Source organism: Dictyobacter formicarum (assembly GCF_016587435.1).
Genome location: NZ_BNJJ01000001.1, coordinates 576,714 through 619,741 on the forward strand (window position 1 = coordinate 576,714; position 43,028 = coordinate 619,741).

Sequence of the window (43,028 nt, forward strand, 5' to 3'; positions counted from 1 at the left end):
GGCATCTCCAAAGATAGGATAGCCCGACTGAGTAACCCACGATGTGCCTGCGTTATAGCTGATGCATGTCTGATTAAAGAACTCAACGGCCTGTTCCTCAAGGCGATGCTCGTGATCGCGCCTGAGCATCTCCACGATCATAGTATTTGCAAATCCCAATTGATCAATGCCAGGGGAGAGAAAAGGATCGGAGAAAACGGCGGCATCACCAGTGCAGGCCCAACGCTGCGTAGAAAAAACTCGTTTGGCGGAATAGCTATAGTGACGTAAACACTGGAAATCGAGAGGCTGAGCATCTCCAATCAACTTACGTAACTGCGGCTCATGCTTCTCTAACCAGAGCAACGACTTTTCGTAGGTGTTATAGTCTGTAAATGGGAAAAAGTCCTCATGGGTGACAATACCAATGCTTGTTGCTCCTGTCCCCAAAGGGATAAGCCAGACCCAGCGACCATTCTCCATTAAGTGATTCGTGGAGTGATAACGCCTATTGTCCTTTACCCGGTTGTGCCATTCCTGTTCATCGGGTGGCACCAGGTCACATACATCATAGCGGCCCTTCAGGCGAAACCAGGCCGCACTAAAATGGGGATTATGTGGCTCAAAAAAGCCGAGCTTCTTCTGGAGAAAACGCCGCCGCCCCATGGCGTCGATGACCCAGCGGCAACCAACCGTGTGAAGCTGGCCCGTTGTTCCATCCGCAAACGTTACACGATGCTGGTCTTCTCCTAGCACGATATCTTCAACCTGGCATGCAGGCAGCATCTGAATACCCTGTTCGGCATTCAATTGCTTGATATCGGCTTCGAGCCTGGCTCGATCAAGCTGGAAAGAATCACGTGGAGGAAACTCTGAGAAGCCGAGTTCCGCGCATTGATGAAGCGGCGTCGCGCCATTTTTGAAGAAGAATCTGAAACCTAACTTACGAAGATGAGCCTGTTCCAGGATCTCTCTCAAATCTAGCATATCAATCAGATAATAGGCGGACACCTCTACCGTTGACTCTCCAACATTAATCGCATTGGTATGGGTCTTATTGCCTCTTCCTTCTAACAGTAATACAGAAACCGCGGGAAGCTCTCTGGTTATCTGGCGCGCCAGTGTCAGTCCCGCTAAGCCAGCGCCGCAGATAACAACGTCATAGCTACTAGCAATTTTTTCCAAAGCTCTCTCCTAATACATTGCTGGCGCACAACTACAGCCAGTTCAGCGATAGTTCTATGCTCAAACAAGATCGCCAGTGGTAGGTCGATGCCCAGCCGTTGGCGAATCTTAGCCATGAGGCTGACAGCCAGAATAGAGTGTCCACCAAGCGCAAAAAAGCTATCGTTGATCAAAATTGGGCGTACCTGTAGCGTTTCTTCCCAGATCTGAAGCAACTGAAACTCCAATATGTCACGTGGGACTACAGCATTGATGTCCACAGGTACCTCTCACCCCCTGGTGGCATGGGCGATCCATAATCCCAGAACCGGATCGATAAGAAAAGCACAGCGCGGAGCTTGCACCGTTGTGCGCAATAATTCAGCGGATACAGTGTCTAAAAGGAACAAACTATAACCCGTAAGGGCAGCTAGAGATACACTAGGGATGAACTTCCTCAAGCGCTACCAGGTGACCGTTCCCATCCAGGGTTGCCAGATTGATATCCGCGACGCAACGCACTTTCACGTAATTCAAAGTAAGCGTTCCCTCTATATGAGCAACGCCGTTGCCCTGCTCAAAATGAGCATTGCGCAGATCGGTTGCCTGCTTATCAACGCGCACGCCCAGATCGGTGCCACCACGTGTTCCCGTGAATTTAATAAACACATAGCCCATATCCCCAACGCGTTTTTTGAACTCTTCAAGAGAGGGCTGAGGCCCACCCACAGTGACGGGATGTTCCCCTTGAGAAAGTCGCTCGACGAGATCGTCCATCAACAGCTCCTTATCCTACACAGCTTAGACATCCTACAACAACACGGTAAAAGCATATAGCAACGCCGCGCAATCGCGGCTCGCTCCCCAGCATGTACATGAAGATATTCAGGCAAAGCTATGGATGGGAAGGGGCTTGCTCGACAGTATCTTTTTGCGCATCACCTGCTTCCTGTATTTGCTCATCAGCATAACGCAGATCTTCAGGAATCGAGAATTGCAATGTCGTCAGGCAAAAATCCTTCCAGGCGTCGGTTACCTCATCGAATACCAAGCCTTTATCAGGAATGACAGGGCTCCTCACAACGGTAAAATCATCCCACAGATACACTATTGAATCATCTGAAAGCTCATCTTCATTCTCTGCGCGCTTTTCCGCCCAATCAGAGAACTGTCGCATCGCGCTCACATGGTATGCTTTACAATATTTGTGCATAGGTTCGATATCCTCCTTACTGTAAGTAGCGGCAAAAGTATCATAACCAGCTCCGTGTATCGAAAGTCCAAGGCAGCAGCATATAAGGGTACAGAAGCGTACTCCATGATATTGAGTCAGAGAAGAAAAGATACATGCACAAAACATAAAGAAGGGCGAGCAATGAAAGCCATGCTCCGCCATTGCCACATTACATGGCTTTATTTGTGAGGAAGTTGTATGGTATCTGCCGGAGCATACGCTACAACGAGCAGAATTTATGGCACCTGCAACTCATCCTTCCTGAAGATAAGCCACCAGCAACCCGCACGGTCATTATGCATGAGCCCTTGCGTCATGCAGGACAAAGCGGCCGAACGCGATGGCTTCTCATGTCTCAGCAGAGATCGTCTTTTTGAGTATAAGAGGAAATAATGAGAAAAAAACGCCTGCACAGGGGCTAGTACATGTGTTATTCGGGGGCTTGTAAGGGGCTCATTTTGAAAATGATGGACCCTTTTAGTACACTAGCCAGATCGCTGGTCCGCTATATTCCTTCCATTCGCATATTCGCCATAAAACATATCGTGTAATGTTGTCTTCGTGCCAAAGATGCATTGTTCAATACGGTGGATGCCTTAATGAGCGAAACCCAGGCCACGTCCTTGCAGAAGAGCCCAGCAGCTGGACCGATCGGCTCTCGCAACGCCGCATTGCTTCGAGCATGACCTCCATTGAATTGGCGTTTACCCAATTGCAAACGATCGTGCCTCACTTGCCAACCGAAACGATTCTCGCCTTGGATTGTGGTCACTCAAATGGACAGCAAAGGTCGGCCGGTCCAGATCTCGTGGTGGAATCGCATGCATGTCAAAGATGCTCGCTGGTTGGAAATCACCGTCATCCGTGTGGTGCGCCCTCATGCCACCAACAAAGAGCGCGATCCGCGCAGCAGCTGGTTTGTCTGGATTGGCAATACCGATGCGAATATCGCCGAAATTGCACTGGAATATGCACGTTGATTTGGACAGGAACATGGCTATCGCTTTGACAAACAAGCCTTGTTGTGGGAAAAGCCACGTTTGCGAACGCCAGAACAATTCGAGCGCTGGAGTCAGGTGGTGGCCATGGCTCACAATCAGTTGGTGTTGGCTCGTTCGTTGGTAAAACCAGAACTGCGCCCGTGGAAAAATAAACAGCGAGCGCGTTCACCCCAACAGGTGCGCCGCGGGTTCAGCAAATTGTTGGGGCGTTTGGGGACTCCTGACAAGCCCCACAACCCCGTGGAAAATCGAAAGGCCGGATGAGGGGAGCGAAGGTGGGCAAAGCACCACGTTGTCCCGTCATTTTCAAAAAGCCAAAGGTGCCTCAACTTGTACCATCCTGATGAGCATGTTCGCTTTTTCAACCACATCATTCCTTCTTCAGAACTTCTCATGAAGTTCTGGTACTACCCGTTAGTCTAAACATCAATTATTACTAAGATAGTACATTTTTACCATTGCGTGTATAGCAGTTTTTATTTATGATGGTATAGAATGTACTTCATGATAAGCAGACAGCAAAATGAAATACGAATCTTAAACGTAGGAGGAGACATAAAGTTGTGTGACTGCCTGGCTTGCTATACTGTGACCAGCCTAGTGCTTCTCCGAAACACTGGCTCCCTCTGCCATAAGGTGCTATTATCCACTGGCTATTCCTGAAATCCGCCAAAGATGCAGCGTGTAGGCTGCCATAAAGTCATATACATTTGAGAGGATATCTGCAAGAGAATACCTCGGCGCAGATTTTGTAAGCAACGCTGGGCTTATCTGACGGAGCATTTTTAATAGAACCAACAATGACCACCTATGTCATAGACCATTTCTCTGGAGATCAGCACTTCGTTATTAAGGAAGAACTGCTCACTCCGCGTGAGAAGGAGGTCGTCAGTTTGCTTCGTAAAGGTATCAATAGACATACCATCGCCAAACATCTGAGCATCAGCGAAGCTACACTGAAAACGCACATCAAAAATATCATGCGGAAAAGATAGAGGATAAGGAATCTTATAAATGAAAAAGAGCAGGACAACAACTTTGAATCTTCACTTGAGAAACGAGCGTGAGCTCCGTGGGTGGACACGATCATATGTAGCGGAGAAACTTGGCCTTGCCGATCCCAAGACGGTAGGCAGGTGGGAACGGGGTGTTTCATCTCCAAATGCCTACTTTCGCCAGAAGTTGTGTGGTCTGTTTGAGAAGACCGCGCAAGACCTGGGACTGCTCCAGCCGATGGTTGATATCCAGCACGAACAGGGAGTAGATTCCCCATCGGCTATCCAAAATCAAAATACGCCTCCTGCTATCCCCACGAGCTTCCTCTATGATCCAGCTACGCCTTCCATCGCTGCAGGAACCGTAAAGATCATCGGGAGTGAAAAATGGCTGCAGCATCTAAAATCGCTGCTTTGCTCCAGCAGGCATCCAACCTATATCAGTCTTCATGGACTACCGGGAGTCGGCAAAACAACGCTGGCAATAGAGCTTGCACATGATCATGAAATACAAACTCATTTCCACGATGGCGTGCTCTGGGCACGTGTAGGGCCAAAGCCTGATATCATGGGATTGTTGAGTAGATGGGGAACCCTGGTAGGTCTGCCCGCGGCTCTCATGAATAATTTGACAACCTGTGAGGACTGGATAGAGGCTATTCGTACCGCCATCAATACACGCCGGATTCTTTTCATCATTGATGATGTCTGGAAAATCGAGGATGCCCTGAACTTCAAAATAGGAGGCCCCAACTGCGCTCATTTGATAACAACTCGTTTCCCCGATGTAGCACTACAATTCTCGCCAGGCGAGTCTATTCTTTTACCTGAATTGAATATAGATGATGGTCTGGCTCTACTGGCCTGTTTCGTACCAGATTTAGTCGCTGCGGAATTACCTGCTACCCGCAAACTCGTGCAATTGGTTGGTGGGCTACCGCTGGCCTTAACCATTATGGGTAAGTACCTGCAGAGGCAGGCATACAGCGGTCAACCTCGCCGTGTAGAAACTGCACTGGAACGCTTGTATAATACAGAAGAACGACTCCAGTTAAAGGAGTTACAATCCTCGTTAGAACGCAGTCCAAGCTTACCAGCAGAAACACCCCTGTCTCTACAGGCTGTGATTGGGGCAAGCGACAATCAATTAGAGAACGATGCTCGTAACACGCTCTACGCGCTTTCCATTTTTCCCGCCAAGCCGAATAGCTTTTCCGAACAGGCAGCACTCGCTGTCGGCGACACATCTACCGAAACACTCGATACGCTGATAGATGCGGGTTTGCTTGAAAGCTACGGCCCCGGACGCTACACATTACACCAGACCATAGTAGATTACGCAAAAACACAACAGAAGGATAGGCGTGTAGAAGAACGGCTGGTAACCTACATGCTCAACTATATACAGCGCCATGAAATGAATTACGACGTGCTCCAGTTAGAAAATGCCAATATTCTAACGGCAATGGAGATAGCTTATGAGATGCAGATGCAAGAAGAACTGGTGCAAATCAGTTGCGCCATCGCGCCTTTTCTCTATATGCGCGGCTCCGACACGCTGGCAGAGGAACACCTGACCAGGGCTTATGTTACGGCTATGGCACACAGAGATAATCGGGGCGTTATAAAAACGCTACTCCACCTGGGAGAAATCATGCGGAAACGGGGTGAGTACAGGCAGACAGAAGCCTACCTGCAAGATGGGCTCAACCTGGCACGTCAGCTTGAGGACACCAAACTGATTAACATTTTACTTGAACGCTTATCTGCCATAATATTAGCTATCGTCATAGAATTGCAAGGCAACTATGTACAGGCTGAAACATACTATCTGGAAGAGCTAACCCTCGCACGTCAGCATCATTTACACGGGCAGATCAGCCGCTTACTCACAGATCTTGGTGTCTTGACAGGTCAACAAGGAAACTATACACAAGCGGAAGCATACCTGAAAGAAGCTCTAGCCATCGTTCGTCAACAGGACCTGCGCGAAACGGAGACCACTACGTTCGCGGCTCTTGGTTGGGTGGTTGCGGAGCAGGGAAACTACCAGCAAGCCGAAGCCTATCTGCAAGAAGGGCTGATGCTCGCGCGCCAGATTCGGAACCGTGAACGATATGTAAGTTTGCTCTGGGCGTTGGGCATGACAGAAATTGATCAAGGAAACTATGCACAGGCTAAGACGCATTTGCAAGAGGGATTGGAGTTAGCGCGTCAACTTACCCACCGTGAGCTAATCAGCGAGCTGCTCTTGAAACTAGGCAGAGTGGCAACTGATCAAGGAGACTATACACAGGCTGAAACATATCTGCAAGAAGGGCTGAGCGTAACACGCCGAATCGGCCATAATAAACTTATTGGTGACCTGCTGCAGCACTTAAGTATCGTTGCCGCTAAGAGAGGAAAAGATGCCCAGGTCGACGCATATATACAGGAGGGATTAACTGTAGCACGTCAGGTTGGCCATCGTGAATTGCTCTGTACACTGCTTCTGCAGTTGGGCGAGAGAGCCATCGTACAAGAAGATTACAACCAGGCCGAAGAACATTTACAGACAGCATTGTCGATCGCGCGTCAGATTAGTCATCGCAAGCGGATAAGCATGGTGCTTGCATGCCTGAGTATGCAAGCCATCAAATGCGGAAACTACGGGCAAGCAAAAATATACCTGGCGGATGGATTAACATTAGCACGTCAGCTGAACCTTCCGCATCTTATCTGCACGCTACTTTATCACAAAGGCGAGTGCCAGTTGAAGCAACAACAGAGCAGTGCTGCCGCTGCCAATTTTCGTGAAATGCTCAGTTCCTCCCCCAAAGGTTGCCAGGAGCTGATCGCCAGCGCTCGTTACGGCCTGGCTCGTGTAGCTGCATTACAAAAAAACTTTGCTGAAGCACAGCAACAAGGACACAGCAGCTTGAGCCTTTTTGAAAAGATAGGCCATCACAGCTCTAACGAGGTCAGATCCTGGCTGGACACGCTCCCTCCACTAACAAATCACATAATAGAACAACAACATCTCAACTCAGTCGGTATGCTATGATGATGCCGCTATCCTGTATTCGCCTGGATTGAATGTTCTCTTGTCTACTTGCACCGGCTCATAAGCGAGCTTCTCAAGATGAAGGATACATTTCAATGACCTTGAGCTTATCCAGGGGACGTACCAAATTGGTAAGTACTAAACGGCACAATAGGTATCCGATACGCATCTTCGCATTTTCTACGTTCGGAACTAAGCTTCAGTATCCGGGGCACTAAGACTGGATCTATCAAGAACGTTTCTCTGGTAGAACTAAGGGCCGCGCTCAAAAGATCAGCGGCAACATTGAAAGAGAAGTAACCTCGCGCCCGATGTTCATACGCATACATCAACATATCGAGATCTGGCTCATCAATAAGAAGCGCGAAGTTCTCCAGTGATGGCACTTTGATATCTGTCATTAATGCCTGATTAATCACGATTAAATCATGGTCAAAACAGGAAAGATGCTTTTTCACTTCTTCATATGTTGCAGCCTCGCTCACCGTAGAAACTGAGGTATCCTTCTGAAAAACAGTACATAATTCTGTACGAACGCCTTCTCGTGATTCAGCTACTAATACTTTTTTTCCCATAAGCTCCTTCTTCAATGACACAACTTCGCATATAGATTCTGAGTTACAGAGATCAGAATCATACACATTGTCTTGATCAAATAGGCTAACTTACAAGAGCAAGTTTACATTACCGAATTCACAATCTAGCTGTGAAATTCATCGGGATCCCATCTTAACGATAGAGCTGCTCAATTGCTTATAATATTGCTCAATAGTGTATAATATCCGCAGTAATATAAAAATATGAGTCACCCCAAATTTTGAAACTGAAGCTTCGAGATGACTCATTTTCTACCAAAGCTAACGACAGCGATGTTTAAGACATAAAATCAGTCTGGTCTGGAGGAGGCGGGCCGCACAATTCTGCACATCTACCATCAGAATCGGCAACAATCAACTGTGTAGCAATTGGTTGCACGCCAACGTTAGCGCTATTAACAAACGTCATCCCCATGAATGTAAATGCTAACAAGGGCATTAAAAGGGACAGGGTAGAGAAAGTCATCGCCACCCTTTTTTGCACTAAATTAATATGTTCCAATATAAAAACCCTTCTTTCAATGGAATAGCGTAGTTTCGCAAGCTGATGCAAAACTACTTAAACTATACCATACTTGAACGTAAATTCAAGCATTTCACCCTTAACTTGTGTTCTCTTCCGTCAAAATCACGACGCACAGAAGTGCTGCTACAGTATTATAAGAGCAATACTACATATCAGAAAAGTGGATGGCCAAACGTATAAGATGATGTGTACGCTCTAGTAAGCCAAAGGGTAGAAGTAATACATGAACAACAAATCTCTATCTTTTTCCAGTTTTGGAGAAACGCTCAAAGCAACTCGCAAGCGCAAACGGCTGACACAAAAACAATTGGCCCAAAGAATCGGAGTACACTACAACACGATTTCCTCGTGGGAATTGGGAACTTACTTGCCGGACACACGGGGATTGGTCTTAGAACTAGCGCGTCACCTGGATATGGATGAACTAGAAACTCGGCAATTGCTAGAAGCGAGTTTGACTGCACTTTCACCCTACTGGAGTATCCCCTATCAGCGCAATCCATTCTTCACAGGCCGAGACTGTATTCTGCGCCAGATCTACGATAGCCTGCACACAGATCAAACAACCTCTGGTCAATCGTGCACAATAAGTGGCCTGGGAGGCATCGGCAAAACCCAGACAGTCATCGAGTATGCTTACCGGAATGCGAACGAGTACTCTGCCATCTTCTGGATTGGCAGTCAGACTTTTGAAAGCATCGTTTCCTGCTTCGTCACCATTGCGGATGTACTCAATCTGCCAGCCAGGCAGCAACAAGAGCAGAATCGCATAGTTGAAGCCGTTATTCGCTGGCTTAACAGTCACAACCAATGGCTGCTCATTTTTGACAACGTTGAGGATATCGCACTGATAAAAAATTTTTTGCCTGCCGCTCGGCACGGCTCGCTCCTCTTCACATCCCGCAGGCAAGCTTTTAGCATCACTGCACAGGTGTTGGACCTGAAACCGATGGCGCAGGAGGAAGGGATTCAGTTTCTACTGCGTAGATCCAGACTATCTGAATTAACGACACCCCAAAAGTGCCTTGAGCCAGGTGATGAGGAGATCGTGCGTAAGATTGTGCAGGACATGGATGGATTTCCTCTCGCACTCGATCAAGTCGGATCCTATATTGAAGCTACCCATTGCAGCCTGTACGACTATCTACGGCTCTATCAATCGTCACAGATACACCTACTTGACGAGCGTGATGCCTATGATGACCATCCAATGTCAGTCACCAGAACCTTCACTCTCGTATTTGAACAGCTCAGGGAAAGCAGCGCACCAGCAACTGAGATGCTAACGGTATGTGCCTTTCTTGCCCCTGAAGCGATACCTGAAATGTTCTTCCGAGAAGGTGCACGGTATCTTGGATCCACAATTGAGGCAATATCTACCGATCCCTTCGCATTTGAATCAACCATCAAAGTGCTATTGACCTATTCCTTGCTCCAGCGCAATGCACACACACAAACGCTGATGATTCATCGGCTCGTACAAACAGTACTCAAAGGGCATCTGATAAAGGCAACCCAACAAATGTGGGCGGCACGGATAATAAATACCATGAACAATCTTTTTCCTTCAGAGGAGATGACGCAGGCCAACTACTGGCAAGATTGTGAGCGGCTATTACCTCATGCACTTGTATGTATTACATTAAGCGAGCAGTACAATAGCGATCACATTGTGCGCATTACGTTAATGAATCATGTAGCAACATACCTGGTAAATCGTGCTCATTATGCTGAGGCAGAGCCACTGCTACGACGAGCATTAGACTATGGCGAGCAAGCACTTGGTACGAAACATTTCACCATAGCCGAAACGCTCTACAAACTGGGCCTGCTCTATCTCCAACAAGGGAAACATGAGCAGGCTGAACCGCTTTTACAGAGAAGCTTGAGTATTCGAGAGCAGGTTCTAGGTACGGAGCATCCACAGGTGGCGATCTCTCTTAACGGACTAGGTACTCTCCACTTGCGACAAGGAAAATATGAACGGGCCGAATCTTTCTATATACGAGCGCTGAACATTCAAAAACAGGCATTAGGCGCTGAACATCCCCAACTGGCAACCACGTTAAATGAACTGGCTATTGTTTATGGAGAGCAAGAAAAATATGAACAGGCCGAGTCCCTCTATATGCGAGCGCTGAATATTCGAGAACAGGCATTAGGCACTGAACATCCTCAGGTAGCTACATTACTCAACAATATGGCGCGTGACTATAAAGAGCGGGGGGAGCCCGACCGTGCGGAACTCCTCTTCCAGCGTGCCTTACACATCTGGGAACAACATCTGGGCGAAGAGCATCCACGTGTCGCCTATCCTCTTAACAATCTGGCGGAACTCTATAGAGAACGGGGAGAGTTTGAGCAAGCGGAACTCCTCTTCCAGCGTGCCTTACACATCTGGGAACAAAGACTAGGACCTGAGCATTTCCTGGTGGCAGATCCGCTTGATGGACTGGGCATCCTCTATAGAGAACAGGGAAAGTTTGAGAAAGCCAGGCTTTTTTTTCAGCGCGCCCTACACATTAGAAAACAAACCTTCGGCCCACGGCATCCGTCCGTCGCTGATAGCCTATGTCACCTGGCACGCTTTTACCAGATGCAAAAACAGATAAAAGAGGCAAGCTCATTATATAAACAAGCGCTGGCTACGTATAAACGAACACTTGGACCTGAGCATCTAAAAACGAAAACAACACATAGCGTCTATCTGCAACTTTCATGCCAACAATCATCAGCTCCTCTATCACAGTAATTTTTTGCCTATCTACAAAAATATCTGTCATATATGATTACACATCATCACGATCATATATGCAGGAATAGAGCAACAAAGAACGCGATAGTCAGTATGGAATGAATAGTATGTATCGTTTTGGGCAGGGGCTTTTTGCGCAATGCAGAAGTGTACCACAGCCACGCTCCCAGCATGACCCCTCATCAACACGACTTCGAAGATATATTTTGCCACCATGTTTTTTTACCACCCACTCAACGAGAGCCAATCCTAAACCACAACCACTTGAAGACGTCTTGAAAGAAATTTCTTCTACAGTTTGGGAGGATGGGCGCGTAGGATCAATACGGTAGAAGCGCTCAAAAATATGAGGGATGTGTTCCTCTGCAATACCCAGCCCATCATCTTGCACTCGTATCCATCCCCACTTGCATCTCTCGATACCGCTTTCAATATAGACTCGCGTGCCAATCCCCGCGGTAGATTTCAATCCATTCTCAATCAGATTGGTAAGCATCGAGGCAAGATACCAATGATCTCCATTTACCAGCAATGCTGGTACCGTTCCAAGTGCCAGTTCTATGCCATATTCATATGCCAGAGGTGCCAGGCGCTCTACAACATCGAGGATTACCTCACTGACATCGATGGGGTTATTCGAGTCTATAGCTTAAGCTCGTTTGCCCAATACGCTGTGCTGTCTGTGTCATCAAGTGCACAGGGTGCATGGCCTTCGTGGCCAGCCAATAACCACTAGCCGTTACAACCAGAAGGATAGCTATTCCCATAAAAAGCATCTGCAAAGCAATTTTATAAAAATCTACATGATCGAATGGCAACGTCTTTTCAAGTGTGCTATAGATAATCCTCCATAGAGCAAAAGAATAATAGAAGTCATCAGGGTATACCAGCCAGTCAATCGGACACGCACACTTCTGAGTTGACCAGCCACTCTCTTAGAAAAGCGGTGGTAAATGCCTTCGCGCAGTACCTCATTATTCCTCAACATGAATGTTTTGTCCCTCCCATGAATTAACGCTGATCACATGTGCGCAAGCGGTATCCGACACCACGTATAGTCTCGATTAACTTAACCTCGAAAGGATCATCTATTTGATTACGCAAACGACGTATACAGACCTCAACGGCATTGAGGGTTCCGACAAAATCATAGCTCCAGATATGATTGGCAATCATTTCACGCGTCAAGACCTGATTTGGGTGTCGCATCAAGTATTCGAGGACCGAGAAAAGCCTGGCCGTCAATTCAATTGGTTGTTTCGCCCGCTCGACAATATGCATGGCAGGATCCAGAGTCAGGTCTGACACACAGAGAATTGCATCTTTCTGCGTTGCCGTTCTGCGTAGGAGAGCACGTACACGCGCAAAGAGTTCGGTGAGTGCAAATGGCTTCACCAGGTAATCGTCAGCACCACTATCGAGCCCCCGTACACGCTCTTCCACTGTATCGCGGGCTGTTAACAACAGCACCGGCGTTGTGAAACTTCTCCTTGATAAGGTCCGCGACGGATTCGCCGTGGGAAGAGCAGATGTGACGAACATACAAACACGCGAGACGCGTAAGATGATGGGCTGCCACCTGATGAACCATATCAGCGATCCTCCTGATTGTGAGCTGGTTTCTGTCTAAGGAGTTGCACGAGCTGTTGCAGATCTTTCAAACGTAGCACAGCATTGCCATCGGCAACAACCAGAAAAGGATCGGGCAGGGCGAGACTGGTCCAGGCCAGGGGAAGAGAGCGCATCTCTTGTGTTTGTGGATGAGAAAAGAAGACACGTTCCTCTCCCCGGGCGACTCGTTGTGAAAGCAGAGGAAAGGATTGTCCACAGAGAGGATGAAATGGATGAGTAATGGTAAAGCAATGCTCACTACTCGAGTTATCAGGTGTAGTTGACAGTTCGTTCTCAAGGCCCCGTGGAAGGAGCTGTGAACAAAATTAAAACGCACAAAAGGCTCATATATGGACGCGCAAGCTTCTCTCTGCTCCGCAAAAAAATGCTTCACCAAAAAGTTTCATGAGCCAGTATACACTGGCGCTAACAGAACCTCAGTTCCACAAGGAAAAGCCTCTTTGTAGCCTCTCTCTAGCCTCCTCAAAGTCTTTAATAGCCCCTTGAATTTCCTGGGGTAGCCGCTATAGAGCCGTTTCTTTTTCTCTGGTTTCCTTGTACACTCACTACAGGAGATCTTGGAAGGGAAAACCAACCAGTGATACATATGTGCTGTCATAATCTACAAGGTCCTACGGTGCTATAGAACATATAGTTAGCAGGAGATGCATCACCAGTCTCGTCCTATTTTGTTCGTTGTAGCGTATGCTCCGACAAAAGTGAAGAGAATAAAATAACACTTTTTCTTGTCTGAATAGAAGAGTCAGGCATGTGGCGGAGCATGTCTGCCATAGTATGGCAACGTTTCATACCTCTCATTGAAACCACGAAGTTCCGCATAAACAGAGACCGCAGATAAACCCTGATGACCTGTAGAGCTTTCATAGACACCTCAGTTAAGACAACTTCTACAAACTGTATGCACTCCCCTGAGGAGACAGCTTGCATTGTGCAGGTAACACTCCTTTCAGAAAGCGCATCAGATTGGAAGTTGCGTTGTGGGCTATTTGTTTAGCATCAAACAATTGCCAGTTTACCCTCAAAGATACGATACAGAGGTTCCTGCGCTACAAGACTGAGGTCTCGACAGCAGGAACACTATTCCATTCAATTTTCAGTGAGGATTCATAATGGTAGATACTGATACAAATGGAGTTTTATATACTTCTATGTTTTCTGATCATTCTCCCTGGTATGTCATTCATTGCAAAGTTGGAAGGGAAAAATATACCTCAGAAATATTGCGTTCCAATTTAGGGCTCACTGCTTTTTTGCCTGTGAAAAAAATCTGGAATAAGGGGGAGATGCGTCATATCCCATTGTTTCCTGGCTATTTTTTTCTTCAAGCTGATTTGCAACGTACCGCGCTTAGCCATATCCACAGGAGTCCTGGGGTTTTGCATCTTTTGACTTCTGGTGGTAGCCCACAAAAGGTGCCCTTTGATCTCATCGAAACACTTATGACAGAAATAAGCAGGTTGAATGATAACAGTATTGTTCCCTTTCAGCCAGGCGACAATGTCTACATAGTGGATGGGCCGTTGCATAACCTGGAGGCAGTATTTATCGGACCAACGACACCCCGTAAGCGTGTGCAGATATTGCTCAATCTGCTTGGTCGCCTTACGAAAACGGAAGTTGCGGTGAGTGCTCTTAAGAAGAATACAGAAGAGTGCAAAATAGTCAATACACATTTTGATAAAAAACGTTACACGAGAGGAAAGGGCAGAAAAACATATAATCATGTTAAAAGAATAAAATAAACATGTATATCATGCTCATCACAAGCTAACATTTTTGCAAATGTAGCAGTGATCTATGACGTTTAATATGTGAAATTACCACAAAAAGGAGATATCGATGGAGGAAGAAGACAAGACAGTATATACCGTGGTCATTAATCACGAAGAGCAATACTCAATCTGGCCAACCGGTCGGGAAATGCCCCTTGGCTGGCGTGAAGTTGGGAAAAGTGGGCTAAAACCTGAATGCCTGGACTACATCAAAGAAGTCTGGACAGACATGCGTCCATTAAGCCTGCGGAAACACATGGAAGAGCAGAAGCAATAAAACAATGCACGATTGCAAATTTTACATGCTAAAACTGCATTGATAATTTTTACGATCAATACATAAGGAGGATTTACAGATGCGCAAGTATTGCAAAGCATACCACATTAGCGAAATGAGACAGTTTGTCAATTGGAAAGAAAAACAGGAGGAGGGCGAGTCAGAGCTTGCGGACGATGCGGTTGTCTATTTATGGGATGACTTCACCGTTGTGAGAAGCCCTATCATTCCTGATAAAGGCCTGATATTTGACGAAATAACCGATGAATGGAAAAATTTTTGCCAGACGACCCTGAACTTTGCCATCCCAGAGGACCTGCGTTATGCCTATGAACAAACCCAGGCAGAAAATAATGAGCAAAGCGGGGTTGTAGAACAGGCTTCTACACGGTAGATAGCGGAATAGAGAGACTCTTATCACCGCATAAGAGGAAATATGATTAAGCAGGCAGATGTAGAAATACCTTCAATGGGAGATATTTATGGATGAGCTCGTACAGCGGCTTTCTCAAGGAGAGCATCCCGTCACGGTAGGTGGTCCCAAACCTTCGCTCGAAGAGTTGCAAAAGCGCGTTGGGGATATGGGATATGTATTCATCAAATTTACAGGAACGCGAGGAGGGACTGACCTGGGAGTACGCGTAGATAAACAGGCTACAAACTTGAGCCAGGCTAATTTTGCCCAGGCCAGTGGTATTGCACATATAGAAGGAACACTTACCTTGAACTATGTCAAAGTGCGCTGCGTAGCCGATATCGATCTGGCGACATTAAATGGTAATGGGCACCTGGCAGTCCTTGAGGAAGTTCATTTATAGGGAGGGAAAGCTGAATGACTCAGCTTGATTTTGATATTGGAATCATCGGAGGAGGGCCAGCGGGAGCAGCGACCGCAAGCTATTTAGCGCAAGCAGGACTCTCTTGCGTGGTGTTTGAACGAGATTTATTTCCTCGACCTCATGTAGGCGAGTCATTGGTTCCGTCCTCCACACGTGTTTTCAAAGAGATAGATTTTCTACAAGAGATGGAGAAGTCCGGCTTTCCTCGCAAGTATGGTGCAGCCTGGACGACAGCCCAGCAGGGCCCTATTTATTCGCATAAATGGGAAGGGATGACTCTAGACCAACAGGTAGATTTCCGCTTTGAAGAACGAGAACAGCCTGGTGTAGACCAGAACTATACCTTTCATGTTGATCGAGGCAAGTTTGACTTGATGTTGCTACAACATGCGCAACGTCTAGGAGCCACGGTCTATGAAGGTGTGCAGGTCCAGCGAGTAGATTTGAATGACCCCGAAGCTGTGCGTATCGGTTTTCATATGGGACACCAGGAAATCACCACGCGGGTGCGTATGGTAGTAGACGCCAGTGGACGCCGCGCCTTACTGGGGAAACAGCTCAAGTTGCTTGTAAAAGATCCCATTTTTGACCAATACGCTCTGCATAGCTGGTTTGAAGGCTATGATCGTGCCGCATTAGTCAAACACAAACAACAGGGTGACTATATCTTTGTTCACTTTTTACCACTGACCAATACCTGGATGTGGCAGATCCCTATCAGCGAACAGATAACGAGCATTGGTATTGTTACACAGAAAAAGCATTTTGCCCAATCAAAGCAAGAACGCGAAGCATTTTTCTGGCAATGTCTAGAAAGTCGGCCCGATCTGGCAGAGGGGCTGAAGAAGGCCAAACAACTCAGGCCGCTCAAAGAAGAGGGTGACTATAGCTATGCAATGCAGCAAATATGCGGAGATCGCTTTGTGCTGGTAGGGGATGCAGCTCGTTTTGTAGACCCGATCTTTTCAACCGGAGTGAGCATCGCGCTCAATAGTGCGAGATTTGCCAGCCGGGACATTATTCAGGCGGCAGAGACTGGAGACTTCAGGAAGCAGCAATTTTCTACCTTTGAGACAACGATAAGACGAGGGACACACAACTGGTATGAATTCATCTCAGTCTATTATCGCTTGAATGTCTTATTCACTGCGTTTGTACAAGACCCACGCTATCGCCTTGATGTCTTGCAGCTACTACAAGGGGATGTGTATGAGGAAGAAGAACCAGAAGTGCTACGCTTAATGAAAATGAAGGTCAAAGAAGTAGAGGACAATGAACAGCATTTGTGGCATCGGTATCTGGGAGAACTGACCGCTTCTGCGTTTAAACCCACTTTTTAGCTCCTTCCTGATGGGTTGCAAGTATTTCAGTTGTTGATATTGAAAAGAGTACGGCTCTTGTATCTAAACTCTCGCAAGTAATTCATCCATAGAATGGAACGCCCGCTTGCTTTGCAGGGGAACAACACATATGTGTTGCCTTATCCTTTATATGCGCATGATCTCATGACTCAAAGCATGTAGCGCATTCATCTTTCAGAATCCGCATTCTAACATGAGTTCTCTATCAGATGTATTCGCAATAGATTTCTAGCAATGAATTACTTACGCCCTACTCTTCCTGGAGTTTGAAATGGATTTCTCCTGGACAAATGATCAAAACATGCTCTACAACACGATATTGCATAGCTTGCAGAAAGACTCAGGTGATAAAGAGCCACAACATAACTCTTTCTGGACACGTTCTCAATGGGAACGATGTGGCGAACTCGGGCTATTAGGTCTATGCGTGCCAGAACAATATCAAGGACGCGGCTTAGGGGCACTAGATACTTCACATGCAGTCGAAGCCTTCGGACGTGGTTGTACAGACATGGGGCTCGTATTCTCGGCAGCCGCACATCTATTCGCTGCAACGATGCCAATTGCTGAATATGGAAACGAAAAAACGAAAGAGAAATTTCTGCCTGGTCTCTGCTCAGGCAAGTTGATCGGCGCGAATGCAATCACCGAGAAAGAATCTGGCTCCGACGTCTTTGCGCTCAAAACTGCCGCGGTCAAGGATGGTCAATCTTATATCCTGATGGGAACCAAGAGCTTTGTCAGTAATGGGCCTGTCGCGGACCTTTTCGTGGTCTATGCGCTGACCAATCCCGCTCATGGCTATCTGGGCATTACAGCTTTTGTGATAGAGAAGGGAACGCCAGGGCTTCATGTAGGTGAGCCACTACAGAAAATAGGTTTGACAAGTACGCCAGCAAGTCAGCTCACCCTGGACCAGTGCCGGGTTCCTCTCAGCAACAGGTTAGGTCAAGAGGGGCAGGGGTCACAGATCTTCAAACAGTCGATGCAGTGGGAGCGTGCGTGCCTATTTGCCTCGTACCTGGGCCAGATGGAGCGACAACTTGAAGTATCGGTAAACTACGCAAAAACACGGCGTCAATTTGGCAAGCCTATCGGCAAAAATCAAGCCATTGCGCATCGCTTGGCTAATATGAAACTGCGTCTGGAATCAGCTCGTTTACTGCTCTACCGTGCCTGCTGGCGATTTGACCATAATGAAGATGCAATGCAAGATATCTCGCTGGCAAAGCTGGCTATAAGCGAGGCAGCCATTCAAGGCGGGTTGGATGCAATCCGTATCCACGGCTCTGCCGGCATAGATGTCGAAGCCGGTATTGAGGTTATGTTACGAGATGCTCTCCCATCCATAATCTTCTCGGGGACAACCGAAATGCAACAGAATATCATTGCAAATTCGCTGGGGCTGTAGCAATATATCCTGCAGCTTAAAATCTTGTACAGAACATTTGCTAGAAGTAGGATGCATTTTAGTAAAATCTATAGGGAAGGTATACATGGCAAAAGTACTTTATTTTGGAGTACCACAATATGGTCATATTCATCCCACACTGCCTCTTGTTCGCGAACTTATAGACCATGGTGAAGACGTTCTATATTATCTTGTCACAGATCAATTCAAACAATTAGTAGAAGACACTGGCGCGACACTAAAGCTCTATCAACGACCACCGATACAACCGGGCCTTTCATTTAGCGCAATGCTGGTCGAACATATGAGCCAGATGATTGCCCAACTACTTGAAGAAGTGTGTGCAGAACGTCCAGATTATATAGTATACGATCCATATTGTACCCATGCTCGTCTGTTGGCTCAGATCATACAGGTTCCTGCCATCATTGTCATTCCGCATATGTTTTATAATGAACATGTGATTCACCAACTGGATCAGAACCTGATGCGTGGAATTCTCCAACTATTTGCAGAGAATGAGATGAATGATTTCCAAATGGCCCTGGAGCCATTATGTGCGAAATATCATCTGCAAACATTTAGTCTTCCTAGCATTAAGACACATGCAGAGCCGCTCAATATCTCTTTTATACCTCGTGAACTGCAACCAGCAGAAAAAACCTTTGACGAACACTTTCTCTTTGTCGGTTCATCAATCGCACCGAGAAAGGGAGAGCCTGCGATAACTCTTCCCCAACACACTGATCTTCCAGTTCTCTATATCTCGCTTGGTACTATTATGAACAATTGGAAAGAGTTTTATCTGGCTTGCTTTGAAGCATTTGATGGACTACCAATCCAGGTCATTATAGCGATAGGACCGAAAGTGAGCCAAGACACACTTGGCACTATTCCTGAAAATATTAGCTTATATCCTTTTGTACCGCAATTAGAAGTGCTTTCACAATGTAATGCCTTTATTACTCATGGTGGCACAAATAGCGTTGTTGAAGCCCTCTATTATGGTGTACCATTGGTTGTCTTGCCACTAGCATCAGAGGATGAATTTGTGAATGCAAAACGAGTACAAGATCTGATGTTGGGCTTAGCTATAGAAAAGCCACATGTCTCAGCAAGCTCGCTACGGGAGTCCGCCATGCAGGTTCTTCATGAGAGAAAGTATAAAGAGCAAGCGCTGCTCATGAGCGACAAAATTAAGGTTGCTGGTGGCTATCGTGCCGCTGCCGCTGCCATACTTAACCATGTATCACAGAAATAAAACAGCGCTAGAGACCAGGGATACAATTTGCGGTGGAGAAAACAGGCATGCAAACGACTCAACAGGAACCTATTGCGATCATTGGCATTGGTTGCCGCTTTCCCGGAGCCAAAAATCCTCAAGCGTTCTGGCAAATGTTACAGCAAGGAGAAGAAGCTATCAGTGAGGTTCCTGCATACCGCTGGAATGCAGAAGCGCTCTACGATCCAGACCCGCTCCAACCAGGAAAGATAGCCTGCAAATGGGGAGGTTTGCTAGAGGATATTGATCAATTTGATTGGCGTATGTTCCATATCCCCCCACGTGAGGCGCGCTACATGGATCCTCAGCATCGTTTGCTGCTTGAGGTAACCTGGGAAGCACTGGAAGATGCCGGAATCCCACTTGGCACAGTAGCAGGAACACAAACCAGTGTTGCTGTAGGTATTGACTGGAATGATTACCTGCGCTTGCAGGCGCGTAACTGGTCCCGCCTTGATGGGTATACGGCAACAGGAACGCCTTTTGCTTTTGCCTCCAACCGTCTCTCCTATTTCTTTGATTTTAAAGGGCCAAGTATCTCACTGGATACAGCGTGTGCCTCTTCTCTGACAGCGCTCCATCAAGCCTGCCAGAGCATATGGACGGGTGAGGCTACCCTGGCCCTGGCAGGTGGCGTGAATTTGCACCTTTCTCCTGATAGCTGGATTATCGCCAGTAAAACAGGCTTACTATCTAGTACAGGACGATGCCGTACGCTGGATGCAAGTGCAGATGGTTTCGTGCTGGGAGAAGGCGCTGGCATGGTAATTCTGAAACCGCTCTCATTAGTGCAACCGACTGATCGAGTTTATGCCTTGATTCGCAGTGTTGCCGTTAACCATAATGGACATAACGAATGGATTATGGCTACCAGCCAGGAGGCGCAGGAAAACCTGCTAAGACAGGCATATAGCAAGGCCGGGGTAAATCCTGCCGAAGTAGATTATATAGAACTGCACGGCACAGGCTTTCTCAAAGGAGATGCGGTAGAAGCAAAAGCAATTGGTAATGTGGTTGGTCTGCATCCCGAACGCAAACAGCAGTGTTTTTTAGGATCTGTAAAGACGAATATAGGGCATCTCGGGGCCGCATCCGGTATTGCTGGTCTCATCAAAGTTGCACTCTCCCTGTACCACCAGGAACTTCCTCCAACGCTCAATCTTCAGACTGTCAATCCCGACATTCCGCTGGCCGAGCTTCAACTTGCTCCTCAGAGAGAACTGACATCCTGGCCAGCGAGGAGAAAAAGCCAACTACTGGCAGGAGTTTCAGCACAGGCTTTGACTGGAACGAATGCGCATGCAGTGTTGGAAGGTTACAATGTGGCTCATGTGCAAACAGAAGTTGCTCATGAGAAGCCGCAATTACGGATCTTACCCCTCTCAGCAGCCAGTCAGCCAGCACTGCTGTCGCTGGGCATCTCATTCAAAGAGATGCTTACGACAACAAGAAGTTCCTGGCAGAATATTTGTTACACCGCCAGCGTTCGCCGCAATCACCATAAATATCGCCTGGTGTTGATAGCTTCTACCACCCATGAAGCGGCTCAGATCCTTGATGAAGTGCTTGCGCATCAATCGCCCAATTTTACACATGAGTTACCCGGGAAGTTTTTGTTCCAGGCTGAAACAACTTCGGCCGCAGATACGCTTATACAGCAAGTGCAGGCAAGCAATTATGCTCGCGCGGTAGAGGACCAAAGCCAGATGTATTCCGCGCAGAGTATACAGTCGAAGCAGAAGCCAGGAGAGCATACAGCGTTACTCGCACTGGGCCGGCTCTATATACTTGGCTATACCATTGATTGGTCTGTGCTCTCACCACAAGATAGTCAGTGCGTCAGCCTGCCAACATATCCCTGGCAAAGACAACGTCTCTGGCTAGATTGGCTAAACAATGAAGATATCAGCACGCCACCTGAAACCAGGCACATGAAAAGGCGTGAGCAGGTCTTTTCGCAAGCAGAGCCGAAACGCCCCCATTTACCAGGGCTAGAGACAGCTTCCTCGGCACAATGGCCCCAACTTTTATTCGCTTATATAAAGGAAGAGTTGAGCAACATATTAGAAATTGACCCTGCCGTAGTACAGGAATCACAGTCCTTCGTTTCGTTGGGAATAGATTCTTTGACAGCCACGCAACTCATTAATCGATTACAGCAAAGTCTTGAGTTGCGATTGCCTGCCACCGCGATCTTTAACCATCCATCAGTAGGAAGCCTGGCTCATTATCTTAGCCATGAGCTGTTGCGTCAAAAACACCGGAAACAGGAGCCTGATACGCATCCTACGCCACATATAGCAAAGATTATACATGAACTCTCTGAGCCAGAGGTGGAAACCTTGCTCACCAATAAGTTAACTATGATAGAGGAGATATTGAATGAGCGGCCTTGATCATCCCCTAGAGCAACTTTCCCTCCTGAAAAGATCAGTGTTGGCTCTGGAGCGTATGCAGGCGAAGCTCGATCATTACGAGCTTCGGGCGCAAATTGAAGATCCTTCCATTACCTATCAAACACTGCTTGGTCTTTCAGAGCATGCGGTTCTGGACCATCTCAATACATTTATCTCAGATCATGAGCAACTATCGCCTTTGAAGCGAGCTGTGGTCGCGTTAGAACGTATGCAAGAGAGACTCATACAACGCGAAAAAACATCCTCTTTGGCTTACCAGAAAGACGGCAATGCGACCAATCACTTCACTACGGCCAAAGAGGAGCCACCATCAACGTTACTCCCCCCGCCGCTGATGGCTCGCACCTCACAGGAACAGATTCCTCTCTCCTTTGCCCAACAACGCCTCTGGTTTATTGAGCGACTCAATCCTGAAAACTCACTGTACAACGAATCATGCGCCATATATATCCAGGGCCAGCTCAACCTGGAAGCTATGGAACAGGCCCTCGGAGCCATTACACAACGACATGAGATATTACGTACTTCTTTTCCAGTGCGGAATGGTACGGCAATACAATATGTACATCCCTGGCAGCCTTTTAAGCTCATTGCTATTGATCTCCATAGCATCGCTGCTTCCCAACGGTTACCACAGGTAAAACAACTGGCTGAAGATGAAGTAAGACACCCCTTTGACGTTGCGCATGGACCGTTGGTGCGCTCCAGACTTTATCAACTGGCAAAAGACGAGGCCCTTTTTCTCGTTGTGGTCCATCACCTGGTTGCCGATGGCTGGTCCATGGGCATATTTTTCCGCGAACTATCTACCTTCTATTCCGCCTTTTGCCGTGGTGATGCTCCCTCTCTAGCACCCTTGCCATTACAATATGCTGATTATACCGTCTGGCAACAGCAATGGTTACAGGGTGATGTACTCAAAGAAAAGCTCGCATATTGGGAGAATCTGCTCGCCGGTGCGCCTCAGATACTGGAACTTCCGACCGACCGTCTCCGTCCGGCCGTGCAAACGTATCAAGGAGCACATGTTCCTTTTATCTTGCCTGACCCCCTCGTCGATGCGTTGCGAACACTGGGTCAACAAGTAGACGCAACGCTTTATACAATTTTATTAGCGGCTTTTCAGGTGCTACTCTGGTGCTATACAGAGCAAGATGATATGTTAATTGGCACACCGATGATTAATCGTGGGGAGGCACAAATAGAGAACCTTATCGGGTTCTTTGTGAACACGCTGGTCCTCCGTGCTGATCTCTCAGGCAATCCAACATTTCTAGTATTTATAGAGCGGGTCTCCAAAGCAGTGCTTGCTGCCCTCGCTCAACAGGATGTACCATTTGATCGTCTTGTAACAGCCCTTCTCCCCCAGCGCGATCTTAGCCATTCTCCTCTCTTTCAGGTGGTATTCTCGATGCATCAAGCCTCCTGGATGAATGCAAAGCTGGCTGGATTGACGACGTCTCCAGCCTTTCTTGGGAATGGCAGAGCACGGGTTGATTTAACCTTTGAGATCATAGAAGGGGATGGGAAAGTCGAAGGCAATGTCGAGTACAGCACAGATCTCTTTGATAAAACAAGCATCGACCGCTTACTAAAACACTGGTTTACAATTCTCGAACATATCGCGGCAACGCCACAATACCATCTCACAGAGATAGCAATGCTCTCTCAAGCTGAGCAAGAGCAAATTCTCGTGGAATGGAACAAGACCGCCAGTGAATATGAAGTGCTTCCCATTCATAAGATCTTTGAGCAAGTAGCATCAACAAGATCTGAGAGCATTGCAGTTGTGTTTGAGGACATGCATATCACATACAGAGAACTACATCATCGCTCGAATCAACTGGCAAATTTTCTCACACAACAGGGAATAGGTCCGGAGCAGCGCGTGGGGATCTGTGTAGAGCGTTCACTGGATATGCTCATCGCAGTCCTGGGAGTACTCAAAGCCGGCGCAGCATATGTTCCTCTTGATCCAGCCTATCCAAATGAACGCCTGAAATTTCTGCTTGAAGATGCAGAATTATCATTATTGTTGACGCAAGAGCATCTGGCGAAGCAACTGCTGATCTCGGATATCCAGGTGATCTGCCTGGATACAGGCTGGCAGAGCATCATTGCTACCCCATTGGCCAATACTTCCGTCCAGGTCAGCCCGCATAATCTGGCATATATTATCTATACGTCTGGCTCAACGGGTGTGCCAAAGGGTGTTATGGTAGAGCACTGGGGACTGAACAACCTGGCACAGGCACAGATTCAGTTCTTAGACTTAAAAGCCAACAGTCATGTGCTCCAATTTTCATCGTTCGGTTTTGACGCCTGGGTCTTTGAGGTATTTGCAACACTATTAGCAAATGCAACACTTTATTTAGGCAGCAAAGAAACGTTGCTGCCGGGTGCCAGTCTGCTGCAAACAATGGAGTCTCTGGCAATTACATCTGTTACACTGCCCCCCACCGCGCTGTCCGCCTTGCCATATGCCGAATTGCCACATCTGCAAACGATTGTCTCAGCAGGAGAGGCATGTACAGTCGAACTGATATCGCTCTGGTCAGTTGGCAGACGCTTCATAAATGCCTATGGGCCAACAGAAGCAACGGTGTGCGCCACAATAATGCCGTGTTCTCCTGATATGTCCCACCCACCCATTGGACACCCTATCAATAATACACAGATCTACCTTCTAAACGCTGCGTTGCAACCAGTTCCGGTGGGAGTACCTGGCGAAGTTTATATTGGTGGTGCCGGTCTGGCACGTGGCTATCTCTATCGCCCAGAAATAACAGCAGCCGCTTTCCTTCCCCATCCCTTCAGCGATACTCCGGGCGCACGCCTCTATAGAACAGGCGATGTAGCACGGTATCAATCTGATGGGACGCTTGAGTTTTTGGGAAGAGTAGATCATCAGGTAAAAGTACGTGGTTTCCGTATTGAACTCGGCGAGATTGAAACGGTGCTGGCCCTCCACCCCGCGGTGCGTGAATGCGTAGTAGTAGTGCGTGAAGATACACCTACTGATAAACGTATTATAGCCTACATCGTAACAAAAGAGCATATAACACTTTCAGCAAGTGAAGCCTATACATTTTTGAAAGAGCGCCTCCCTGATTACTTCATTCCCTCTGCCTTCGTGCAGCTATCTGCGTTGCCGCTCAATCCTCATGGAAAAGTAGATCGAAAGGCACTTCCCGACCCGGAAGCAGTACGCCCGGCATTGGATGCTGCATATATCGCTCCTCGTACCAGAATTGAGCATATTATTACCGAGATCTGGCAAGAGGAACTTCAGATGGAGGAGATAGGCTTAGACGACAACTTCTTCGAATTAGGTGGACATTCCCTGATTATGGCCCAGGTACATACGAAACTTTGCGAGAGATTGCAGATCGATATCAAAATGGTCGATCTATTTGAATATCCCACCATCAGAGCATTGATCGAGTACCTGCAACCCGAGGAGGCACACGTAGAGGTGTCCCCCGCCGATCAGCACCAGATGAGGAAGGAGCCAGGGGCTCCGGTTCCTTCCTCATCTGATATCGCAATTATCGGTATGGCAGGGCGCTTCCCCGGAGCCAGAGATATCGACGAGTTCTGGCGCAATATACAGGAAGGCAAAGAATCAGTCACCTTCTTTACGCAAGAAGAATTGCTATCGGCAGGCGTAGATCCTGCGTTGCTGGGCGATAAACACTATGTTCCTGCCGGTGCACTGCTAGAGGATGCTGAATGGTTTGACGCCTCATTCTTTGGCTATACTCCACGTGAAGCTGAGATCATTGATCCACAGCAACGCATCTTCCTGGAGTGTGCCTGGCAGGCACTTGAGGATGCTGGATATAATGCTGACGGCTATGATGGCCGCATCGCCGTCTTTGGTGGCGCAACGAACAGCACTTATTTCGCGCGTAATTTGCTTAGCAATGCCGCTCTTGATGGTACTGTAGATCAGTACCAGATGATGTTGGGTAACAGTACAGATTTTTTAACATCACGTGTTGCCTATAAGTTAAATTTGCGTGGTCCTGCCGTCACGGTACTGACAGCCTGCTCAACATCATTAGTGGCTGTGCATATGGCCTGCGAAAGCTTGCGCACCGGAAAATGTGACATGGCTCTTGCGGGCGGAGTCTCAGTGCGTTTCCCTCAAAAGATAGGCTACTTCTATCGAGAAGGGGGCATCATGTCTCCTGATGGGCATTGCCGGGTGTTCGATAAGGATGCGAAGGGGATTGTTGGAGGTGAGGGTGTCGGCATCGTTGTTGTAAAACGCCTGGCCGATGCGCTGGCTGATGGGGATACCATCCAGGCCGTCATTCGTGGCTCTGCAATCAATAATGATGGAGCGCAGAAAGTGGGTTACACAGCGCCAGGCGTACAGGGTCAGGCAGCGGTCATTACAGAAGCGTTCTCCTCATCTGGCATTGATCCACAAACCATACGCTATATCGAGGCTCATGGCACAGGTACGCCTATAGGAGATCCTATTGAGGTCGCCGCACTCCAACAGGCGTATGGTTCGCACATCACAGCCGGGCAATGCGCGCTGGGATCCGTCAAAAGCAATATCGGGCACCTGGATGCAGCGGCAGGTGTCGCCGGTCTAATCAAGACTGTCAAAATGTTGAATCAGCATATGCTTCCCCCCAGCCTCCATGTGGTCACCCCCAACCCTGCCCTTAATCTGGAGCAGAGTGCTTTCTATATTAATAGAACCCTTTCTCCCTGGGAGACCGATGGCAGCCCACGCCGGGCAGGCATAAGTTCCTTTGGTATTGGTGGCACCAACGCACATATCATTCTTGAGGAGCCACCGATATCAGTACCTGCAGCCGCACCGGCTTCTCAGTCGCACTTGCTTGTACTTTCAGCCAGAACCGAAACAGCGCTCCAACAGGCGCGCATCAATCTGGTGCAATATCTACAACAGCATCCCGAACTGGAGCTGGCCGATGTAGCTTACACCCTTCAGATTGGACGCAAACCGTTCAATCATCGCAGTGCGCTCGTTTGCCGTAGTCTGTCCGATGCTATTCAGATGCTCGAATCTTCCGATCCTACACAGCTGCTCACTGCTGCCGGTGAGGCAAGCTCTCGCTCTGTAGTTTTTATGTTCCCAGGTCAGGGTGCACAATATAGCAATATGGCCAGAGAGCTCTATCACACGGAAGCGGTATTTCGGGCTGAGATAAATAGATGTGCTGAACTCCTGGAGCCTTCCCTGGGTCTGGACCTGAGATCCGTCCTCTACCCAGATGAGGCAGAGGCCGAGTCAGCGCGTCTGCGCTTGAATCAGACCCAACTGACGCAACCTGCGCTTTTTGTAGTAGAGTATGCGCTGGCCCAACTCTGGTTACACTGGGGCGTTACACCCGCCGCAATGATCGGTCATAGTATTGGCGAATACGTTGCAGCCTGTCTGGCAGGGGTCTTTTCTCTGGAAGATGCTTTAAGGCTCGTTGCTCTACGTGGGCGTTTGATGCAGCAGTTGCCACCGGGGACAATGCTTGCAGTGTCTTTACCACCCACAGAAATTCGTCCTTTCCTGAATGAACGCCTATCCCTAGCCGCGATCAATACACCGGAGCAATGTGTTGTATCAGGCACCCAGGAAGACATTGAAGAGTTTATCCAGACGATCAGCGAACAAGGAGCATTTTATTCACATTTACATACCTCACATGCATTTCATTCTTCGATGGTTGAGCCTATCATCAAGAGCTTTGTGGAAGAGGTTGCTCAGTTTTCACTGCATGCACCTCAACTTCCCTATATCTCCAATGTAAGTGGTACCTGGATCAGCCAGGATCAGGCGACCGATCCAGGTTACTGGGGCCAGCATCTGCGTGAAATGGTCCGTTTTGCCGATGGGGTAAGCACACTCTTCCAGGAAAAAGACCGGGTTTTCCTGGAAGTCGGTCCAGGTCGTACACTGGGGACGTTCGTTAAGGCACAACAATCCAGAATGGGAGGAGACACACAAGGAGCACTGATCGCTGCCTCGCTTCCACACGCAAAAGGGGCAAAAAATTCCGATCAGGCGTTTATCTTAGCATCTGTGGGGCGTTTATGGCTGAGCAGAGTATCCATAGCATGGGAAAATCTGTCGGGAGACCAGCATCGGCGTATTCCTCTGCCAACCTATCCATTTGAACGAAAACGCTACTGCATCGAGAATTCGACACAGACTGTCACTCACCATGCTATCCCCAATCAGAGTGAAAATGAAGGAAATAGCTTACAGCAGGAGACACAGGAAGCTGTTGAGCAAGCGCAACAAAATGCTACCATTGCAGAGACACCACCAGATACAACCACCACCACAGCTCAACATGATCGTCCACAACTACCAGCAGTGTATAAGGCTCCTCGTAACGAACTTGAACAGAGCATGGTGTCCATCTGGCAGCAGTTTTTTGGCATCAATGGTATCGGCATTGATGATGGTTTCTTTGATCTGGGAGGAGATTCCCTGTTAGCCGTTCAGGTCCTTTCTCAGTTGCATACCTTATTACACGTTGATCTTACCTTACAGGACTTCTTTACAGCCGGAACCATCGCTGGTATAGCCCGGTGCATAGAAAGTCTGCGCCAACCGCAGATGCAGGTCGCTATTCAGGAGCTGGAGCCAGAGCCACCAGTCGTAGATGCACCGCTCTCGTTTATGCAGCGGCGACTATGGTTCCTGGATCGGCTGGAGCCAGGAAATCCTATCCTGAATATCTCGCTGGCAATTCGAATTCAAGGGCCGCTGAATCTGGTCCAGATGGACCAGTGTTTGCAAGAAATTATTCGTCGTCAGGCCGCATTACGAACATACTTTGTCGAGATCGATGGTGAACCGGTGCAACGCATCATGCCATCGCTGCGCGTGCCCCTTCCGTTGATTGATCTTCATGGGTTACCAGCACATAAACAAGAAAGCAAGCTGACAGACTATATTGCTAAGGAAGCCAGACGTCCTTTTGATCTGTCGCAGGCACCGCTCCTCCGTACCACCATCATCCGCCTTCATCGTCCAGATTATTCACAACATCAACAGGAAGAACATGTGCTGCTGCTGAATATGCACCACGCTATCTCGGATGGCTGGTCAATGGGCGTGTTTCTCAATGAATTCTCAGCACTCTATACAGCTTTCATGCATGGTCAGTCATCTCCATTACCGGCGTTGACCACGCAATATGTTGATTTTGCGACCTGGCAGCTCGCGCAAGACGCTGCGCTAGAGCAACATCTTCACTACTGGCGCGATAAACTGGGAGGTGATCTGCCAGTATTAGAACTGCCAACAGACTATCCTCGTCCAACGACTCCGGCATATCGAGGTGCACGACAACGTCTTCTATTGCCAGGAACGTTATTGCGGGATCTCAAACTGCTGAGTCAGCGAGAGGGGGTAACGTTCTTTATGACATTGCTGGGCGCCTTCCAGCTCTTGCTCTCCCGGTATAGCGGGCAGGAAGATATCCTGGTTGGTACACCAGTAGCGAACCGTAATAACAACGATATCGAACCTATCATTGGTCCTTTTGTCGATATATTGGTACTACGCACAGATCTCTCTGGTGATCCAACGTTCCAGGAACTACTCGGACGGATACGCGAGGTATGCCTGCAAGCGTATGCGCACCAGGGTGTTCCATTTGACATATTAGTAGAGACGCTCAATCCCCAACGCGATACCAGTCGTGCTCCTTTAATACAGGTGCTGCTACGTTTGCCGAATGCTCCAATGGCACCTATCTCGGTGGCTGATCTTACACTCAATGTCCTCCCAATGAACGTGGAAACGGCAGATCAGGATCTTACGCTGGATATGATAGAGCTACCTGATAGCATTGAAGCGACGATAGAATATCATACGGCATTATTTGCACCCGCAACCATCGAACGGCTCCTTCGTCACTGGCAGACATTGTTAGAAGCTATCGTTTCCAATCCCCAGGCACGCCTTTCACAACTTCCGCTCTTAACGTCGGCTGAATCCCGGTTGATACAGACCGAGTGGAATAGCCCACATATAAAATTCCCAGATGATCATTCACCGATCTTTGTGCATGAACTGTTTGAGCAGCAGGTCGCACAAACACCAGATGCCATTGCCATCAGCCTGGAACATACGCAATTGAGCTATCGGGAACTCAATCGCAAAGCAAATCAACTTGCGCGTTATCTCCAGACACAAGAAGTTGGACCAGAGGTGCTGGTTGGTGTATGTATGGAACGCTCCCTGGAAATGATTATAGGCATGCTCGGTGTACTGAAAGCAGGCGGGACGTATGTACCGCTCGATCCTGATTATCCAGAAGATCGTCTGGTATTTATATTGGAAGATGCTCAAATCTCGCGATTAATCGTACAGGAACAGAGCAGGCATGCTCTTCCAGCCCATAGCACAGGCCAGGAAATTATACTTGAGCGCGATTGGTCTCAGATAGCCAATCAGCACGAAGAAAACCTGAAGCAAACGAACGATATCAATACTCTTGCCTATATCATTTACACATCTGGCTCGACGGGGCAACCCAAAGGAGTGCTCGTCTCTCACGCAGGGATAGTAAATCTTGTCGAAGCACAGACGCATACTTTTGGTGTACAGGCCAGCGACCATATCCTGCAATTTGCATCCACAAGCTTTGATGCCGCCATTTCAGAGATGTTTATGGCGCTTTGTATGGGAGCCCGTCTCTGCCTGGCCCGATCAGAGTCACTGCTCCCAGGACAACCACTTGTAGAGCTCTTGACGGAACAGCACATTTCACTGATTACCTTACCACCATCTGCATTGACCGTGATCGAGCCTCAAGCCGTACCGGACCTGCAAACAATTATAGTTGCTGGCGAGCCATGCCCTGCCAATGTTATGCAACGTTGGATAACGGGCAGAAACTTTTTCAACGCCTATGGGCCAACTGAAAGCACTGTCTGTGCCACGATCGCGACTTGCACAGAACAGATGACAGAGCAGCCACCCATTGGACGTCCTATCAGTCATACGCAGGTATATATTCTTGATACTCATCTCAATCTCGTACCAGTTGGAGTTGTCGGGCAACTATATATAGGAAGTAGAGGGCTGGCGAGAGGCTATCTCAAACAGCCGGGCCTGACAGCTAGCACATTCATCCCTCATCCCTTCAGTGCTGAACCTGGAATGCGCCTCTACAAGACTGGTGATCGCGCACGGTACTTGCCAGATGGCACGATTGATTTCCTGAGTCGTATCGACCAGCAGGTTAAAGTACGCGGTTATCGTATTGAACTGGGTGAAATCGAGACAGTGCTGGGTCAACACCCTGGCGTACGGGAATGCGCAGTTGTCGTACAGGCAGAACAGTGGGAGGATAAACGCCTGGTTGCCTGTGTCGTCGGTCGAGATGGAGTTCCCGACATCGTAGAGCTACGCCAGCACCTGAGGCAGTTCCTCCCGGAGTACATGTTGCCAGGCATTTTTCTCATCCTGGAAGCCTTACCATTGAGCGCAAACGGAAAAATTGATCGTCGGGCACTTGCCGCGCTACAACCGGTAGAAACCGTCACGGAAGATGAAAACTATGGAGCTCCACGCACGATGGTAGAGGAACTTGTCATCAACATACTGGCAGATATCTTGCAGTTAGAGCGGATAAGCACGCAAGATAATTTCTTTGAAATCGGCGGACATTCTCTGCTGGGAGCTCAGGTCATTGCGCGTATTCGTCAGGCGCTGGGCGTAGAAGTACCCATCTACACCTTATTCGAAACTGAAACCACGGGTGAATTTTGTGCTGTAGTCGAGGAGGCATTACGTACAGAACAGGGAGTGAAATTACCACCACTGGAACCTACTGAACATAGGGGGAAGGCGCCACTCTCCTTCGCACAACAACGCATGTGGTTCCTGGATCAACTCCAGCCAGGAAACACCTTCTATACTATCATTGCCCCATTTAAGATAAAAGGACCTCTACACATAGAGGCCTTAGAAAAGAGTGTGCATGAGATAGTACGCAGGCACGAAATACTCCGCACTACCTTTATAATGCTGGAAGAAGAACCTTATCAGATTATTGCCCCTGCGCTGCATGTGCCATTCCCGATTATCGATCTCAGTGGACTCTCTGAAAACGTGAGGAAAACCGAACTACGACGCCAGGTAGAGATGGAGGCACACCAGGCATTTCACCTGGCACGCGGGCCGCTCTTCCGCGCCTGTGTGTTCCACACGGAAATACAGTCTCACGTTCTACTCCTCACATTTCATAATAGCATCTCCGATGGCTGGTCACGAGGAGTTGTGGTACATGAGCTATCAACACTCTATGATGATTTTCGAACGGGGGAGAACCTGCGCTTGCCTGAATTACCAGTACAATATGCTGATTTTGCGCTCTGGCAGCGTCAGTGGTTGCAGGGTGAGATCCTGGATGCCCAGTCTGCCTACTGGTTACAGCATCTTGCCGGTGCCCCTACACATCTGGAACTACCAACGGATCGTCCTCGCCCAGCCATACAGACATATCGGGGTGGACATCAAGCCATCTTTATATCCGATGCGATAACGCAGGCCCTGGAAAATCTCAGTCAAGAGCAAGGGTGCACGCTGTTTATGATAGTGCTGACAGCTTTTCTCACCCTCCTCTTCCGCTATAGCGGCCAGGAAGATATTGTGATTGGCACGCCTGTCGCTGGTCGCAACACAGTAGAACTTGAAGGTCTCATCGGTTTCTTCGCAAATACCCTGGCATTGCGCACTGACCTCTCTGACAATCCAACATTTCTTGAGCTCTTGCAGCGTGTACGTAAAGTCGCGCTGGGAGCATATACGCACCAGGATCTTCCATTTGAGAAATTAGTGGAAATAGTACAGCCAGAACGGAGTCTCAGCCATTCGCCACTTTTCCAGGTCATGTTCACACTTCAGGACGATCCGAACATGGCAAAAGAGAGTACCTGGCTTGCCCCCGCAGAGCTAGAGATAGAGACCGAAACTGCAAAGTTTGATCTTAACCTCTTCCTGAATCATGGACGACATGGCTTGGAGGGAGTCATTGAGTATAATACCGACCTGTTTGATAGGGCAACGATAACCAGTCTGGTAGACCATTGGCATACGCTGCTCAAAGGAATCATTGACACCCCGCATGAACGGTTGGCAAGTTTACCAGTAATGAGTGAACAAGAACAGCAATTGCTCTTGAACAAACTGGCACAGAACCGTACATATGATGTAGAATCCCATCCTCCGCGACAAATCACGGTGACTGCGACTTTTACAGCTGAGACACTGGAAGAGCCGCTGGCCTGGTGGTCCCATGAACTGAACTGGCCAACAGAGGTTCACTTTGCCCCTTATCAACAGCTCTTTCAGCAGTTGTTAGATGCAGACAGCCTCATACAGCGCAATCATGACGGTGTTAACATTCTCCTTGTACGCTTTGAAGACTGGCTACGCATAATAGATGATACATCTGATGGACGTGTGGCTATTGAGTATCGGCCAGAGAGCCCCGCAAAGGTCGAGCGCAATGTGCAAGATCTCGCGCGGGTGTTAATGAACGCAGCACAGCAAAATACCGTGCCACATTTGCTTTGTATCTGCCCTCCTTCCCCGGCAATTCTGAATAACGAGGTATACCAGGAGCTCTTCAACAATATGGAGCAGATCCTCTCCTCAGAATTAAGCTCCAGTGATGGAGTGCACGTAATCACATCGACCGAAATAGCTGAAATGTATCCTGTGGACGTATCGTATGATCCAGTTAGTGACGAAGCCGGACATATTCCCTATACGCCCGAATTTTTCACTGCCCTGGGTACGTTCATTATCCGCAAGATCGCGGCACTTTATCGTCGCCCATACAAAGTAATAGCGGTGGATTGTGACAACACACTATGGAAAGGAGTCTGTGGTGAGGATGGAGCGATGGGTGTTGAATTAAGTGCGCCTTATCTCGACTTGCAACGCTTTCTCGTTGCTCAGCAAGAAGCGGGCATGCTGATCTGTTTATGTAGCAAAAATAATATGTCGGATGTACTTGATGTATTCGCGAAACGCCCCGAGATGCCTTTACAGCTCAAACATCTCGTCGCCAATCATATCAACTGGCAGGCAAAATCTCAAAATTTACTGGAGTTGGCCCGGGAACTACAACTTGGCATGGATAGCTTTATTTTCATTGATGATAACCCGCTAGAATGTGCCGAGGTACAACAATATTGCCCCCAGGTATTCACATTACTACTGCCTCCTGAGACAACTCAATGGTCAGAATACTTAAAGCATATCTGGCTTTTTGACCATTTACGCCTCACACAGGAGGATCGTAAGCGCACAGAAATGTATCAGCAGAATAGTGCTCGCTTGCGCTTGCAACAAGAGGCACCGACCTTCAAGGAATTTCTAGCCGGACTTGAGTTGGAGATACATATCAATCCCATTGGCGAGTCTCATCTGGCCCGTGTTGCGCAATTAACCCAGCGTACAAATCAATTCAATACGACAATGCGTCGATACTCTGCCAATGAAATCACCCACTATCTATCGAAGCCCGGTCAGGAAGGGCTGGTGGTCGAAGTAAGTGATCGCTTTGGCGACTATGGCAAGGTCGGTGTTATGCTCTTTGCCTTGCATGATGAGGCGCTCGTTGTTGACACCTTCTTGATGAGTTGCCGCAGTATGGGCCGAGGTGTTGAGCATCGTATGCTAGCATACCTGGGAATGCGGGCGCAAAAGATGGGGCTGCAACGTGTCCTTATTCCTTTTCAGCCGAGCGAAAAAAATAAGCCAGCGCTTGACTTTCTTGAGCAGGTACAAACAGAAAGCAAACAAGCTGACGCAAATGGAGTGATAACCTACGATTTCTCTTCAGCCTCGCTGGTCAATCTGAGTTACCCTCTTCTCGAAGAAACAGCTGTGCCAGCAATAGAAAATGACAATATACCGCGGAATGAGGATGTCGCGCAAGCAAAGCAAGCGACAGATGCCATTACGATACCTGGTCCGATGCAAATAGTACCGCAGGATATATTACGTATTGCCCACGAACTCTCTTCTGCTGAACGGGTGCTCCAGATCATCAGAAGGTGGAAAAAGCGACCTGTTGATTCCGTCCCGCCACAAGATATGGCGCAAAGCAGGACAGAAACACACTTGGCCGAGCTATGGCAACAGTTATTACATCTGGAAAGAGTCAGTATTCATGATAGTTTCTTTGGCCTGGGTGGACATTCATTGCTTGCTACTCAACTTCTCTCACGGATCGCGACGACATTCGGCATTCGGTTACCACTCCAGGTCATATTCGAAAAACCAACGATAGCACAGCAAGCAGAACAAATAGATACAATCTTACGCGACACAGACCGGCTTCTGGTAGAGCTTCCAGTGATCCACCATATCACCGGCGATGAAGCACTCCCACTTTCCTTTGCGCAACAGCGTCTCTGGTTCCTTGACCAGCTGGCCCCTGGCAATCCATCCTATAATATTCCATTACGCATTCGTTTGCAGGGAACACTTGATATTGCAGCGCTACAATTGAGCCTCCAGGAGATTGTGCAACGTCATGCAATATTACGCACAACCTTCTTAAATCGTGAAAACAACATATTGCAGGTCATTACTCCAACCCTTACGTTAAGTATGCCCGTTGTTGATCTGCAATCCCTACCTCTAGAGGTGAGGCATAATAAGATTCTGCCACTCCTTAAAGAGCAATGGCAAGCCATCTTTAATCTGGAGCATGGTCCACTTCTGCGCATGATGGTACTAAAAGTCGATGTGGAAGAAGCTATTTTAGCCATTACACTCCATCACATCATTTTCGATGCCTGGTCCGCAGGAGTGTTAAGCCGTGAACTCGTGGCGCTCTATACCGCTTTTAAGGAGAAGCGCGTATCACCATTAGCGCCATTGCCGATACAATATGCTGATTTTGCCCTCTGGCAACGCTCCTGGCTCCAGGGTGAAGTATTACACAAACTAGAAATATACTGGCGTGAACGATTACGTGGTGCCGCAACACTACAGTTACCGGGTGAACTGCCAGCTACAGGCCGGCATAACTTTCAAGGTGAACATATTCCGTTTGCGCTCTCACCTGACCTCTCTACTAAGCTGATGATTTTGAGTCAGCAAGAAGAAGTCACGCTGTTTATGACACTGCTGGCCGCATTTCAAACATTGCTTTATCGTTCGACCGGACAGACAGATATTGTGATTGGTACTGATATCGCCAATCGCACATTGGGCGAGACCGAACAACTGATTGGCTTCTTTGTCAATCTTCTTGTGCTTCGCACCGATCTGAGCAATCAGCCAACTTTTCGCGAATTGCTCCAACGTGTTCGCGACGATGTTTTGAAAGCGTATGCCCATCAGGATCTCCCATTTGAAAAGCTAGTTGAAGCAGTGCAAATAGATCGAAAGCTTAATCATGCCCCGTTAATACGGGTACTTTTCGTGCTGCAAAACACGCCGTTAGTACCTATGACCTTACCTGACTTAACTATCAGTCCAGTAGAGATGGAAGTCGATACCGTAAATTTTGATATCGTTATCTTCCTGTATGAAGATCCTCAAGGGATAAGAGGTGTATTACACTACAGTGCTGATGTCTGTGATGCCAAAGTCATGCAGCAGCTGGTTGAACAGTTCCTCATATTGCTGGCAGGCCTTCCTGAGCATTGCGACGCCCTTCTGGACACACTGGCAATCTATTCGGAGTCTGAGCAGAAACAACGATTGCTCAAAGAGGCAGCACAGCAAGAAGAGCAACGAAAAAAATTAAACAAATTTAGAAGGAAATCCCGCTCAGACCAACCATCCGTGTAGTGAGAGCGATTATCGCGTAAGATCGAATTCATGATGGTTCTCTGGTGAATTTAGAAGGAATAGATCGTAAGATGCAAACATTCACAGCAAAAAGCTCCCCTCTTTCTCTACAGCAAGCTCGTCTCTGGTCAATACCAGGGGAGCATTCAGCATTTTCTGTTCAATGTGCTGTACGCGTTGAAGGTACACTACGCATTGATATCTTGTACCGTGCTCTCCAGATGATGATGCAGCAGCATGAGATCTTGCGTACGGTAGCTGGTCAGATGCAAGGTGTGGATATTCCTATACAGGTTGAAACAGATTGGATGCCTTTGCACTGTCCCGTTATTGATCTCATCAATAGAGGGGAGGCAGCACAACAATCCCTGATCGATGTATTATGGGAGCAGTATCAATCGCTCCCTTTTGATCTTGAACAGGGGCCAGTCGTATCATGTTTATTAATGCGTATCTCACATGAACAGTATCTGCTGCTGCTACGATTGAGTGCCTTCTCCGCCGATACTGCCACACTCCGCACTTTTCTGGACCAGCTTGCTCAAATCTATGGAGCCTTAGTACAACAACAAGAAGCGACCGATGAACCATTGCAATACGCTGATGTTGCAACATGGCAGGATGATCTCCTCCAGGAAGAAGATGCGGAACCACACAGGGCTTTCTGGCGCACGTTAACAACCGAAGCCAGGGAAACCAACACGATACAGATACCATCCGAGACAACTCGTGCCACAAACCATTTCAATCCAGCTATCTACACACTCCATCTGGAGAAAGAGATCTCTACTCAGATAGCATCACTTACACAACATTATCATGTTACCCCTACAGCACTAGCTCTAACCTGCTGGCAACTGCTGATCGCACGTTTTACAGCAGCTTCGTCCTTCTTTATAGGAGTGGCTTTTGATGGACGCTTCTACGATGAGCTCGCTGATGCACTTGGCCTGTATACCCGGTATGTGCCTATGCGTATGAACGTGGAAAATGACCAGCCGTTTATACGCGCACTCATTCATGTCCACCAGACGTTAGAAGATGCCAGAAAACGGCAGTATTATTTTGTCGCTAATGCAGAAGAAATGCCACCATTTCCCGTGAGCTTTACAGCGGAGCAGTGGCCAGAAACCTTTCCGGCAGCGGGTAGTGTACGCTTTCAGTTGTTCCGGCGGAGTGGCTGGCAAGAACCCTTCCTAATCCAATTATCGCTTCTGGAGGTCGGCCCACAGGTTCAGCTTGAGTTGCACTATAATCAGAGTTGCCTGGAAGTCGGCACGATCCAACGCTGGGCCGCCGGACTCCAACGCTTACTTGCAGCGGTCCTGGCAACACCCACTGCATCGCTGAGCCAGTTGCCCATGATCGGCGAAGCAGAAGCACAGTGGCTGGGCCAGCAGCTGCAAGGGGAGAGGCTCCCGATCCCGGCTGAGCCCTGGCATGCGCTCTTTGAGCGCCAGGTTGTCCAGACCCCTGAGGCACCAGCGCTCCAGAGTGAGCAGGAGCAGTGGAGCTATCAACAACTCAACGCCCAGGCCAATCAGCTCGCACACTTCTTGCGCGAACAGGGCGTGCATCCTGGCTCCTTTGTCGGACTCTGCATGCCCCGAGGTGGGCTGATGATTGTCGCACTGCTGGCCATCCTCAAAGCCGGCGGCGCCTATCTACCTCTGGAACCAGAACAGCCTGCTGAGCGGCTCGCCACAGTTTTGCAGCAGAGTTCTATGTCCCTGCTGCTCTCTGTACGTGAGGTGGCTGCCCATCTGCCCCTTCCAACCACCTGGTCAGGTTCACTGCTCTCCTTCGAGGAGATCCAACCACTGGTCCACAGCTACCCTCAGGATAATCTGCCCTGGCCTGGCAATGCAGAGGATCTGGCCTATATGATCTATACCTCCGGCTCTACCGGGCGTCCTAAAGGCGTCATGATCCGCCACGCCAACCTGCTCAACTATACACAAGGACTGTTGACCCGCATGCAGGCACAGGCAGGATGGCACTTTGCTACCGTCTCTACCCTGGCTGCTGACCTGGGCAATAGTGCTATCTTCGGCGCGCTAGGTAGTGGTGGTTGCCTGCATGTTTTTGACTATGAGACGATCACCCAGGCCACCGCCTTCGTGCAGGCCATGCACGAACAGCGCATTGATGTCCTCAAGATCGTGCCCACCCACCTCTCCAGCCTGCTCGCCGCTCTGCCCGAGGACGGGCAGCGCCAGTTGCTCCCCCGCCAGCGCTTGCTGCTGGGTGGCGAACGCGTCTCCAGTCAGCTTCGCTCCCGGCTGGCTGCCCTCGCAGGCACCTGTCGCGTCTACAACCACTATGGACCCACCGAGACCACCATTGGGGTGCTCATGGGCGAGATAAACTTATCCGAAGAAAGTGAAGAGGTTCCCATCGGTCGTCCCCTGGCCAATAGCTGGTGCCTGGTCCTGGATCGCTGGGGGCAACCAGTTCCTCAAGGCGTTGTGGGCGAGCTTTATATAGGAGGCGCTGGCGTCACTGCTGGCTACCTGGCAGATCAGGCACAAAATCAGGAGCGCTTCGTGAGCCTGACGCAACGACCGGGCGAACGGGTTTATCGCACCGGCGACCTGGTGCGCATGCGTGCTGATGGGCAACTGGTCTTTGTGGGACGCCGCGATACCCAGGTCAAACTGCGGGGCTACCGCATTGAACTGGCCGAGATCGAAGCTGTGCTCGGTGCGCATCCTCAGATCCGCGAGAGTGTCGTTCTCCTGCGAGAGGAGGAGCCAGGTCAGCCGTATCTGGCAGGCTATCTGGTGGCGCGCGAAAGACCAGAACCCTCCGAAGAAGAGCTCATGCAGTATTTACGTGCCCATCTACCAACTTATATGCTCCCTCCGGCGCTGATCTGGATGCCCACCCTTCCCTTGACGTCGAACGGCAAGATTGACCGCCAGCAGTTACCACTCCCGACACACGCACACATACATACACAATCCACAGCATCAGTACATCCCCCCAGAAATCCTCTGGAAGAGCTCATGCAGGCGATCTGGCAGGACGTCCTCAAGGTTCCGATCCCGGACGTCCAAGCGAGCTTTTTTAATCTGGGAGGACATTCCTTACTGGCGACTCAGGTGGTCTCCCGCGTACGTCTAACCTTTGGGGTAGACCTCTCCATTGTAGATTTCTTTGCAGAGCCTACAATTGCAGGTGCCGCTCGACATGTCGAAGTGGCACAACAGGGTGAACGTCATGCACACATTCCGCCGCTACAGATCGTTTCTCGCGATCAGCCCCTTCCGCTCTCCTTTGCCCAGCAACGCCTCTGGTTCCTTGATCAACTGGACCCCACCAACACCGCCTATAATAAATCTATCTCTCTGAAATTAGTGGGAGCGTTACATCGTCGTGCCTTGGAACAGAGCTTACAGACCATCATCAGCCGCCATGAAGTCCTGCGCACTACCTTTGAGATGCACCAGACACAACCCGTCCAGGTCATCCAACCCGCAACGAGCTTTACGTTTGTGCATGTTGATCTCAGCAGACTCCCCGCACAGGAGGCAACTTACCTCGCCCGCCAGCTTGCTGAACATGAAGGCCAGCATCTTTTCGATCTCGCCCATGATTTGCCAGTCCGTGCCACGTTGCTTCGGCTTAACAAGACGGAGCATCACCTGGTCTTGACCCTGCACCATATCGCCTCGGATGCCTGGTCCAATGGCATCTTTGTCCGCGAGCTCAATACCTTCTATGCCACGACCATTGAGGGAGTAACGATCAGCAACAATCATCCATTACCAGCCATCACGCTGCAGTACGCCGACTTCGCCTCCTGGCAACGCTCCTGGTTGCAAGGTCAGATACTGGAAGAGGAAACAGGTTATTGGAGAGAGCAACTGGATGGACTGGTTCCCAGTGAGTTTCCCACCGATCGACTCCGACCACTGTTACCCACCTTTCGCGGCGCCAGTTACACTCTTGCGTTACCCCCTTCACTAAGCGCGGAACTTCGAAAGCTGAGTCAGAAAGAAGGGGTGACCCTCTTTATGACCTTACTGGCGAGCTTCCAGTTATTGCTTGCCCGCTACACGCAGGAAACAGATATCGCCGTGGGTACGCCGATCGCCAATCGCCATCGCGCCGAGATCGAGCATCTTATCGGATTCTTCGTCAATACTCTGGTCTTGCGCACCGATCTCTCGGGCAACCCCTCCTTCCGGGAGCTCCTCAAGCGGGTTCGTTCCGTGACATTAGGTGCCTATGCCCATCAGGATGTCCCCTTTGAGAAGCTGGTAGAACTCTTACAACCCGAACGCGATATGAGTCGTTCTCCTCTCTTCCGTGTGCTCTTTAGCCTGCAAAATGTACCCATGCCCTTGGGGGATCTACCCGGCTTACATCTCGAAGTACAAGAAAATGAACGTGGAGCAGCCAAGTTTGACTTGAGCGTGGCTGTAATTGAGCAGGAAGAGGAGCTCTCATGCGTTGTAGAGTACCTTGAAGATCTGTTTGATCGCTCGACAATAATTCGTCTTCTTGATCACTGGCTGCATCTCTTGCAGTGCCTTGTAGCAACACCCGAACAACACATAGAAGCAATCTCAATGCTCACAGAGGATGAGCAGCATCAATTGTTTGTCGAGTGGAACTCCTCCACAGAGGATCTAAATGATCCCCTCTGCGCCCATCAGCTCTTTGAGAAACAGGTGCAACAGACGCCCGAAGCCATAGCCATGGTCAATGACACTGGACATCAATTGAGCTATGCGGCTCTGGATCAGCGAGCCAACCAGCTGGCACACCTGCTGCAATCACATGGCGTTGGTCCCGAGGTGCTCGTGGGCGTGTATCTGCCTCGCTCCCTGGAGTCTATCCTCGCTTTGCTCGCCATTCTTAAAGCCGGTGGCGCCTATCTCCCCCTCGATCCCGATCTCCCTGCTGCTCGACTCTCCTTCCTGCTCCAGGATGCTGCCTGCTCCCTCGTCCTTTCCCGCTCAACCCTCTCCCTTCCTCTGCCTCCTTCCCCCTCTCTCATGCTGACCCGCCTGGACCTCGATCGGCTCGGGTCCTCCCTCTCAGCACTGCCTCCGACCGCTCCATACAGCCCGGTCCTCCCCGCCAATCTGGCCTATATGATCTATACCTCCGGCTCTACCGGCACCCCCAAAGGCGTCGCCGTCACGCACCAGGGCATCGGCAACCTGGCATCCGCTCAGGCACACACCTTTGCCCTCTCCGCTCACAGTCGCGAACTGCAGTTCGCCTCCTTGAGCTTCGACGCCTCCGTCTCCGAGATCATGATGGCGCTCCTCTCGGGGCAACCCTCTATCTGGCCTCCCAACAGCAGCTCCTGCCGGGACCCGATCTGCTCCGCCTCTTGCACGAGCAGGCCATCACCCATCTCACCCTGCCTCCTTCCGCGCTGGCCGTCCTGCCCCATGAGGAGAACACCCTGCCCGATCTGCAAACCCTCATCGTCGCCGGCGAAGCCTGTGATCCCGACCTCATGTCCGTGTGGGCCACCACTCATCACTTCTTCAATGCCTATGGACCCACCGAGACCACAGTGTGCGCCAGTATCGCTGCCTGCCTACCCGATGAGCCTCTCTCCATCGGGCGTCCCATCGCACAGACTCAGCTCTATGTCCTCGATGCCCACCTGCAACCTGTGCCCATCGGCGTCACCGGCGAGCTCTACATCGGGGGCATCGGTCTGGCACGCGGCTATCATCAGCGTGCTGACCTGACCGCGGAACGCTTTGTGCCTCATCCCTTCAGTACCCTGCCGGGGCAACGGCTCTACCGCAGTGGGGACCGGGTCCGCTACCGTGCTGACGGCTCCCTGGAATACCTGGGACGGCTCGATGAACAGGTCAAACTGCGTGGCTATCGCATCGAGCCAGGCGAGATTGAACAACTCATCCGTCAAATTCCCGGTGTGCAGTCCTGT

At 49.1% G+C, this 43,028-nt stretch carries 21 protein-coding genes and 2 pseudogenes (1 of these 23 only partly in view); 15 read left to right on the forward strand and 8 right to left on the reverse strand.

Translation table 11 applies throughout. From position 1 onward, the window contains the following. The 4 genes from JMI88_RS02255 to JMI88_RS02270 all read right to left on the reverse strand — a co-directional run. On the reverse strand, positions 1-1,164 hold the 5' portion of the coding sequence (locus JMI88_RS02255) for an NAD(P)/FAD-dependent oxidoreductase (RefSeq protein WP_201360113.1). It extends 558 nt beyond the left edge of the window; 1,164 of the gene's 1,722 nt are visible here — the first part of the coding sequence; it begins with the start codon at positions 1,162-1,164; the stop codon falls past the left edge of the window. Beyond that, positions 1,113-1,424 (reverse strand): phosphopantetheine-binding protein, encoded by a 312-nt coding sequence (locus JMI88_RS02260; protein ID WP_201360114.1) that lies wholly within the window; start codon positions 1,422-1,424, stop codon positions 1,113-1,115. Before JMI88_RS02260 ends, JMI88_RS02255 begins: the two co-directional genes overlap by 52 nt. A gap of 160 nt (positions 1,425-1,584) precedes the next feature. Continuing rightward, positions 1,585-1,920, reverse strand: coding sequence for a hypothetical protein (locus tag JMI88_RS02265; RefSeq protein WP_201360115.1), 336 nt, complete (start codon positions 1,918-1,920; stop codon positions 1,585-1,587). Positions 1,921-2,038: 118 nt separating this feature from the next. Beyond that, positions 2,039-2,356 carry a hypothetical protein gene (locus JMI88_RS02270; RefSeq protein ID WP_201360116.1) on the reverse strand — a complete coding sequence of 106 codons (318 nt, stop codon included), beginning with the start codon at positions 2,354-2,356 and terminating at the stop codon, positions 2,039-2,041. A gap of 797 nt (positions 2,357-3,153) precedes the next feature. Here JMI88_RS02270 and JMI88_RS02275 point away from each other — a divergent pair. From JMI88_RS02275 to JMI88_RS02285, 3 genes are all read left to right on the forward strand, one after another. After that, positions 3,154-3,357: a hypothetical protein gene (locus tag JMI88_RS02275; protein ID WP_201360117.1), complete on the forward strand. Its 204-nt coding sequence runs from the start codon at positions 3,154-3,156 to the stop codon at positions 3,355-3,357. A gap of 821 nt (positions 3,358-4,178) precedes the next feature. Beyond that, positions 4,179-4,373, forward strand: coding sequence for a response regulator transcription factor (locus tag JMI88_RS40490; RefSeq protein WP_201360118.1), 195 nt, complete (start codon positions 4,179-4,181; stop codon positions 4,371-4,373). A 19-nt stretch (positions 4,374-4,392) separates the two neighbouring features. After that, complete coding sequence (locus tag JMI88_RS02285; protein ID WP_201360119.1) at positions 4,393-7,416, forward strand: helix-turn-helix domain-containing protein; 3,024 nt, start codon at positions 4,393-4,395, stop codon at positions 7,414-7,416. Positions 7,417-7,523: 107 nt separating this feature from the next. On the opposite strand, the gene JMI88_RS02290 is transcribed toward JMI88_RS02285, so the two are convergent. Further along, complete coding sequence (locus JMI88_RS02290; protein WP_201360120.1) at positions 7,524-7,991, reverse strand: hypothetical protein; 468 nt, start codon at positions 7,989-7,991, stop codon at positions 7,524-7,526. A 770-nt stretch (positions 7,992-8,761) separates the two neighbouring features. On the opposite strand from JMI88_RS02290, the gene fxsT reads away from it, so the two are divergent. Then, positions 8,762-11,290: an FxSxx-COOH system tetratricopeptide repeat protein gene (fxsT, locus tag JMI88_RS02295; protein ID WP_201360121.1), complete on the forward strand. Its 2,529-nt coding sequence runs from the start codon at positions 8,762-8,764 to the stop codon at positions 11,288-11,290. 91 nt (positions 11,291-11,381) lie between these two features. Here fxsT and JMI88_RS40495 read toward each other — a convergent pair whose 3' ends face one another. The 3 genes from JMI88_RS40495 to JMI88_RS02310 all read right to left on the reverse strand — a co-directional run bounded on the left by JMI88_RS40495 (position 11,382) and on the right by JMI88_RS02310 (position 13,191). Further along, a complete protein-coding gene (locus JMI88_RS40495; protein ID WP_201360122.1) occupies positions 11,382-11,789 on the reverse strand; it encodes an ATP-binding protein in 408 nt (135 codons plus the stop codon). A 515-nt stretch (positions 11,790-12,304) separates the two neighbouring features. Then, complete coding sequence (locus tag JMI88_RS02305; protein ID WP_201360123.1) at positions 12,305-12,835, reverse strand: winged helix-turn-helix domain-containing protein; 531 nt, start codon at positions 12,833-12,835, stop codon at positions 12,305-12,307. 50 nt (positions 12,836-12,885) lie between these two features. Further along, on the reverse strand, positions 12,886-13,191 hold the full coding sequence (locus JMI88_RS02310) for a DUF5372 family protein (protein ID WP_201360155.1): 306 nt from the start codon (positions 13,189-13,191) through the stop codon (positions 12,886-12,888). 843 nt (positions 13,192-14,034) lie between these two features. Here JMI88_RS02310 and nusG point away from each other — a divergent pair. The 11 genes and pseudogenes from nusG to JMI88_RS41120 all read left to right on the forward strand — a co-directional run. Beyond that, entirely contained in the window at positions 14,035-14,667 is a 633-nt protein-coding gene (gene nusG, locus JMI88_RS02315) for a transcription termination/antitermination protein NusG (RefSeq protein WP_201360124.1), read from the forward strand. 97 nt (positions 14,668-14,764) lie between these two features. Further along, a complete protein-coding gene (locus JMI88_RS02320; protein WP_201360125.1) occupies positions 14,765-14,974 on the forward strand; it encodes an MbtH family protein in 210 nt (69 codons plus the stop codon). A gap of 79 nt (positions 14,975-15,053) precedes the next feature. Beyond that, complete coding sequence (locus JMI88_RS02325; protein WP_201360126.1) at positions 15,054-15,368, forward strand: hypothetical protein; 315 nt, start codon at positions 15,054-15,056, stop codon at positions 15,366-15,368. Positions 15,369-15,456: 88 nt separating this feature from the next. Next, on the forward strand, positions 15,457-15,792 hold the full coding sequence (locus JMI88_RS02330) for a hypothetical protein (RefSeq protein ID WP_201360127.1): 336 nt from the start codon (positions 15,457-15,459) through the stop codon (positions 15,790-15,792). A gap of 14 nt (positions 15,793-15,806) precedes the next feature. Further along, entirely contained in the window at positions 15,807-17,153 is a 1,347-nt protein-coding gene (locus JMI88_RS02335) for an NAD(P)/FAD-dependent oxidoreductase (RefSeq protein ID WP_201360128.1), read from the forward strand. A 292-nt stretch (positions 17,154-17,445) separates the two neighbouring features. Further along, positions 17,446-18,585, forward strand: a complete 1,140-nt coding sequence (locus JMI88_RS02340; RefSeq protein WP_201360129.1) for an acyl-CoA dehydrogenase family protein — start codon at positions 17,446-17,448, stop codon at positions 18,583-18,585. Between the two features lie 85 nt (positions 18,586-18,670). Further along, the gene (locus tag JMI88_RS02345) at positions 18,671-19,846 is read left to right on the forward strand and encodes a macrolide family glycosyltransferase (protein ID WP_201360130.1); all 1,176 of its coding nucleotides are present in this window, start codon (positions 18,671-18,673) and stop codon (positions 19,844-19,846) included. Between the two features lie 47 nt (positions 19,847-19,893). Continuing rightward, positions 19,894-22,263, forward strand: coding sequence for a type I polyketide synthase (locus JMI88_RS02350; protein WP_201360131.1), 2,370 nt, complete (start codon positions 19,894-19,896; stop codon positions 22,261-22,263). Next, positions 22,250-37,105, forward strand: a complete 14,856-nt coding sequence (locus tag JMI88_RS02355; protein ID WP_201360132.1) for a non-ribosomal peptide synthetase/type I polyketide synthase — start codon at positions 22,250-22,252, stop codon at positions 37,103-37,105. Before JMI88_RS02350 ends, JMI88_RS02355 begins: the two co-directional genes overlap by 14 nt. Positions 37,106-37,176: 71 nt before the next feature. After that, positions 37,177-41,700, forward strand: a pseudogene (locus JMI88_RS02360) (amino acid adenylation domain-containing protein); the annotation flags it as partial. 57 nt (positions 41,701-41,757) lie between these two features. Next, positions 41,758-43,028 (forward strand): annotated as a pseudogene (locus JMI88_RS41120) (non-ribosomal peptide synthetase); the annotation flags it as partial.

What these genes read in the sequence shown, in the direction of transcription:
- JMI88_RS02265 (WP_201360115.1), bottom strand. Translation starts at nt 1,920, where the DNA reads ATGGACGATCTCGTCGAGCGACTTTCTCAAGGGGAACATCCCGTCACT.
- JMI88_RS02270 (WP_201360116.1), bottom strand. Translation starts at nt 2,356, where the DNA reads ATGCACAAATATTGTAAAGCATACCATGTGAGCGCGATGCGACAGTTC.
- JMI88_RS02275 (WP_201360117.1), top strand. Translation starts at nt 3,154, where the DNA reads ATGGACAGCAAAGGTCGGCCGGTCCAGATCTCGTGGTGGAATCGCATG.
- JMI88_RS40490 (WP_201360118.1), top strand. Translation starts at nt 4,179, where the DNA reads ATGACCACCTATGTCATAGACCATTTCTCTGGAGATCAGCACTTCGTT.
- JMI88_RS02285 (WP_201360119.1), top strand. Translation starts at nt 4,393, where the DNA reads ATGAAAAAGAGCAGGACAACAACTTTGAATCTTCACTTGAGAAACGAG.
- JMI88_RS02290 (WP_201360120.1), bottom strand. Translation starts at nt 7,991, where the DNA reads ATGGGAAAAAAAGTATTAGTAGCTGAATCACGAGAAGGCGTTCGTACA.
- fxsT (WP_201360121.1), top strand. Translation starts at nt 8,762, where the DNA reads ATGAACAACAAATCTCTATCTTTTTCCAGTTTTGGAGAAACGCTCAAA.
- JMI88_RS40495 (WP_201360122.1), bottom strand. Translation starts at nt 11,789, where the DNA reads ATGCTTACCAATCTGATTGAGAATGGATTGAAATCTACCGCGGGGATT.
- JMI88_RS02305 (WP_201360123.1), bottom strand. Translation starts at nt 12,835, where the DNA reads ATGTTCGTCACATCTGCTCTTCCCACGGCGAATCCGTCGCGGACCTTA.
- nusG (WP_201360124.1), top strand. Translation starts at nt 14,035, where the DNA reads ATGGTAGATACTGATACAAATGGAGTTTTATATACTTCTATGTTTTCT.
- JMI88_RS02320 (WP_201360125.1), top strand. Translation starts at nt 14,765, where the DNA reads ATGGAGGAAGAAGACAAGACAGTATATACCGTGGTCATTAATCACGAA.
- JMI88_RS02325 (WP_201360126.1), top strand. Translation starts at nt 15,054, where the DNA reads ATGCGCAAGTATTGCAAAGCATACCACATTAGCGAAATGAGACAGTTT.
- JMI88_RS02330 (WP_201360127.1), top strand. Translation starts at nt 15,457, where the DNA reads ATGGATGAGCTCGTACAGCGGCTTTCTCAAGGAGAGCATCCCGTCACG.
- JMI88_RS02335 (WP_201360128.1), top strand. Translation starts at nt 15,807, where the DNA reads ATGACTCAGCTTGATTTTGATATTGGAATCATCGGAGGAGGGCCAGCG.
- JMI88_RS02340 (WP_201360129.1), top strand. Translation starts at nt 17,446, where the DNA reads ATGGATTTCTCCTGGACAAATGATCAAAACATGCTCTACAACACGATA.
- JMI88_RS02345 (WP_201360130.1), top strand. Translation starts at nt 18,671, where the DNA reads ATGGCAAAAGTACTTTATTTTGGAGTACCACAATATGGTCATATTCAT.
- JMI88_RS02350 (WP_201360131.1), top strand. Translation starts at nt 19,894, where the DNA reads ATGCAAACGACTCAACAGGAACCTATTGCGATCATTGGCATTGGTTGC.
- JMI88_RS02355 (WP_201360132.1), top strand. Translation starts at nt 22,250, where the DNA reads ATGAGCGGCCTTGATCATCCCCTAGAGCAACTTTCCCTCCTGAAAAGA.